The organism is Tessaracoccus rhinocerotis (assembly GCF_007197885.1).
In the GTDB taxonomy this organism is placed as follows: domain Bacteria; phylum Actinomycetota; class Actinomycetes; order Propionibacteriales; family Propionibacteriaceae; genus Arachnia; species Arachnia rhinocerotis.
In genome coordinates, this window is the sequence record NZ_VKKG01000004.1 from 287,694 (window position 1) to 345,364 (window position 57,671).

The 57,671-nt window shown below is 69.6% G+C and carries 41 protein-coding genes (2 of these 41 cut by a window edge); 27 read left to right on the forward strand and 14 right to left on the reverse strand.

Annotated elements, in window-relative coordinates; genetic code table 11:
• Positions 1 to 1,277, forward strand: the 3' portion of a protein-coding gene (locus FOJ82_RS11230; RefSeq protein ID WP_246099849.1) for a helicase HerA-like domain-containing protein. Its footprint begins 316 nt before the window's first position; the window shows 1,277 of its 1,593 coding nt (coding positions 317-1,593); its start codon lies beyond the left edge, outside the window; the stop codon is at positions 1,275 to 1,277.
• A gap of 61 nt (positions 1,278 to 1,338) precedes the next feature.
• Here the strand turns inward: FOJ82_RS11230 and FOJ82_RS11235 are convergent, their stop codons facing one another.
• From FOJ82_RS11235 to FOJ82_RS11250, 4 genes are all read right to left on the reverse strand, one after another.
• Complete coding sequence (locus FOJ82_RS11235) at positions 1,339 to 2,256, reverse strand: carbohydrate ABC transporter permease (RefSeq protein WP_143938571.1); 918 nt, start codon at positions 2,254 to 2,256, stop codon at positions 1,339 to 1,341.
• A complete protein-coding gene (locus FOJ82_RS11240) occupies positions 2,256 to 3,296 on the reverse strand; it encodes a carbohydrate ABC transporter permease (protein ID WP_221933133.1) in 1,041 nt (346 codons plus the stop codon). Before FOJ82_RS11240 ends, FOJ82_RS11235 begins: the two co-directional genes overlap by 1 nt.
• A complete protein-coding gene (gene ngcE / locus FOJ82_RS11245; protein WP_143938572.1) occupies positions 3,293 to 4,735 on the reverse strand; it encodes an N-acetylglucosamine/diacetylchitobiose ABC transporter substrate-binding protein in 1,443 nt (480 codons plus the stop codon). Before ngcE ends, FOJ82_RS11240 begins: the two co-directional genes overlap by 4 nt.
• A 289-nt stretch (positions 4,736 to 5,024) precedes the next feature.
• Entirely contained in the window at positions 5,025 to 6,299 is a 1,275-nt protein-coding gene (locus FOJ82_RS11250) for an aspartate kinase (protein ID WP_143938573.1), read from the reverse strand.
• An 83-nt stretch (positions 6,300 to 6,382) separates the two neighbouring features.
• Between FOJ82_RS11250 and FOJ82_RS11255 the strand changes: the two genes are divergently transcribed.
• A complete protein-coding gene (locus tag FOJ82_RS11255) occupies positions 6,383 to 7,375 on the forward strand; it encodes a Gfo/Idh/MocA family protein (RefSeq protein ID WP_143938574.1) in 993 nt (330 codons plus the stop codon).
• 2 nt (positions 7,376 to 7,377) lie between these two features.
• On the opposite strand, the gene FOJ82_RS11260 is transcribed toward FOJ82_RS11255, so the two are convergent.
• Positions 7,378 to 8,604, reverse strand: a complete 1,227-nt coding sequence (locus tag FOJ82_RS11260; protein WP_143938575.1) for a dicarboxylate/amino acid:cation symporter — start codon at positions 8,602 to 8,604, stop codon at positions 7,378 to 7,380.
• Positions 8,605 to 8,833: 229 nt separating this feature from the next.
• Positions 8,834 to 11,974, reverse strand: coding sequence for an isoleucine--tRNA ligase (gene ileS, locus FOJ82_RS11265; RefSeq protein WP_143938576.1), 3,141 nt, complete (start codon positions 11,972 to 11,974; stop codon positions 8,834 to 8,836).
• 324 nt (positions 11,975 to 12,298) lie between these two features.
• Between ileS and FOJ82_RS11270 the strand changes: the two genes are divergently transcribed.
• The 8 genes from FOJ82_RS11270 to FOJ82_RS11305 all read left to right on the forward strand — a co-directional run bounded on the left by FOJ82_RS11270 (position 12,299) and on the right by FOJ82_RS11305 (position 28,231).
• Entirely contained in the window at positions 12,299 to 13,045 is a 747-nt protein-coding gene (locus FOJ82_RS11270; RefSeq protein WP_143938577.1) for a hypothetical protein, read from the forward strand.
• 90 nt (positions 13,046 to 13,135) lie between these two features.
• Entirely contained in the window at positions 13,136 to 14,263 is a 1,128-nt protein-coding gene (locus FOJ82_RS11275; protein WP_143938578.1) for a MalY/PatB family protein, read from the forward strand.
• Between the two features lie 96 nt (positions 14,264 to 14,359).
• Positions 14,360 to 15,955: an FHA domain-containing protein gene (locus FOJ82_RS11280; RefSeq protein ID WP_143938579.1), complete on the forward strand. Its 1,596-nt coding sequence runs from the start codon at positions 14,360 to 14,362 to the stop codon at positions 15,953 to 15,955.
• An 8-nt stretch (positions 15,956 to 15,963) separates the two neighbouring features.
• The gene (locus FOJ82_RS11285) at positions 15,964 to 22,167 is read left to right on the forward strand and encodes a fibronectin type III domain-containing protein (RefSeq protein ID WP_143938580.1); all 6,204 of its coding nucleotides are present in this window, start codon (positions 15,964 to 15,966) and stop codon (positions 22,165 to 22,167) included.
• Positions 22,168 to 22,203: 36 nt separating this feature from the next.
• Positions 22,204 to 23,169, forward strand: a complete 966-nt coding sequence (locus FOJ82_RS11290; protein WP_246099850.1) for an AAA family ATPase — start codon at positions 22,204 to 22,206, stop codon at positions 23,167 to 23,169.
• Positions 23,169 to 24,413, forward strand: a complete 1,245-nt coding sequence (locus FOJ82_RS11295) for a DUF58 domain-containing protein (RefSeq protein ID WP_143938582.1) — start codon at positions 23,169 to 23,171, stop codon at positions 24,411 to 24,413. The genes FOJ82_RS11290 and FOJ82_RS11295 overlap by 1 nt, the downstream gene beginning before the upstream one ends.
• Complete coding sequence (locus FOJ82_RS11300) at positions 24,410 to 26,728, forward strand: transglutaminase-like domain-containing protein (protein ID WP_143938583.1); 2,319 nt, start codon at positions 24,410 to 24,412, stop codon at positions 26,726 to 26,728. Before FOJ82_RS11295 ends, FOJ82_RS11300 begins: the two co-directional genes overlap by 4 nt.
• Positions 26,729 to 26,797: 69 nt before the next feature.
• Positions 26,798 to 28,231, forward strand: coding sequence for an RDD family protein (locus tag FOJ82_RS11305; protein WP_143938584.1), 1,434 nt, complete (start codon positions 26,798 to 26,800; stop codon positions 28,229 to 28,231).
• Positions 28,232 to 28,248: 17 nt separating this feature from the next.
• Here the strand turns inward: FOJ82_RS11305 and dcd are convergent, their stop codons facing one another.
• Positions 28,249 to 28,824: a dCTP deaminase gene (dcd, locus tag FOJ82_RS11310; protein ID WP_143938585.1), complete on the reverse strand. Its 576-nt coding sequence runs from the start codon at positions 28,822 to 28,824 to the stop codon at positions 28,249 to 28,251.
• Positions 28,825 to 28,891: 67 nt separating this feature from the next.
• Here dcd and FOJ82_RS11315 point away from each other — a divergent pair, with 67 nt between their 5' ends.
• A complete protein-coding gene (locus FOJ82_RS11315; protein WP_185975747.1) occupies positions 28,892 to 30,325 on the forward strand; it encodes a threonine/serine exporter family protein in 1,434 nt (477 codons plus the stop codon).
• Between the two features lie 13 nt (positions 30,326 to 30,338).
• On the opposite strand, the gene deoC is transcribed toward FOJ82_RS11315, so the two are convergent.
• Positions 30,339 to 31,016: a deoxyribose-phosphate aldolase gene (deoC, locus tag FOJ82_RS11320; RefSeq protein WP_143938587.1), complete on the reverse strand. Its 678-nt coding sequence runs from the start codon at positions 31,014 to 31,016 to the stop codon at positions 30,339 to 30,341.
• Between the two features lie 220 nt (positions 31,017 to 31,236).
• Between deoC and FOJ82_RS11325 the strand changes: the two genes are divergently transcribed.
• A complete protein-coding gene (locus tag FOJ82_RS11325) occupies positions 31,237 to 36,069 on the forward strand; it encodes an endo-alpha-N-acetylgalactosaminidase family protein (protein WP_143938588.1) in 4,833 nt (1,610 codons plus the stop codon).
• Positions 36,070 to 36,143: 74 nt separating this feature from the next.
• Here FOJ82_RS11325 and FOJ82_RS11330 read toward each other — a convergent pair whose 3' ends face one another.
• From FOJ82_RS11330 to FOJ82_RS11345, 4 genes are all read right to left on the reverse strand, one after another.
• On the reverse strand, positions 36,144 to 37,589 hold the full coding sequence (locus FOJ82_RS11330) for a sensor histidine kinase (protein WP_143938589.1): 1,446 nt from the start codon (positions 37,587 to 37,589) through the stop codon (positions 36,144 to 36,146).
• Positions 37,586 to 38,317, reverse strand: coding sequence for a response regulator transcription factor (locus FOJ82_RS11335; protein WP_143938590.1), 732 nt, complete (start codon positions 38,315 to 38,317; stop codon positions 37,586 to 37,588). Before FOJ82_RS11335 ends, FOJ82_RS11330 begins: the two co-directional genes overlap by 4 nt.
• A gap of 75 nt (positions 38,318 to 38,392) precedes the next feature.
• Positions 38,393 to 38,878 (reverse strand): DoxX family protein, encoded by a 486-nt coding sequence (locus FOJ82_RS11340; protein WP_143938591.1) that lies wholly within the window; start codon positions 38,876 to 38,878, stop codon positions 38,393 to 38,395.
• A 9-nt stretch (positions 38,879 to 38,887) separates the two neighbouring features.
• Entirely contained in the window at positions 38,888 to 40,294 is a 1,407-nt protein-coding gene (locus tag FOJ82_RS11345) for an NAD(P)/FAD-dependent oxidoreductase (RefSeq protein ID WP_143938592.1), read from the reverse strand.
• 112 nt (positions 40,295 to 40,406) lie between these two features.
• Between FOJ82_RS11345 and mptB the strand changes: the two genes are divergently transcribed.
• The 11 genes from mptB (at position 40,407) to FOJ82_RS11400 (ending at position 51,777) form a co-directional block, all read left to right on the forward strand.
• Positions 40,407 to 41,855: a polyprenol phosphomannose-dependent alpha 1,6 mannosyltransferase MptB gene (mptB, locus tag FOJ82_RS11350; RefSeq protein WP_143938593.1), complete on the forward strand. Its 1,449-nt coding sequence runs from the start codon at positions 40,407 to 40,409 to the stop codon at positions 41,853 to 41,855.
• Positions 41,856 to 41,912: 57 nt separating this feature from the next.
• Positions 41,913 to 42,920: an ATP-binding cassette domain-containing protein gene (locus FOJ82_RS11355; RefSeq protein ID WP_143938594.1), complete on the forward strand. Its 1,008-nt coding sequence runs from the start codon at positions 41,913 to 41,915 to the stop codon at positions 42,918 to 42,920.
• Positions 42,917 to 43,837 carry an ABC transporter permease subunit gene (locus FOJ82_RS11360; protein WP_143938595.1) on the forward strand — a complete coding sequence of 307 codons (921 nt, stop codon included), beginning with the start codon at positions 42,917 to 42,919 and terminating at the stop codon, positions 43,835 to 43,837. Before FOJ82_RS11355 ends, FOJ82_RS11360 begins: the two co-directional genes overlap by 4 nt.
• Before the next feature lie 33 nt (positions 43,838 to 43,870).
• Positions 43,871 to 45,310: a threonine synthase gene (gene thrC / locus FOJ82_RS11365; protein WP_143938596.1), complete on the forward strand. Its 1,440-nt coding sequence runs from the start codon at positions 43,871 to 43,873 to the stop codon at positions 45,308 to 45,310.
• Positions 45,311 to 45,351: 41 nt separating this feature from the next.
• Positions 45,352 to 46,179: an ammonia-dependent NAD(+) synthetase gene (nadE, locus tag FOJ82_RS11370; protein ID WP_143938597.1), complete on the forward strand. Its 828-nt coding sequence runs from the start codon at positions 45,352 to 45,354 to the stop codon at positions 46,177 to 46,179.
• A gap of 14 nt (positions 46,180 to 46,193) precedes the next feature.
• Positions 46,194 to 46,817 carry a DUF1707 SHOCT-like domain-containing protein gene (locus tag FOJ82_RS11375; RefSeq protein WP_143938598.1) on the forward strand — a complete coding sequence of 208 codons (624 nt, stop codon included), beginning with the start codon at positions 46,194 to 46,196 and terminating at the stop codon, positions 46,815 to 46,817.
• Positions 46,817 to 47,575, forward strand: a complete 759-nt coding sequence (locus tag FOJ82_RS11380) for an ankyrin repeat domain-containing protein (RefSeq protein ID WP_143938599.1) — start codon at positions 46,817 to 46,819, stop codon at positions 47,573 to 47,575. The genes FOJ82_RS11375 and FOJ82_RS11380 overlap by 1 nt, the downstream gene beginning before the upstream one ends.
• Positions 47,576 to 47,714: 139 nt before the next feature.
• Positions 47,715 to 49,589 carry a molecular chaperone DnaK gene (dnaK, locus tag FOJ82_RS11385; protein WP_143938600.1) on the forward strand — a complete coding sequence of 625 codons (1,875 nt, stop codon included), beginning with the start codon at positions 47,715 to 47,717 and terminating at the stop codon, positions 49,587 to 49,589.
• Positions 49,590 to 49,696: 107 nt separating this feature from the next.
• Positions 49,697 to 50,164, forward strand: a complete 468-nt coding sequence (locus FOJ82_RS11390) for a nucleotide exchange factor GrpE (protein WP_342780578.1) — start codon at positions 49,697 to 49,699, stop codon at positions 50,162 to 50,164.
• Positions 50,165 to 50,197: 33 nt separating this feature from the next.
• A complete protein-coding gene (dnaJ, locus tag FOJ82_RS11395; protein ID WP_143938602.1) occupies positions 50,198 to 51,352 on the forward strand; it encodes a molecular chaperone DnaJ in 1,155 nt (384 codons plus the stop codon).
• A 5-nt stretch (positions 51,353 to 51,357) separates the two neighbouring features.
• Positions 51,358 to 51,777, forward strand: a complete 420-nt coding sequence (locus tag FOJ82_RS11400) for a heat shock protein transcriptional repressor HspR (RefSeq protein ID WP_143938603.1) — start codon at positions 51,358 to 51,360, stop codon at positions 51,775 to 51,777.
• A gap of 161 nt (positions 51,778 to 51,938) precedes the next feature.
• On the opposite strand, the gene FOJ82_RS11405 is transcribed toward FOJ82_RS11400, so the two are convergent.
• Both FOJ82_RS11405 and FOJ82_RS11410 read right to left on the reverse strand, forming a co-directional pair.
• Positions 51,939 to 52,874, reverse strand: coding sequence for a type IV toxin-antitoxin system AbiEi family antitoxin domain-containing protein (locus tag FOJ82_RS11405; protein ID WP_143938604.1), 936 nt, complete (start codon positions 52,872 to 52,874; stop codon positions 51,939 to 51,941).
• A 221-nt stretch (positions 52,875 to 53,095) separates the two neighbouring features.
• Positions 53,096 to 54,970: a phosphoenolpyruvate carboxykinase (GTP) gene (locus tag FOJ82_RS11410; RefSeq protein WP_246099851.1), complete on the reverse strand. Its 1,875-nt coding sequence runs from the start codon at positions 54,968 to 54,970 to the stop codon at positions 53,096 to 53,098.
• 115 nt (positions 54,971 to 55,085) lie between these two features.
• On the opposite strand from FOJ82_RS11410, the gene FOJ82_RS11415 reads away from it, so the two are divergent.
• From FOJ82_RS11415 to FOJ82_RS11430, 4 genes are all read left to right on the forward strand, one after another.
• Positions 55,086 to 55,697: a class I SAM-dependent methyltransferase gene (locus FOJ82_RS11415; RefSeq protein WP_143938606.1), complete on the forward strand. Its 612-nt coding sequence runs from the start codon at positions 55,086 to 55,088 to the stop codon at positions 55,695 to 55,697.
• Positions 55,698 to 55,788: 91 nt separating this feature from the next.
• Complete coding sequence (locus FOJ82_RS11420) at positions 55,789 to 56,529, forward strand: DUF4129 domain-containing protein (RefSeq protein ID WP_143938607.1); 741 nt, start codon at positions 55,789 to 55,791, stop codon at positions 56,527 to 56,529.
• Positions 56,519 to 57,013 (forward strand): hypothetical protein, encoded by a 495-nt coding sequence (locus tag FOJ82_RS11425; protein WP_143938608.1) that lies wholly within the window; start codon positions 56,519 to 56,521, stop codon positions 57,011 to 57,013. The genes FOJ82_RS11420 and FOJ82_RS11425 overlap by 11 nt, the downstream gene beginning before the upstream one ends.
• Positions 57,010 to 57,671 carry the 5' portion of an AAA family ATPase gene (locus tag FOJ82_RS11430; protein WP_246099852.1) on the forward strand. 316 nt of this gene lie beyond the right edge of the window, so 662 of the gene's 978 nt are visible here — the first part of the coding sequence; it begins with the start codon at positions 57,010 to 57,012; its stop codon lies off the right edge, out of view. The genes FOJ82_RS11425 and FOJ82_RS11430 overlap by 4 nt, the downstream gene beginning before the upstream one ends.

Consider the following 57,671-nt stretch of genomic DNA (forward strand, 5'->3'; position numbering starts at 1 on the left):
CGTCGGCCAACGGACAGCCCTGGGAGGCCCGGGCATTCCCGTGCGAGTTCTACGCACTGGGCGGGCAGGGGATCGGCGTCCCGCTGCGCGCCACCGTGACGGCGTTCGGGCCCATCCTGCTGTCCAAGGTGCTCGGACTGAACGAGGTGCAGGAGTCCTCCCTGGGCCTGGTGTTCTACTACGCGGACAGCAACGGCCTGCCCCTGCTGGACCTCAAGGACCTCACCGAGCTGCTGAAGTACCTCACCTCCGACGAGGGCAAGCCCGAGCTGAAGGGCATCGGGGGAGTCTCCAGCGCCACCGCGGGCGTGATCCTGCGCAACCTGCTGACGCTGCAGCAGCAGGGCGGGGACGTCTTCTTCGGCGAGCCAGAGTTCGACCCGAAGGAGCTGCTCCGGACCGCTCCCGACGGCCGCGGCGTCGTCTCCCTGCTGGAACTGCCCGACCTGGCCAGCCGGCCCGACCTGTTCTCCACGTTCCTGATGTGGCTGCTCGCCGACCTGTACCAGGACCTGCCGGAGGTGGGCGACGTCGAGCGCCCCAAACTGGTGTTCTTCTTCGACGAGGCGCACCTGCTGTTCAACGGTGCCTCCGACGCGTTCCTGCAGGCCATCACCCAGACGGTGCGGCTCATCCGCTCCAAGGGCGTCGGCGTGTTCTTCGTGACCCAGACCCCCAAGGACGTCCCCGCCGACGTGCTGGCCCAGCTGGGCAGCCGCGTGCAGCACCAGCTTCGCGCCCACACCCCGAACGCGGCGAAGGCCCTCAGGGCCACCGTCTCCACCTACCCCAGGTCCGGCTACGACCTCGAGCAGGTGCTGCAGCAGCTCGGAACCGGCGAGGCCGTCGTCACCGTGATGGATCCCGACGGCGCACCGACCCCGGTGGCGTGGACCCGGATCTGGGCTCCCGAGTCGACGATGGGACCCACCGACGCGGAGGCGCTGCGGGCCGGCGTCGCGCAGTCGCAGTTGATGGCGCGCTACGGGCAGGCGGTGGACAGGGACTCGGCCCACGAGATGCTGATCCGCAAGGTCGAGGAGGGCGCCCGGGCCGCCGAGGAGCAGGCGCGGGCCGAGGCCGAGCGGCAGGAGGCCGAGGCTCGGCGCAAGGAGTCCGGCCCGACGTCGCGCTCCCGTTCCACCGGTCCCTCCCGCAGCCGCAAGGAGCCGGGCCTCGTCGAGCAGGTGACCGGTTCCACCGCCTTCAAGCAGTTCGCCCGCACGGCGGCCCGCGAGATCGTGCGCAGCCTCTTCGGCACCGGCCGCCGCCGGTAGCGCAGGGACGCAGAACGGGGCCGCGCAGATCGCGCGGCCCCGTTCTTCGTTGTGTCGCGAGCTACTTCATGGTGCCCTGGGACACCGAACCCTGCAGCTGGCGCTGGAACAGCACGTAGATGACGAGGACGGGCACGACCGTGATGATCACGGCCGCGAACAGTGCACCGAAGTCGGTCGAGTAACCCATCTGGGACGCGAACCGCGCGATGCCCTGTGCCAGGACGTACTTCGGCTCGGAGGAGTTCAGCGCCACCGGCAGGAGGTACTGGTTCCAGAGTCCGAGGAAGTTGAAGATCGCCACCGACGCGATGCCGGGCTTGGCCATCGGGAGCATGATCCGGAAGAAGGTCGTCCACTCGCCCGCGCCGTCCACCGCGGCCGCCTCGGCGATCTCGTCCGGCAGCGTCTTGAAGAACGCGTACAGGAAGAACACCGTGAACGGCAGTGCGAACGCCACGTAGGTCAGGATCAGTCCGGTGTGCGTGCCGAGCAGGCTCTGGCCGGGTGCCCAGGGCAGCGGCAGGGACTGCAGGACCTTGTACAGCGGCACGATCGCCAGGAAGATCGGGAACGTCAGCCCCGCGAGCATCAGGTAGTAGATCAGCTGGCTGCCGGGGAACGAGTGGCGGGCCAGCACGTAGGCGCACATGGCGCCCAGCAGCATGACCAGCACCATCGCGATGCCGACGACCACGATCGTGTTCAGGAAGTACGTGCCGAAGTTGCCCTTGGTCCACGCGTTGACGTAGTTCTCGAAGATCCTGCCGTCGAGCAGTTCCTGCGGGAACGACAGCGCGGAGGCGAAGATCTCCGACGACGTCTTGAACGACGTCATGAACGTCCAGATCAGGGGGCCGACGACGAGCAGGGCCCACACGACCAGGACCACGTGGGAGAAGGTCGCGAACGCCTTGTCCCCGGCGCTCCACTTGACCGTGCGCTCCGACTGGAGGGGTGCCTTGGTGTCTGTGCTCATCAGTACTTCACCGTGTCCTTCCCGCCGGTGAGGCGATTGACGAGGAACACCACGGCCGCGAAGGCCAGGGTGACACCAGCGAGGACGACGCCCATTGCGGACGCCCTGCCCCAGAGGTTGTTGCCGCCGAACGCGGTGTTGAACAGTTCCTGGCTCATGACGAGCGTGGTGAACTGCGGGCCGCCGCGCGGGTTCAGGGCGGACATGTAGATGAACGCGTCCATCGCCATGATGCCCATGTAGATGTAGGCGGTCTGGATGTTGTCACGGATCAGGGGGACGGTCACACGCACGGCGGTCACGAACCGGCCGGCGCCGTCGATGCGGACGGCCTCGTAGATCTCGGCCGGGACGGCCTTGATCGCTGCGATGAACAGCAGCATGTAGAAGCCGACGAAGCCCCAGATGATGACGAACATCGACACCGGCATCGCGGTTCGGGCGTCGCCGAGCCAGGCGAAGTTCTCGAACTGCTCCAGACCGATTGCCGTCAGGATGCCGTTGACGAAGCCGGCGCTGGGGTCCAGCAGCAGGCGCCACATGAAGCCGATGACGATGCCGGGGATCACGTACGGGAAGAAGGAGACCACCCGGTAGAAGCCGGCGCCCTTGATGCCGCGGACGTTTCCGTGGGAGGGACCGCCCATGGTGATGACGATGGCCAGCACGAGGGCGAGGATGATGGTGATCAGGGGCAGGAAGATGGCGAGCAGGATGTTGTTGCCCAGTGCCTGCATGAACTTGGGGTCGTTGAAGAGGTAGATGTAGTTGTCGAACCAGACGTAGTCGGCCTGCGAGATGGGCTCGAAGCCGCGCCAGTTCGTGAACGAGTAGTGAACTGCCTGGATGAACGGGTAGATCACGAGTCCGAGGTAGATGATCAGCGGCACGCCAAGGAAGACCGCCATGAAGCTGACCTTGTCGAACGTCCACCGACCTCCACGACGCCTCTTCGGCGGGTTCGCGGGGATGGGGCCCGCAGCCGGGGCGGCGGGGATGTCCCCGCCGCCCTCGACCTTGGTTGTCGACTCAGTTGTCACTGGACCGGGTCGTACTTCTCGATTGCGTCGTCGTTGGCCACGCGGTCGGTGACATCCTGCAGCGCCTGGGTCATCGCCGCGACGTCGAGCTGGCCGTCGAGGAACGAGTTCCAGGCCTGCACGTGGTCCGGACCCATGCCGTAGTAGGCGTTGAAGCGCCAGGTGAAGATGTCGTCACCGGCACCCCCCAGCATGGAGATCTGGGACGCCAGCGCCGTGGAGCCGAAGGCGTCCTCGGGGATGGTGTCCTTGACGATGGTCGGGGACAGGATGGTCTCGGCGAAGTTCGCGGCAGCCTCCTGGGAGAGCATCGCGCGCATGAACTCCTTGCCGCCGGCCACGTTCGCGCCCTGGGAGGGCACGATGTAGGGCTCGTCGGCCGCGGAGTGGATGGCCTCGAAGGGGAGGGCCGAGGAGGTCGAGACGGTCGGCACCGGGGTGCCGGTCATCTGGAAGTCCTCCGCGGTCTGCTCCTTCATCTCGTTCTCGATCCAGGCGCCCGAGGGGTAGAGCAGGGCCTCCTGCGCGTTGGACCAGGAAGCCTGGGCCGCGGTGAACTGGGTTCCCGAGCCGCCCGGCTTGAAGTAGCCGTTGTCCACGCACTCCTTGATCTTCGTGAGCACGTCCTGGATGGCGGGGTGGCTCCAGCAGTCGGGCTCGAGGTTGTCGAGCGCGGTGCGGACCTCGTGGCCGCCCTCCTTGATCGCGGAGGTGATGGCCATCTCGCCGTAGTAGTCGGCGGCCTCGAGTCCCCAGAGGAACAGGTACTTGCCGGCCTCCTTGGCCTTGGCGCCGAGCTCGAGCGCCTCGTCCCACGTCTTCGGCGGGGTCCAGCCGTTCTCCTCGAACAGGGAGGCGGAGTACCACAGACCGAACACGGTCAGGACGTAGTTGAGGGCAACCTGCTTGCCGGAGACGATGCCCGGCTCCAGAGCGCCTGCGTAGAGGGTGTCCCTGATGGGGGTGCCCTCGAGGTTCGGGGCGTCGACGACCTCGTTGAGGTCCTCGAGCTGGTCGACGATCGCTCCGAGCCCGATCTTGCCGGCACCGGCGTTGTCGATGACGTCCGGCGGGTTGCCGCCGGTGAAGCGGGGCTGCAGCTCCTGTGCCACCTGCGTGGTGGGGGAGACCGAGACGGTCACACCGTCGTGGGTCTTCTCGACGATGCCGCCCGCGAACTCCGCGTAGGCGATGCCGTAGCCGCCGTTGAAGATGATCGCCTCGACCTCAGAGGGGACCTCGAGGCCGAACGGGTTGTTCGAGTCCGTCGGGGCAGTCTCCTCCGACGTGGTCTCCTGCGAGGTGGTCTCCTCGGTGGTGGCCGCGTCGGTGGGGGTCTCCTCGGGATCGCCGCCGCCCGCGCAGGCTGCCAGGGGGACGAGCGCGCCAGCAGCCAGCGCACCCTTCAGGAAGCCACGACGTTGCAGGGAGTAGCTCATGGAAGTTCTCCTTTTCCTTGTTACTGCGCTGGTCTCACCAGCGAGTCCTGCCCAGACTTGATGGGGCTACCTCGCCCCGCTGAACTGTGCGCGAATATACGGCAGCGTTGCCCGGTTGTGACAGTCTGACGGCCCAAGTACACGCAATCGTTACCCATCGCTCACGCAAAGTGGTCATTCCGCAGGTGAAACCCGTTGTGGGGTGGGGGTGGGAAAACGATCAGGTCCCGTGAAACGCTCACGGGACCTGATCACATCGCGTTCGGCGAGCGGGCTCGCAGGACGTGGGTCAGCGGCCGGTGCCGGCGTGCACCACAGCCTCCTCCTCGGCATCCAGGCCGAACGCGGAGTGGGCGGCGCGCACGGCGTCGTCCACGTCGTCGGAACCGACCACGACGGAGATCCGGATCTCCGAGGTGGAGATCATCTGGAGGTTGACGTCCTGGCCGGCCAGGGCGCGGAAGAACGTCGCGGTGACGCCCGGGTGGGAGCGCATCCCCACCCCGACGATGGAGACCTTGCCGATCTGGTCGTCGTAGAGCAACTCGTCGAAGCCCACCTGGTCCTTGATGGACTCGAGCGCCTCGATGGCGCGGCCGCCCTCGGTCATCGGCAGCGTGAAGGAGATGTCGGTCTTCACGTCCGAGAGCCGGGAGATGTTCTGGACGATCATGTCGATGTTGATGTCGTGCTCGGCGATCGTGGTGAAGATCAGCGCGGCCTCGCCGACCCGGTCCGGGACGCCCGCGATCGTGATCTTCGCCTCGCCGCGGTCGTGCGCGACGCCGGTGATGATGGCTTCTTCCATGTTCGGTCCCTTCTGAACCTCTTCCAGGGCCTTGACCCAGGTTCCCGGCTTGTCTGTGAATGATGAGCGGACGTGGACCTTCACGTTCTCGCGGCGCGCGTACTCGACGCAGCGCAGGTGGAGGATCTTGGCGCCGGATGCCGCCATCTCCATCATCTCCTCGTAGCTGATCTCGGTGATCGGCTGCGCGGCGGGCACGATCCGCGGGTCGGCGGTGAAGACACCGTCGACGTCGCTGTAGATCTCGCAGTGGTCCGCGCCCAGCGCGGCTGCGAGCGCGACGGCGGTGGTGTCGGAGGCGCCGCGACCGAGCGTGGTCACGTCCTTCGTGGACTGCGCCACACCCTGGAAGCCGGCGACGATTGCGACGTTGCCCTCCTGGACGGCAGCCTCGACACGCCCAGGCGTGATGTCGATGATGCGGGCGTTGCCGTGGATCGGGGTGGTGAGGACGCCAGCCTGGGAGCCCGTGTAGGAGACGGCGTCGACGCCGAGGTCCGACAGCGCCATGGCCAGCAGGGCAGCGCTCTGGCGCTCACCAGTGGTCAGCAGCATGTCCAGCTCGCGTGACTTCGGGCGCGGCGAGACCTGGAGCGCCAGGTCCATCAGCTCGTCCGTGGTGTCCCCCATGGCCGAGATGACGATGATCACCTCGTGGCCCTCGCTACGGGTCCGCGCAACTCGGCGGGCCACCCGCTTGATCGAGTCGGCGTCTGCAACGGACGAGCCGCCGTACTTCTGAACGATGCGTGCCATGCACTTCCTTCCTGCCGGGACCAGACTAGTCACAGTTACCGAAGTTGCCGAGACGCGGTCCACGCGGCGGTAGCCTGTGGGCCATGGACACCATCCGTTGGGGATTCGTCGGGGCTGGCGGGATCGCCGATGTGATGGCCTCCGACTTCGGTTTCGTCCCCAACGCAGAGTTGGCCGCGATCGCGTCGCGGGACCTCGGCAGGGCGGAGGAGTTCGCCGCCAAGCACGGAATCGAGCGGGCCTACGGCTCCTACGCCGATCTCCTGGACGACGAGACCATCGACGTCGTCTACCTCGCCAACACGCATCCGCACCACCACGACGTCGCGCTCGCGGCAATCGAGCGGGGCAAGGCGCTGCTGGTGGAGAAGTCGTTCACCGCCACCCTCGCCGGCACCGAGGAGGTGGTCGCGGCGGCCCGGGCCAAGGGGGTGTTCTGCATGGAGGCCATGTGGACCCGGTTCCTGCCGGCGGTCGCTGCCGCGCGCGAGGTGGTGGCCTGGGGCCGCATCGGCGACGTCCTCGGAGTGCAGGGTGACCTGTCCGCGTACCGCGCCTACGACCCGTCCCACCGCCTGTTCGACCCGGCCACCGGCGGAGGGGCGATGCTGGACCTCGGGGTCTACGTGGTCAGCTTCGCGCAGTCCTTCCTCGGCGCCGGGCGCGCGGTGAACTGCGTCGGCCGGTTCGCGCCCAACGGCGTGGACATGGCCGCGGCCATCAACATCGAGCACGAGGGCGGTGGCCTGGCGTCGCTCGCCTGCGGGTTCGACGGTCACGGTCCCGGCCGGATGGTCGTCCACGGCACGAAGGGCTGGATCGAGGTGGAGCCCAGGTTCCACCACCCCACGACGCTCTCGGTGCATCGCACGGGCGTGCTGCCGCGTGTGATCGAGGCCAACATGACTGGCCGCGGCTACTGCCACGAGATCACCGAGGTCACGGATCGCGTCCTCGCGGGTGACACCGAGTCGCCGGTGATGCCGTTGAGCGACACCATCGAGGTGATGCGGATCCTCGAGGAGTGCCTGCGCCAACTGGGTATCGAGCAGTCCGAGGCCCGCGTCGCGATCTGACCTCAGGCGGGGTCGGGTTCGGGCTCGAGTTCCTCGGGCAGGTGGAGCCCCAGGTCGCGATGGCCGGGATGGCCGGCCAGCTTGTCGACGATGACCGCGATCGCGCCGTCGCCCGTCACGTTCGCGGCTGTCCCGATAGAGTCGATCGCGATGTAGGTGGCGATCATCAACCCCACCTGCTCCGGGCTGAAGCCGAGTTGGGTCTCGAGCAGCGCGGCCGCGGTGACGATGGCGCCGCCGGGGACGCCCGGCGCGGCGACCATGGCGATGCCGAGCAGCAGGATGAACCCGAAGATGGCCGCGGGCGGGATCTCCATCCCGAACATCACCATGATCGCCAGCGCGAAGCCGGTGATCTTGATCGTCGAACCGGCCAGGTGGATGGTGGCCCCCAGCGGGATGACGAACGATGCGACGTTCTCCGAGACCCCGGCCTTGATCGCCGAGCGCAGGGTGACGGGGATCGTGGCCGCCGACGAGGAGGTGCCGAGGGCCGTGGCGTAGGCCGGGAGCATGGCCCGAATGAGCCGGAACGGGTTCTTCTTGGTGATCGCGCCGGCTACGGCGTACTGGATGACGATGTAGGCGACGGTCAGTAGGAAGACGATGAGCACCACCCAGAAGAACGCCTGGATGACCTGCCAGATCTGGCCTGCGAAGGTCATGTTCATGAAGATGCCGAAGATGTAGAGGGGCAACAGGGGGACGATCACCTTGCTGATCACGATGTTGATGACCTCACGGAAGTCCGCGAACACCTGGTGCAGGGCCGGGGCGTCGAACCGCGTCAGGGCGATGCCGACGACGAACGCGAACACCAGTGCCGTCATGACCTGGAACATCGGAGGCATGTCGACCGTGAAGAACGGCGTCACGAGACCCGACTCGGGGTCGGCCAGTTCGGAGACGTCGTTGCCGGTCAGCAGCCGAGGCCAGGCGATCATGCTGGTGCCCCAGCTGAGCAGCCCTGCGATGACCGACGACGTGTAGGCGATGCCCGCCGTGACGGCCAACCACTTGCCCGCACCCTTGCCGAGCTCGTCGATCGCCGGCGTGATCAGCCCCACGATCAGCAGCGGGATGATGAACCCGAGGAAGTTGCCGAACAGGCCGTTGAACGTGATGAACAGCCTGACGACGACCTCGGGGAGGAACGAGCCGAGTGCAATGCCCAGGGCGATCGCGATCACCACCCAGACCAGCAGGTTGAACTTCGGCAGTCTGGCCATGGCGGGCCTCCTCGGGCTTGTGCGTGGACTGGGTCATTCAAGCACTCCGCAGACGAACGACACAGCGTTGACGCCCGAGAGGTGGTCAGGGAGCCGACAGTCAGCATCGCGGCGAGGGATGCGGAGAACGCGGTGGTGACCACAGTGATCGAGGTGCCGAGCCAGGGCACTGCAGATCCCCGACGCGGCGTGTCGCTCACCGTGGTCACACCCCCTCAGGGGCGTGGACTCAGGCCTTCTGGATCCGCACCGCCAGGCCGAGATCGTCGTCGGTGTGGGTGGCGTCGGGAAGGGTGTCGGCCAGGTCCAGCGTGAGCGCCAGCACCTCGTCGCGGATGAGTTGCGAGCCCTCCGCGATGGCGACGGCGAGCTCCGGCGAAGCGGCCAAGGTGAGGTTGATCCGGTCCGAGACGTCCAGGCCGGCGTTCTTGCGGGCCTCCTGGACGGTGCGGATCACCTCGCGCACGAGGCCGGCGCGGACCAGCTCGGGCGTCAGCTCGAGATCGAGGGCAACGGTCTCGCCCTGCTCGTTCACCACGGACCAGCCCTCCCGCGGCCGCTCGGTCAGGATCACGTCGTCGGAGGACAGGGAGATGGCCTCGCCCTCGAACTCCACCGACGTCTCGCCGGTTTCCCGCAGCTCGGAGGCCAGCCGCGCTGCGTCGGTCGCTGCGATCGCGGCCGCCACCAGCGGCGTCTGCTTTCCGAACCGGCGCCCGAGGTTGCGGAAGTTGCCCTTCGCGGAGAAGTCGACGAGGTCTCCCGCAGACGCGAAGGTCTCCACGTGCTGGATGTTCAGCTCGGCGCGGATCTCGTCCACCAGTTCCGGGGTCAGCCTGCGCAGCGCGTCGGTCGGGACCAGCATCCGGCTGAGCGGCTGGCGGATCTTCACCTTCGACTCGGCCCGGGCGGAGCGGCCCAGCTCGACGAGCCGTCGGGTGACGGCCATCGCGGTAGAGAGCTCGGCGTCCACCAGGGACTCTTCGGCGGTGGGCCACGTCGCGAGGTGGACCGACTGCGGACCCTCCGGGTCGGTCACCGCGAACAGGTCCTTCCAGACCCGCTCGGTCACGAACGGCATGATCGGCGCCATCAGCCGGGTCAGCACGTCGAGGGTCTCGTGCAGCGTCCACAGTGCCGACGGCTCGGCGTTCCAGAACCGACGCCGGGAACGGCGCACGTACCAGTTGGACAGGTGGTCGACGAAGCCGGCGACGAGGTTGCCGGCGTGCTGGGTGTCGAACGCCTCCAGTGCCGCCGTCACTCCCGAGACGAGCGTCTGGGTCTCCGAGGCCAGCCACCGGTCGAGCACGTGCCGATCGGCCACGGCGGGTGCCTGGCCGCTGGGGGTCCATTCTCCGGCGTTGGCGTACAGGGTGTGGAAGGCGACGGTGTTCCAGTAGGTGAGCAGGACCTTGCGGACCGTCTCCTGGATGGTGTTGTGGCCCACCCGGCGCGCGGACCACGGCGACCCGGCGCAGGCCATGAACCAGCGCACCGCGTCGGCGCCGTGCTCGTCCATCAGAGGGATGGGGGCCAGGATGTTGCCCAGGTGCTTGCTCATCTTGCGGCCGTCCTCGGCCAGGATGTGGCCCAGGCACACGACGTCCTTGTAGGAGGACTTGTCGAACACGAGCGTGCCCACCGCCATCAGCGAGTAGAACCAGCCACGGGTCTGGTCGATGGCCTCGCAGATGAAGTCCGCCGGGTAGCTCTGCTCGAACTTCTCCACCGAGCCCGGGACGTGCGGGTAGCCCCACTGGGCGAACGGCATCGCGCCGGAGTCGAACCAGGCGTCGATCACCTCTGGCACGCGCCGGTAGGTGGCGCCGTCGCGCTCGATCACGACGTCGTCGATGAAGGGGCGGTGGGGGTCAAGTTCGGACAGGTCGCGCCCGCTGAGCTCGCCCAACTCGGCCATGGACCCGACGCTGATGAGGTCCTGCGGGTCCTCGACGTTTCGCCAGATCGGCAGCGGCGTGCCCCAGTAGCGGGATCGGGACAGCGCCCAGTCGACGTTGTTGTCCAGCCAGTCGCCGAAGCGGCCGTGCTTGATGTTCTCCGGGTGCCAGTTGGTCGCCTCGTTCTCGCGGAGCAGTTGGTCCTTGATGCGCGTGGTGCGGATGTACCAGGAGGGCTGGGCGTAGTAGAGCAGTGGGGTGTGGCAGCGCCAGCAGTGCGGGTAGCTGTGGAGGTAGTCCAGCTTGCGGAACATCAGGCCGCGGGCGAACAGGTCGGCCACCAGCGCCTCGTCGGCGGTCTTGAAGAACTGTCCCCCGACGAGCGGGACGTCCGCGGCGAAGGTGCCGTCGGGGCCGATGGGGTTCACGAACGGCAGCCCGTAGGCGCGGCAGACCGCCATGTCGTCCTCACCGAAGGCGGGAGCCTGGTGGACCAGGCCGGAGCCGTCCTCCGTGGTCACGTACTCGGCCAGCACCACGATGTGGGCCTCCTCGCCGGCGGGGAACTCCACCAGCTCGAACGGCCGCTGGTAGGACCAGCGTTCCATCTCGCGCCCGGAGAAGGACTGGCCTCGGGTCCATTCCTCGCCCAGCACCTTGTCGAACAGGGGTTCGGCCACCAGCAGCGGCTTCTCGCCCTCCTTGGAGCCGACGACGTAGGCCACGTCCGGGTGGGCGGCCACGGCGGTGTTGGAAACCAGCGTCCAGGGCGTCGTCGTCCACACCAGCATGTCCACCTCGCCGGAGAGGGGACCGCTGGTGAGCGGGAATCGGACGTAGACCGACGGGTCGTGGACGTCCTCGTAGCCCTGGGCCAGCTCGTGGTCGGAGAGGGTGGTGCCGCAGCGCGGGCAGTAGGGCGCAACGCGGTAGTCCTCCTCGAGCAGGCCCTTGTCGAAGATCTGCTTGAGAGCCCACCACTCGGAGTTGATGTACTCGGGCGTCATGGTGACGTAGGCCTCGTCCATGTTCACCCAGTAGCCCATGCGGGTGGTGAGCTCGGCGAAGGCGTCGACGTGGCGCAGCACCGACGAGCGGCACTTGGCGTTGAAGGCCTCGATGCCGTAGGCCTCGATGTCGGGCTTGCCGGAGAAGCCGAGCTCCTTCTCGACGGCGAGCTCCACGGGCAGGCCGTGGCAGTCCCAGCCCGCCTTGCGCTCCACGTGGAAGCCCTGCATCGTCTTGAAGCGGGGGAAGACGTCCTTGAACACCCGGGCCTCGATGTGGTGGGTGCCGGGCATGCCGTTGGCCGTGGGCGGACCCTCGTAGAAGGTCCAGCGCGGACCGCCGGAGGAGGCCGCCAGGGAGGCGTCGAAGGTGCCCTCCTGCTCCCATGCGCGCAGGATGTCGCGCTCCATGGCAGGGAAGTCGACGGAGGCCGGGACGGAGTTGTAGCCGCGGGTGGTCATGTGGTCCTCTTCATCTTGATCGATCGTGATCGGTGAAGGGACGAGCCGGGGCCCGCGGTACCACCCTCCTTGGACGCCGCCACAGGGGTGGCGTCCCGCTTGCTTCTCGTCGCTGCCGGTTCTAGTGGGCCAGGGGCTGTTCTTCCGGCGGCTACGGGGTGATGGCCCCATCGGACGCCTTGCGACGCCTCCAAGTATGCGCGAGAGGTCAAGTCGCGACAACCCGGCGGCGGACGCGGTGGCACGGGCAAGCCCTAGTCTGGAGGTGCTGCGGCTGATCGGTCCAGGCGCGGAAACGCAGCAGAACAAATGGAGGTGTCGTTGATGGACTTCGGCTTGGTCATGCCCGTCCTGTTCTTCCTGATCTTCGTCGCGGCGCTGGTCTTCGGCCTCGTCCACCACGCCCGGCGCAAGAAGTTGTGGAGCAACTGGAGCCGCGCGCGGAACTGGACTTTCGCCGAGAAGGTGCCCCAAGTGGTGGGCGCCTTCCGCGGCGGTCCGTTCAACCGGGGGTCGAGCCGCAAGGCCTTCTTCGGCTACCACGGCCGCTTCGACGGGCTCCCAGTCCAAGGGTTCGAGTACCAGTACTCGACGGGGTCGGGCAAGAACCGCCAGACGCACCACTACCACGTCGACGTACTGCAGCTGGGTGGCCGTTTCCCCGCCCTGAACCTCTCCCGGGAGAACTGGGCCACCCGCACGTTCACCAGCGACCTGACGTTCGAGAACGCGGAGTTCAACCGCGAGTGGAACGTCCGCTCCGACTCGCCACGGTTCGCCCACGACGTGATCCACCCCCGCATGATGACGTGGCTGATGGGCAACGAGGTCCCGCACTTCGCGGACTGCTGGTTCGAGAACGGCTGCCTGCTGGTCTCCACCTCCGGCACCCGGCGGCCGGAGCACGTCGACGCCTACCTTCGCTTCCTGACTCGGTTCGCCTCGCAGCTGCCGCGGTTCCTCCTGGAGGAGGTGGGTCTGCCTCAGCGACTCCCGATCACCTGGGACGGCCCGGGCGTGAGCGCCGAGGAGCAGGCCGCCGCGATGGCACGGTTGGCCGCCGAAAGCTGACCCGACGCCGGAAGCGGTGTTCGCGAGCGGCTTGACGGACCGGGCCGGTACGAATGGGGCTGGGGCACCCTCCTCGGGCAGGATGGGGCCATGGCGATCTTCTCCGTTGAACTGGAACGGCTGCGCAACCGCAGGAGCATCAAGTGGGCCCGTTGGGAGCCGGACGTGCTGCCGATGTTCGTGGCGGAGATGGACGTCGAGACCGTGCCCGCGGTGGCCGAGCGGCTCCAGCAGCTGATCGCCGAAGGCGACTTCGGCTACCCCGAACTGCCGGTCTACCAGGAGGCGTTCGCCAGCTTCGCGGACTGGATGTGGGACTGGAAGCTGGACCCCGCCCGGGACATCCGCCTCGCCGGTGACGTCATGTCCGGGATGCGCGAGCTCACGCTGGCCACCACCGAGCCCGGCGACGCCGTCGTGGTCAACCCGCCCATCTACCCGCCCTTCCGGGCGGTGGTGCGCGGCAGCGGACGCCGCCTCGTCGAGGTGCCGATGACGGCCGCGGGGCGGCTGGACCTGGACGCGCTGGCCGAGGCCTTCGCCGCCGAGCGCCCGAGCGCCTACCTGCTGTGCTCGCCGCACAACCCGAACGGCACGGTCCACACCCGTGCCGAGCTCGAGACGGTGGCGGCGCTGGCGGCGCAGTACAACGTCACCGTGATCTCCGACGAGATCCACGCGCCCCTCGCGGGCGCCGCACACGTCCCCTTCACCTCGGTGCCGGGGGCTGAGCGCTCCGTCGTGGTCACCTCGGCCGCGAAGTCGTGGAACCTCGCCGGGCTCAAGGCAGCGGTCCTGGTGGCGGGGAGCGAGGCCCACGACGTTCTCGACGGATTGCCCGGGCACGTGGCCGAGTCGGCCAGCCACGTCGCCATCGAGGCGCACAGCGCCGCCCTCGACGGTGGGCGCGACTGGCTGCGACAGGCGAGCGACGAGATCGCGCAGAACAAGCTGCACCTCCGCTCCGAGCTCGAGCGGCTGCTCCCGCAGGTGCCGTACGAGCCCTCCGAGGGCACCTACCTCGCCTGGCTCGACTGCAGCGACCTGGGCCTCGAGCACGCGGGCAGGCACTTCCACACCGTTGGTAGGGTGAGGTTCAACTTCGGGACGGACTTCGACAGTGCTGCCGGGCAGTTCGTGCGAATGAACGTGGCCACATCCCCGGAGCTGATCACCGAGGGCGTGCGACGGATGGCAGCGAGCCTCGGGCACTCCTGACCGTTGCGGGGGAGGAGTTCGTGTGGTGACTGACCACCTCATCTCGTAACCTTTTCTACAGATCAAATGCAACAGTTGCACCGGGAGGACCCACCAATGACTCTGCCAATGGCCGCTTGGCGCGTGACTTACACGCCCGGCAACTGGCTGGTGCTGTCCGGTCCCACGATGCTCGTCGTGATGCTGCCCGCTCCCGCGCGGATGTCCGGTCTCGTGAACAGCCTGTGGGCGGACATCGCGAACGCGCGCTCGGTCGACGGGCTGCTGGAGTTGCTCAACTCCTACGGCCTCGACAGCATGCCGGACTTCGGCGCGTTCTTCTGGGACGCGAACGGCCTCCACGGCGTCGCGAGGGGACGCATCAAGGTGACCGACACCGACACCGGTGCCATCGCCGTCGACGGTGAGCAGACCGTCACCTGGCGCGAGGAGAACCTCGGCGCGGACCGGCACCTGCGCATCGACATGGAACCGGTGGACCAGGACGCCGTCCTGCAGCTGCCCCTTGTCGTCGGCGCCGTCACCGCATCTGCGATCTACCTGACCACCCACGCTGATGAGCAGATCCGCTTCCCGAGCAACGAGCAGCTCGGCGTGGTCCCCAGGATCCCTGTGCTCGGGGTCCGCCCACGGCCCCGCCGCTCCGCCCCCGAGGTCGAGGCCGACGAGCCGGCCGCCCCCGCCCAGCCGGCAGCCGCCGCGGTCGGAGTCCCGGTCACCGCCCAAGAAGCCGAGCCCGAGCCGACCTCCGAGCCCGAGCCCGAGCCCGAGCCGTCGCCCGAGCCCGAGGCCGGGACGGTCGCCGAGCCGGAGACCGAGAACACCCTTGAACAGGAGCCGGCGGCTGCCGATGAAACGGCGCCAGCGCCAGAGGCGTCGCCGCTGCCTGAGGTGCCCCAGTCGCCGACGGCCCAGCCGTCGGCCGACGCCGATGCCATCGGCACGGGCGAACTGGCCTTCGACACGCAGGTGATGGAGGCCCCCGCCGAGCCCGAGGCGCCGCTGTCCGCAGGTGCCGCCCCGGTGGCCCCCGCGCCGACGGGGATCCCGTCCGCCCAGCCGCCCGTCGCCCCCACGCCGGCGGCGCCGACGCCGGCCGCGCCGACGGGCGGTCCAGTGGTGGTCCCCGGCGGCTTCGCGCAGCAGAGCGCGTCCGATGACGACGGCGGCACCATCTTCTCCACCGGGCTCGCGGCGACGCACAAGCCCGCGGCCCCCGCCGACTCCGACCCCGACCCGCAGGTCCTGGCGGTACCGTGCGCCAACGGCCACGCGAATGCGCCCGGTGCCAGGCACTGCAGGTTGTGCAAGGCCCCCGTCGACTCCTCCAACGCGCGCCTCATCCGCCGGCCCGCCCTCGCAGGCGTGCACAGCAACAAGGGTGAGTTCGCAGACATCGTCGCGGGCGTCCTCGTCGGGCGGTCCCCGGATGCGAGCAAGGCCCCGGCCGGCTCGTACCTGATGCGCGTCCCGAGCCCCAGCAGCGACATCTCCCGCAACCACGTGCTGGTCTCCACCCGGGACTGGAGCATCGTGGTCACCGACCTGCACTCGACCAACGGCACCACCGTCATGCCGGTGGGTGAGCAGCCGTTCGTGCTCGCCAACGGAGACACCGTCCAGGTCGAACTCGGTACCATCCTCGACCTCGGCGACGGTGTCTCGCTGCGGATCGAACCCCCGCGAGGCTGACCGGGGACATGGCCGAGCAGCAGGAGCAGTCCGAGAAGCACCTCTCCCGGAGCGCCCGACTCGTCGGGCGTTTCGTGCGACGTTCCTGGCAGGCCATCACGGTGGGCCTGCTGGTTGTGGCGCTCGGCGTGCTCGCGTTCCTCAGCCCCGGCCTCGTGCAGGCCGACGTCCACCTCGACGAGGGCACGGTTTATGCCGCGAAGCGGGACACCGGCCTGATCGGCAGCGTCAACGCGCAGATCGACGAGCTCGCCGCGGCCACCGCCGTCGGTGACTCCGAGTTCGCCATCCTGCAGGACGAGGACCTCGTGCTGGTCCACGGCCTGCGGTCCTCGACCCTCGTGCAGTACAACCCCGCGCGCAACCGGATGGAGTCCCCGGTCCAGCTGCCCAGCGACGCCGACGTCCAGCTCGCCGGCGGCACCCTGCTGGTGGTCAACAGCGACAACGGGCGGGTCTGGTACGGCGGCCCCGAGACGGTCCTGGCCTACGACTTCCAGAAGCAGAAGGCCGACCTCGAGGTGGGGGAGTTCGGCGCCGCCACGCTCACCGCCTCCGGCGCGGTGATCGGCCTCGACGTGGACCGCTCGGTCCTGGTGCGGCGCTCCGGGGCCGAGAGCACCGTCGAGACCGCCCTCCCGTTCACCCTCAGCGGCGACATCGGCTCGGTCGCGCTCAGCGCCGTCGGCGACCAGGCCGTCGTGCTGGACCGCCAGTCCGGGCGGATCTGGGTGGAGGGCACCGACGACGTGTTCGAGGTCTCCGGCGCCTCCACCGCGGAACTGGTCCCGGCCGCGCCCGACGCCCTGGGCGGGCAGGACAACGCCGACGCGATCTACGCCACGCAGGCCGGACTGATCGCGCTCACCCCCGACGGCCCCCGCTCCCTCAGCGGCCAGCTCGACGGCGCCCCGGTGCAACCGGTTCAGGTGCATGACTGCGTCTACGCCGTGTTCGGGGAGCAGTTCGTCAAGCAGTGCCGCGGCGCCGAGCCGCTGGTCCGCGACATCCCCGGGCTCGGTGGCGACCCGCTGCTTTCGTTCATCGTGAACCGCAGCACCGTCGCCCTCAACGACGCCGCCAACGGCACCATCTGGATGGTGGACAAGGACATGCTCCGGATCACCGACTGGGAGCGAGTCGTGCCGCCGCAGGACGACGAGGTCGACGACATCCAGCAGACCGAGACGATCATCCCGCCGGACCGCTCCCAGCCCAACCAGGACCCCATCGCGCAGGACGACACCCTCGCGGCCCGTGCCGGCCGCTCCACCATCCTCACAGTCCTGGACAACGACACCGACCCCGACGGCGACGTCCTCACGGTGAGCGCGCCGGCCGAACTCACCGGCGCCACCCTGCAGACCGTGCGCGGCGGCTCCGGCCTGCAGATCACGGTGGACCTCGAGACCACCGGCACGCTCACGTTCAGCTACACCGTCGACGACGGCCGCGGCGGCAAGGACTCCGCGAACGTGACCGTGCGGGTGCTCCCCGCGGACCCGAACCTGGAGAACAACGCCCCGTTCAAGCACTCGCTGGCGCAGCCCATCACCATCCAGTTGGGCCAGACCGTCACCAAGCGTGTCCTGCTGGACTGGCGGGACCCGGAGGGCGACTCGCTGATCCTGGTGGACGCGTGGTTGCCGCCGGAGGCCGAGGACGAGGTCAGCTTCACCCCCGACGGCCAGGTCACGTTCCTGGACATCGGCAAGACCACCGGCACCAAGACCGTCAACGTCCGCGTCTCGGACGGCTACGCCGAGTCCGAGGGGGAGATGGTGGTCGTGGTCACCGACGACACCGTCGCGCCGATCGCCTACGGCGACTTCGAGACCGCCACCGCTGGCAAGACCGTCACCATCGACCCCCTGGCCAACGACGTCGGCGCCAACCTGGCGCTCACCGAGATCGAGGTGGCCGAGGACTGCGGCTGCGTCACCAAGCCCAACTACCGCGAGGGCTGGTTCACCTTCAACGCCGAGACCCCCGGCACGTACTACGTCACCTACAAGGTATCCAACGGCCCGATCGCGCTCGGACTGGTGCGCATCGACGTCCGCGCCGAGACCACCGACCACGCCCCGGTCGCCGCCCTCGACGTGGCGCTGCTCCCGCCCGGCGGCAGCGTCGTGGTGGACCCCGTCCTCAACGACACCGACGAGGACGGCGACGTCCTGGTGGTCCAGTCGGTCAGCCAGCAGCCGGGGCTGCAGGTGGTGCTCGAGCGGCGCCACCTGGTGACCATCACCGCCCAGCACACGCCGGAGGCGCCGGTCACCCTGAACTACCGCCTCAGCGACGGCAAGCACTCCGTGCTGGGCACCATCATCGTGATCCCGACGCCCACCACGGGCAGCGTCCAGCCGCTCGCCGAGCGCGACGAGGTCCGGGTCCGCGCCGGCAGCACCCAGGCCGTGAACGTCCTCGCCAACGACTCCTCGCCGATCGGCCTGGCCCTGACGCTGGACGAGCTGGTGGAGAACCCGCTGGAGGATCGGGCCTGGATCGACGGCCAGTTCATCAACGTCTCGGTGCCCGCGGGCGCGCAGGCGGCCAACACCAACCTCACCTACCAGATCAGGGACGCCGACGGCGCCATCGCCTCCACACAGCTGCGCGTCACCATCGTGAGCGAGGACGCCCAGAACGAGCCACCCGTGCCCCGCCAGGTGGTGGAGCGGGTCCTGGCCGGGACGACGTCGCGCCTGGCGATCCCGCTCGAGGGCATCGACCCCAACGGTGACGCCGTGCGTCTGGTGGGGCTCGGTTCCGGTCCCCAGCTCGGGCGGGTGCTGGCCACCGGGGACGGTTGGATGAGCTACGAGGCGTTCCCCAGCTCCGAGGGCACCGACGTGTTCGAGTACCAGGTGATCGACGCCTTCGGCGCCATCGGCACCGGCGAGATCCGGGTGGGCGTCGCGCCCGCCGGTCCCGACAACAGCGCCCCCACGGGCGTGCCGGACGAGATCCGGACCCGCCCGGGCAGGCACGTCCAGATCCCGGCGCTTCGCAATGACGTCGATGTCGACGGTGACGGGATCGGCTACACCGCCTCCGACCCGGTGGAGATCGACGGCATCCCGGACGTCGAGGTGGTGGAGGACCGCGAGATCACGTTCCTGGCACCGGAGGAACCCGGCACCTACGTCGGCAAGTACTACATCGAGGACAGCCGAGGCGCCAGCGGCTCCGGCGACCTCACAGTGGTGGTGGACCCGGAGGCTCCGCTGCTGGCACCTGAGACCCGCGACGACCTGGTGTCCGTGTCCGCGGTCATCGGCAAGGACTGGGTCGAGGTGGACGCCCTCGCCAACGACTTCGACCCCGACGGACCGCGGGAGGAGCTGACCATCTCCGTTCCCACCGACGGCGTCCCGGAGGAGGAGGCCGCACGCCCCAGCGACGACGGCCGGATGGTGACCGCGCCCGTCACGGACCGGATGCAGCAGATCCGCTACGTGGTCACCGACGCCGAGGGCAACTCGGACATCGGGCTCATCCTGCTGCCGGGCCGCAACGACTCCGTGCCCGTCCTGCGCGATCCCGACTACGTGCTCGAGGCCGTCGCCGGGCAGCCCAGCCCCATCGACATCAACGGCCTGGTCGCCGGCACCGCGGGCCGCACGGTGCGGCTCACGGGCGTGGACAGCGTCTCGGCCACCCACGGCAGGGCCCTGCCCGGCGCCCAGCGCATCGAGTACACCCCGGACCTGGCCTACGAGGGTCCCGCCTCGGTGGTCTTCGAGGTGGCCGACGTCGTGGCCGAGGGTGACAAGAGCGCCAAGCGCGCCTACGTCTCCGTCCCCGTCAAGGTGCTGCCGGCGCCCAATCGCCCCGACGGCGGTGCCGACGAGATCGAGACGGCGAAGTCCTCCCCGGAACTGATCGGCAGCCAACCCCACCTGCTCGTCGGCCCCGGCGAGGGGGACGCCCGCATCGACCTGATGCCACTGTTCCGCGACCCGGACGGGGACAGCTTCTACTTCGACAACTTCGCCCACAGCGAGGGTGACCAGAGCATCGAGTGGAACGTGTCCGGCGACGGCAGCAAGCTGTACGCCAGCACCGCTGTGGACACGCCGCCGGGGACCCGGCGCACGATCAGCGCCGAGGTGATCGACGCCAGCAACGCCCGCACGCCCTTCACCATCCAGCTGGAGGTGACCTCCTCCACCAGGCCGCTGGCCACCGCCGTCACCGACGTGGTCGACGAGGCGATCGCCGGCTCGGAGTTCCCTGTCGCGGTCCTGCTCAACGACAAGTCCAACCTGCTGACCGATCAGAGCCTCACCCTGGTGCCCGGCAGCGCCCGGGTGATCAACGGTGCGGGTACGGCCAGCACGGACGGCGACTCCGTGGTGATCCGTCCGGCGGACGGCTTCGTCGGCACCCTGACTGCGAGCTACACCATCGAGGACGCCACCAAGGACCCCAACCGGCGCGTCGACGGCACCATCCGGGTGACCGTCAAGGACGTCCCCAGCAGGCCCGGCGCCCCCCGCGACGGCGTGGCCGGCAATGGCCAGGTGACGTTCACCTACACGCCCGGCTCCTCCAACGGCTTCGAGATCATGAGCCGCAACGTCGTGGCGATCAACGCCTCCGGCGCCACTGTCGCCAGCACGCAGTGCCCGAGCACCACCTGCACCGTGACCGGCCTGCCCAACGGGCAGCCCTACCAGTTCCAGGTGGTGGAGGTGAACCAGGCCGGAGCGTCCGACCCCTCGCCGCTGTCGGCCCCGTACACGCCGGACGTCAGGCCCAACGCCCCGGCCGCCCCCATCGTCGCTTTCGGCGACCAGCAGCTGATCGTCAACTGGAGCCCGCCGACGTGGGAGAACCCGTCCAACCCGGGCAGCCCCGTCGACCGCTACACCCTGGCCCTCCTGGACGAGGCGGGCAACCAGGTGGACCAGCGCACCGGCCTCGCGCCCTCGCCCACCACGTTCACCTGGACCGGGCTCACCAACGGCACGCGGTACCGGTTCAAGATCCTGGCGGGCAACAAGGCCGGCGAGTCCCCGTACTCGGAGGCCTCCGCCGTCAACTGGCCGGCGGCCCCGCCGAGTGCCCCGCCGTCGATCGTCGCGACCGCCACGGAGAACCCCCTCGGCGGTGCGTTCGAGGTGGCGTGGGCAGCCGCGGGTATCGAGCCGAACGGAGACCCGGTCACCGAGTTCCTGGTGACGCCCATCGGCCAGTCCGGGCCGCGGACCGACTTCGCGAAGGTGGTCCCCGTCAACGGTGCCGCAACGCAGACGGTCCTGGTGGAGGGCCTGGGGCAGGTGCCCTACAAGTTCCAGGTGACGGCCCGGAACAAGGCCGGCCACGGCGCCGCCGCCACGACCCCGAACTGGCAGACGGCATGGGAGTTGCCGAGGATCGAGTCTTACAACGTCAATGCCGTTGCCGGAGGCATCCAGATGTACGTCCGTACCAACTTCTCCGGGCGCGAAGAGGCCAACCCGCAGATGCAGTACCGCCTGAACGGTGGATCATGGCAGTCATACCCAACCGACGGGCACGTCGGTGGTCTGGTCAACGGACGAACCTACGACGTCGAACTCAGACTCATCATCGTCGGGGACCGGGCATCCGCCGTGGTCGGCAAAAACGATGTCATGCCGCGGTCCGCTGCGCCCGTGTTCCCAGGGGTGGATGCGTCCTCGCTGCGAAACCTCGGGTGGGAGAGAGGCTACTACATCGCGATGGACCGTCCCGAGAGCCTGGAGGAGAGCGGTGGTTGGGACTTGGACGGCTACCGCTACAAGTGTGCAGTTGCCGACGAGTGGAAGGCCTGCGACCCCGACGGCTGGACCAACACGTACGCATTCGTCGTCGACAACGGTGCGGTTGGGGGAGGGACAACGGTAGTGTTCGGCGTCCGTTACGGCGGCGACCAGAACCTCGAGTCGGCCGACTCCCTGACCGTGCCCAGACTCATGCACGGGACGTGGAACAACACCACCAAGGTCCTCACATTTGATCTGGCAAGAGTCCAGGGGGCGCTGTCCTGCGCTGCCTACAACGGTCGGGACGTGGTGGCGGAGTGGACCACCAGCTCGTTCTCAAAGACCTTCCCCACAGAGCCCACGGACGCTGAGGGCAACCCCGTCCCCGGGTACATCACCGCGGTCAATCTCGACGTGGTCTGCAACAACGTGAACTTCAGCGGGGGCTCCGACCGTGAGACCCTGTGGTCCAACTGAACCAGTCATGCACAGCTCGGAAGGCGGAATATCCAAGTGAATCCAGAACAAGCGCGTTGGTTCGGCGAGACCTTCGGCAGCATCGTGAACAACATCGAGCGCGTCATCCTCGGCAAGACCGAGGCGGTGCGCCTGGCCGTCACGTGCATGCTGGCAGAGGGGCACCTCCTGCTCGAGGACTACCCGGGCACGGGCAAGACCACGCTCGCCCGTGCGATCGCCCAGACCGTGCAGGGGACCAACAGCCGCATCCAGTTCACCCCGGACCTGCTTCCCTCCGACGTCACCGGCGTCACCATCTATGACCAGAAGACCGGTGAGTTCGAGTTCCACCAGGGTCCGATCTTCGCCTCCATCGTCCTCGCCGACGAGATCAACCGGGCCTCGCCCAAGACCCAGTCGGCGCTGCTCGAGGTGATGGAGGAGAACCGGGTGACCGTCGACGGCGTCTCCTACAACACCGGCCAGCCGTTCATGGTGATCGCCACCCAGAACCCCATCGAGCAGGCCGGCACGTACCGCCTGCCGGAGGCTCAGCTGGACCGCTTCCTGATGAAGACCACCCTCGGCTACCCGGACCACGAGGCCACCATGCGGATCCTCGCGACCGGCGGCTCCCGCCCCCGCTCCACGGCACTGCCGGCGATCATCCCCACCTCCCAGGTGGCTGAGATGAGCCAGCTCGCCGGGTCGGTCCACATCGAGTCCTCGGTGTTCGACTACATCGCCCGCCTGACCGAGGCCACCAGGCACGCCACCGACGTGCGGCTCGGCGTCTCGATCCGTGGCGCGCTGGCGCTGGTGCGCACCACGCGCGTCTGGGCCGCTTCGCAGGGCCGCCACTTCGTCGTGCCCGACGACGTGAAGATGCTCGCGATCCCGTGCCTGGCGCACCGGATCATCCTGGACCCGGAGGCGGAGTTCAACGGGGTCCAGGCCGTCGACGTCATGGCCGACGTCATCGGCTCCGTGCCGCCCCCGACGGAGCGCAAGACCGCCTGATGGCCGCGCCCGCACTCGCAACCGACCGCTGGGAGGCGCCCGAGGCGGTCGAGCCGCCCTCGCTCGACCGCGTCCGGAACGCCTACCGCGCGCTGAACCGTGTCACCGGCATGCGGACCGCCGGCTGGGTCACGCTGTTCGGCGGCATCGTTGCGCTGGTGGTCGGCGTCGCCCTCGGCTGGACCGAGTTCAAGGTGGCCGGCGTGGCCGCCGTCGTGGTGGTGTTGCTGTGCCTGTTGTTCACTATCGGAACCCCCAACTTCGCCGTCCGGCTCCACCTTGACGAGCACTCCGTCGTGGTCGGGACCCCGGCGGGGGGAGTGCTGCAGGTGCTCAACCAGGCCCAGCGCCGACACCTCGGCTCGCGCCTCGACCTGCCCGTGGGGGACCGGGCGGCGAGCTTCTCCGTGCCGGGACTGCGCCCCGGGGAGGTGATGTCGGAGCCCTTCCACATCCCCACCGACCGCCGCGGAGTCGTCGTCATCGGCCCGGCGCAGTCGGTGCAGGGCGACCCCTTCGCGCTGACGGGCCGCGAGACCAGGTGGACCGGCTCCATGGAGCTGTTCGTGCACCCGCGCACCGTCTCCCTCCCGGGGCGCCAGACAGGTTTCGTGCACGACCTCGAGGGGCACGCCTCGGCCCACATCTCAGCGGCCGACATGAACTTCCACGCCCTGCGCCCCTACGCGCCCGGTGACGACCGACGCCACGTCCACTGGCGCTCGACGGCCCGCGCCGGCGAGTTGATGGTGCGCCAGTTCGAGGAGTCCCGGATGTCACGCGTGGTGGTCGCGCTGGACACCGGACGGTCCTCCTGGCTGGACGACGACGAGTTCGAACTGGGCGTCTCCGCGGCCGGTTCGATCGCGGTCGCCACGCTGCTGGGGGAGAGCCCGCTGGCGACGCTGACGTCCACCGAGACCCTGGTGGCGCTCACCCCCACCCGTGCGCTGGACGAGCTCTGCACCGTCGAGCTCACCGCCCGGGGCGGCATCGCCGACCTGGTCCACACCACCCGCCGCCGCGAGCCCGGCGCGTCCATCGCGATGGTGGTCACCGGCTCCTCGTCGAGCATGACCGCCCTGCGCCGCGCGTGCTCGCTGTTCGACGTGGACACCCGCGTCATCGGGATTCGCGTCGACGAGGGATCCGGCCTGCGGGTCCGCACCGCCGGCAACGTCACGGTGCTGCAGGTGGGCTCCCTCGAGGAGTTGCCGCGTGCGCTGCGAAGGGCGATGGAATGACGACCGCCACCGCTTCCACCCCACGCCGTTCGGCGGGCGTCCCCGCCCGCAGCCCGTGGGACTCGCTCCGCGGTGCCGACCGGGCCCGTTGGGTGCTCGTCGACGCCCTCGGACTGCTGGTCCTGCTCGCCCTGGTGGCTGCCGTGCTGCGGTCCCTCTACCAGTCGCCCTGGCTGGCGGTCACCGTCGGCGGCTTCGGCCTCACCGGCATGGGGATCGCCCTGCTCGCCGCGTGGCGGCACTGGCGCGTCGGCCTCACCGCCGCCGCGTGCGTCGTCGCCTGGTTCTCGCTCGGCACCTTGTTCGTGATGCCGTCGGCCGGGATCGCGATGGTGGTGCCCACGCTTCGCTCCCTGCGCGGGCTGCTGCTGGCGCCGGTCACCGCCTGGCGGGACCTCTTGACGCTGCAGTCTCCCATCGGCGAGACCGCGAACCTGTTCGCCCCCGCCGGCATCATCGCGCTGCTCGTCGGGGTCATCGGCATGGGGATCTCCCTGCGCACCCGCTTCCCCGCGCTGGCCTGGCTGCCCGCAGCCGCCGGCTACCTGGCCGCCGCCGCGCTGGGTGCCGGCGTCGTCTACCGCCCGATCCTGATCGGCGCCGTCTTCCTCGTTGTCGTCCTGGTCTGGACGAGCTACCGCCGTGCACACCTGCGCGAGTCCCTGACCGGTCGCTCCCAGCGGATGCGGCCGGTGCGGCTGGTCCTGGCGCTCGCCACGCTGCTGGCCGCCGGGGGCCTGACCTGGCTGGCGCTGCCGGTGCTGCAGCCGGAGGCCGCCCGCACCACTCTCCGGCAGGCGGTCCAGCCGCCCATCGAGCTCGAGCAGTTCGCCTCGCCGTTGCAGGCGTTCCGCGGCAACATCACCAAGCACGAGGACACCACCTTGTTCGAGGTGAGCGGGTTGGTGCAGGGCGACATCCTGCGCGTGGCCACCATGGACTCCTACGACGGGCTCAGCTTCCGCGTCGCGACCACCTCCGACGACGCCGTGGAGAGCACCACGTTCACCCGGGTGGGGCAGTGGATCGCCGACGACACCCCGGGCACCGTCGGCCACGCCGGGGTGCGCGTGCGCGCCTATGACGGCGTGTGGGTGCCCACCGTCGGCAGGACCACCCAGATCAGCTTCACGGGGGACCGGTCAGTGGCCCTCGGGGAGAACTTCTTCTACAACCGCGGCTCGGGCACCGGCGTGACGCCGATCGGGGTGACCGAGGGCGACGCCTACTCGTTGGCGTTCATCCGCCCCGAACGCCCGAGCGACGAGCAGATCAAGGTGGCCTCGGCCGGCCGCGTCGCGCTTCCCGCGGTCGAGGGCGTTCCCGACGAACTGCGCAACCTCGCCCACGAGTGGGGCGATGGGCTCTCGTCGGCCGGCGAGCAGGCACTGGCGCTGGAGACCAACCTCGGGCTGGGCTACTTCAGCCACGGCCAGGCCGACGAGGTCCTCTCCCTCTCCGGTCACTCGGCGGCCCGGCTGCTCACCCTGATCGCCACCCCCGAGGAGATGGTCGGCGACGACGAGCAGTACGCAACGGCGATGGCCCTGATGGCCCGCGAACTGGGGATCCCCGCCCGCGTGGTCTACGGCTACCGCGCTGGCAACTCGCCCGTCATCACCGGGGCCGACGTCGGCGCCTGGACGGAGGTCCACTTCGACGAGTACGGCTGGGTGGTGTTCGACCCGACGCCGCCACGGGACCGCACGCTCGAGGACGACGACGCGCCCCAGCCGCCGAAGCCGAGGCCTCACATCGAGAACCCGCCGCCTCCGCCGGAGGATCCCGAGCCGCCGCTGCCGGACGAGGAACTGCCCGTCGGCCAGGGCGAACCGCCCGTCCAGGAGGAGACGATCGACTGGGGGCAGATCGGCGTCTGGGTGGCGCTGACCGGCATCCCGCTGGTCACCGTCGTCGTCCCGATCGCGCTCATCGTGGGCCTCAAGCTGCGTCGTCGCTCCCGTCGCCGCAACGCCCCCGAGATGGCCAACCGGGTGGCCGGGGCCTGGTCGGAACTCGTGGACCGGGCGCGGGACCTGGGGCGCTCGCCCTCGGCCTCGGCCACCCGCTCCGAGCAGGCCCAGCAACTGGTGGAGGACTTCCCGAAGGCCGCCCGAAAGGCGGATCCGATCGGTGTCTCGACCGAGGCCGACTGGCTGGTGTTCGCCCCGGGTGAGCCAAGCGAGCAGACCGTGAGGGAGTTCTGGGAGGCCACGAAGAAGGTCGACCGGGGAATGCGCAGGTCGGTGGCGTGGCCCAGGTGGTTCGCGTCGAAGTTCTCGACGAAGTCGTTCCGGAGGTTCAGGGAGAAATGAGCCCCAGTGCCCTCCGCACGGGGCGGACGCTAGTCTGTCGGGGGAAATGTTCGAGTTGAGGGGGAAGGTGTGAGTCGGTTCATCCCGCGAGGAGTCGAGGTGGCCGGGATCGGGCGACGGTTCCTTGCCGCCGTGATCGACGCGCTGCCGCTCGTGGTGGTGGGCGGTGGACTGAACGCGGTCATGGCCTTCTCGGAGAGCCCGACGGTGATGCTGGTCGCCAGCATCGCGGGTGCCGTGCTGGCCGGCGGCTACGCGCTGTTCCAGTGGTGGGCCTATGGCTCGCGCGGAGCAGGCATCGGCGCGCGTGCGATGGGGCTGAGGCTCGTGGGCATGGGCGACGGCGACCCCATCGGCTGGTGGCGTTTCTTCCTGCGCCAACTCATCTTCGTCGCCCTGATGGTCACCGTGATCGGTGGGATCGCGCTGCTCGTCTTCCTCGTCATCCACGAGCGCCGGCAGGGCTGGCACGACATGGCGGTCAAGTCGGTGCTGGTCCAGCCGAAGGAGTCGGAGCGCACCGAACGCAGGGCCTCCGTGCGGCGGAGCACCACCAGCACCGTCGGCCTGCCGCCACACCTGTCCAGCGCGTTCGCACCCGGATCAACGAGCGAGGAACGGCGCGAGGACTGGGGTGGCTACGCCCCCGGGGCCCCCTCCGCCCCGGCCTGGATGCCGCGGCTCGAGACCGAGCCGATCATCGAGGTCCACCGGACCTCTGGCGGCTCCGTCCCACCGACGCAGCCGTCGCCACCGCACCACCCACAGCAGCACGGACACCAGCCCTCGGGCGGACAACCGGGAGGCGCACCGCAGCAGCAGTGGGGTGCCCAGCCGCAGTCCGGCGGGCAGTGGGGGCAGCCGCCCTCGCAGCAGCCACAGACCCCGCAACAGCTCCCGTCCGGCCAGCCCGGGCAGCAGCCACCGGCGCCGAGGCAGCAACCACCCGTTGCGCCGCACCAGCCCACCCCGCCGCAGCGGGTGAACCAGGGATGGATCCCGCTGCCCACCCCCACCTCCGTGATCGAGCCGCCCCACCAGCCCGGCTCCGCAGACGCGCCGCGGGTGCGCCCGCGCGACTTCGGCGGGGCCGAGGAGGATGACGACGGTACCCGCATCGCGAAGCCGATCGGCGTCGACGATGGTGCCCGCCCGGGCGACGAGGGATGGTACGTACGCCTCGACGACGGCCGGGAGGTGGACCTTGGCGTGACCGTCCTGCTCGGGCGGAACCCGCAGAAGACGCAGGGCGACCCGGACGTGCACCTGGTGCCGGCAGGAGGCGACGGCCGGATGATCTCCCGGACCCACGTCCTCATCGGCACGGACCCTCGCGGCGTCTACGTCGTGGACCGCGGTTCCACCAACGGCACCGCGCTGGTCACGGGCAACGGTGACCTTGAGCCCTGCCCGGTGGGCACGCAGATGCGCGTCCGAGAGGGCCAGCAGGTCTCCTACGGCAACCGCTGGTTCACGGTGCTGCGTCGGCCGCAGCAGGCCTGAGGCCCGCTGCGTCGGGGTCAGACCTCGGTGCGGCGGAAGTTGAGGTAGGAGCGCGACGGCGTCGGGCCGCGCTGGCCCTGGTAGCGGGAGCCGTACTTCTCGGAACCGTAGGGGTTCTCCGCGGGTGAGGAGAGCTGGAAGAAGCAGAACTGGCCGATCTTCATCCCCGGCCACAGCATCACCGGCAGGGTGGCGGTGTTGGACAGTTCGAGCGTCACGTGGCCGCTGAAGCCCGGGTCGATGAACCCGGCCGTGGAGTGGGTCAGCAGGCCCAGGCGCCCCAGCGAGGACTTGCCCTCGAGGCGGGCGGCGACCGCCGGGCCGAGCGTCACGGTCTCGAACGTCGATGCCAGCGCGAACTCGCCGGGGTGGAGCACGAACGGCTCTCCCTGGGCCACCTCGATCATGCGCGTCAGGTCCGGCTGCTCCTGCGCCGGGTCGATGTGCGGGTAGCGGTGGTTCTCGAACACGCGGAAGTACTTGTCCAGGCGCACGTCGACGCTGGAGGGCTGGACCATGGCCGGATCCCACGGCTCAAGCCGGATGTCGCCCTGATCCACCGCTTTGAGGATGTCCCTGTCGCTGAGAAGCATGGGCCCGAGCCTAGTGGTGGTGTGACGCCCCGGCCAAGAGACGGGCTAGTTTGGAGGAGTGGAGGATGTGGCGAGGAAACGAAGTGTCCGTGACGGCCTGCGCAGCTGGGTGCGCCAGGACACCCCGAGCCACACCTCCTCGGAGCCCTCACAGGTGGACCACCTGCACGCGGCGGCGGTCGTCGACCTGGCGCTGCGCGTCGCGGAGCTTGCCGTCCAGGCGGGCGCCGTCACCTCGGAGGCCACCTCCTTCGCCCTGACCGTGACCAGCGCGTACGGACTGGCCGCGGACGTGGACGTCACCTGGACGTCGGTGACGATCAGCTACCACCGCCGGGGCCGCGCGGAGCCCATCACGGGGTTCCGAGGCGTCCGCAAGCGCAACACGAACTACACCACCCTGGCCCAGCTGACCCACCTGATCGACGAGATCGGCGAGGGCGGGCTGGATCTGGAGGAGGCCCGGGAGAAGCTCGACGCCCTCTACGACAACATCCGGCCGTACCGCGGCTGGGTTATCTGTCTGGGCCAGGCGGTGCTCGGGGCCGGGGTCGCAGCCATCCTCGGTGGCCGCGCCGTCGAGATGGGGTTCGCCGCCCTCGCCAACGCGCTGCTGTTCATCGTCCAGCTGCGGCTCGCCCGCACCCAGCTGTCGGTGTTCTTCATCCAGGCCGTCGGCGCGGCGGTCCCCACGGCGATGGCTGTCGGGATCATGCACATGAGGTCGCTGCAGGAGGGCTGGTTCTACTCGGTCTCGCCGTCGCTGATAGTGGCCTCGGGAATCGTCTCGCTGCTCGCCGGCGTCGGCGTGGTGGCGGCCGCCCGCGACGCGATGGACGGCAACCTGATCACCGCGACGGCGCGCGCGTTCGACGCCGTGCTCCAGACCAGCGGCATCGTGGTCGGGGTGAGCGTGACGCTGTGGATCGGCTTCAAGCTGGGGGTGGCCGGGTACATCGCACCCACCGGCGGCTATGCCAGTCCGTCGGCCCTGCAGATCGTGTGGGCCTGCCTGATCGCGATCGGCGTCGGCTTCGGGTTCCAGCTGGGTCTGCGCGCCTTCCCGTACGCCGCGATCCTCGCCGCCCTCGGGTTCGGCGTTTACCAGTACAGCTTCGAGTGGATCGGGAACGCCCCCGGGGCTGCCGCGCTGGGTGCGTTGGTCGTCGGCTTCCTCGCCCAGATCATGACCGGCCGTACGCGGATCCCGCTGATCGCGCTGGTCACCACCGGCGTGGTCGCGATGATGCCCGGGTCATCCCTCTACCGGGGCCTCTACGAGCTGACGAGCTCGTTCTCCGGCCCGATCTCCGTGCAGGCCCAGATCAGCCTGGCGCAGGCGATCATGATCGGGTTGGCGCTGGCGGCGGGCTCCAGCTTCGGGGCGCAGATCGCGCGACCGCTCGGACTCCCGAGCGCACGGCTGTTCCGGATCTCGACGCTGCGGGCCCTGAACCGGTCCAACCGGCAGACCACCAACACCGAGGCGACGGGGAGCTGACCGCCGCGGGGTCTCAGTAGCCGCCGTCGTCCTCGCTCGCCGGCGCGCCGTCGAGGACTGCGCGGCTGCCGGACAGCCCGAGCCTGGTGGCGCCGGCGGCCACCATGGCCTGTGCCGTCTCCCAGTCGCGGATGCCGCCGGAGGCCTTGACGCCGAGGCGGCCCTCGACGGTGGCGGACATCAGCTCGACGGCATGCACCGTCGCCCCGCCCGCCGGGTGGAAGCCCGTGGAGGTCTTGACGTAGTCCGCGCCGCCGGTCTCGGCCGCGCGGCAGGCCTCTACGATCTCGTCGTCGGTCAGGGCCGCGGACTCGATGATGACTTTCAGCACGCCGCCGGTGGCCGCGCGCACGGCCTGGATCTCCTCGACCACCAGTTCCGGGCGACCCGCCTTCAGCAGGGAGATGTTGATCACCATGTCCACCTCGTCGGCGCCGAGCTTGGTGGACTCGGCCGCCTCCGCAGCCTTGGTGGCGGGGGTGTGGTTGCCGGAGGGGAAGCCGCACACGGTGGCAACCTTCACGGCGCCGAGGTCCTCGGTGATCGGGAGCATCGACGGCGAGACGCAGACGCTGTAGGCGCCCAGGTCACGCGCCTCGGCGACCAGCTCCGAGACCTGCGCCGCGGTGGCGTCAGTCTTGAGAAGCGTGTGGTCGATCATCCGGGCCAGTGCCTCGCGCGTGATGTCCATCTCTGGGTCTCCTCCTTGGTAGCGGTGATGCGAATGAGCCTACAGCGACCGGTTCGATCAGCGCGGGCGAGCGATACCTCCTGTGCGGTTGGCTCTGACATCAGATCTCCATAGTGTGCAGGGCTCAGGGAAGTGTGCGTGGGATCGTTGCCGAGTCGCGAGAAACCGTGAGGGGGGACGGGGATGTCCAGAAGTACCAAGCGTGGTGTGGCGGTAGGTCGTGGGTCAGGTACGACTGCTCCCGCGCCAGTCCTCGAACGGCTCCGGACGCGTCAACGAGTACGAGCTCTACTCGGCCACGGGGGACTGCACCACCGCGACCTATGACAACCTCGTCGCCGAGGGAGCTTTCGGCGGCGAGGTGGTGGACCGTGCGATCGAGCGCGCCATCGTCCTCGACGAGCCAGTCACCGCGGACTGCCTGAAGATCGTCTACCTCTCCACCTGGGGCGGTCACGTGGCGGGCGAGGAGACCTCCCGCGTCGAGCGGGTCGGCTCCCTCGCAGAACTCAACGTGGACACCGCCGTCTGGGAAGACGGCGAACCCACTGACCCGACCGCGCCGCAGCCCATCGAGGTGGTCGTTCCCGAGGGTGCCGTCGAGATCACCGACGGGGACCTCACGGTCCGGCTCCACCCCGACTTCCCACAGGTGGTCGACTACCGCCTGGGCGGCCAGCAGCTCGCCGGCAGGCTCGGCGACGCCCTCACGAGCGTGCTGGTCAACGAGACGCAGCAGCCCGTCGCCGTGGCCGCGCCCGTGGTTGACGGCAGCACCGCCACCTACGCCATCACCCTGCCAGGCATCGAGGGCGCGTCGTTCGACGCCGTCGTGTCCGTCGCCGACGGCACACTGCGCTTCGAACTGGCCAACCTGGTCAACCCGGGCGACGTCATCCAGCGCGTCCGCATCCCCAACCACGACCTCGTGACGGTTGGCTCTGCCGATGCCGCCGCGCAGATCACGGGAGCCAGGATGGGCGTCGACCGCAACGCGAACTACGACGACTTCCGCAACGTCGCCTCCACCCCGGCGGGCAACGTCCAGGGAGCCTGGCTGGCGTTCGCCAACACCGCCACCCTCGCGGCCGCCTTCGACACCAACGCCGTCGAGGACAACCGCGGTCCGCAGTCCACCTCGAGCCGCGTCGCCGGCGACAACAACCGCATGCAGCACCAGATCCGCCTCGCCGACGACGACGTCACCAAGTACGGCTCCGTCTGGGCAGGCACCTGGACGTGGCGGTCCCAGGCGGTGCAGGACTACACCGACGTCATCGGCAATGAGGACAACCCCTTCGTCGAGGTCAAGCTGACGGAGGACCGCAACGCCGACTCCGTCGTCGACTGGCAGGACGCCGCGATCGCCGTGCGTGACATCATCACGTTCGGCAACGGCGCCGACGAGGTGGCAAACGAGGTCATCGCCCGCATCCCGTTCAACATCGTCTCCCAGGCCACGCACCCGTTCCTGCGCACCCTGGACGACACCAAGCGGATCTCCCTGGCCACCGACAACCTGGGCCAGAAGGCGCTGCTCAAGGGCTACCAGGCCGAGGGCCACGACTCTGCGCACCCGGACTACGCGGGTCACTACAACACCCGCGCGGGTGGTCTCGAGGACCTGGAGACGCTGGCGCAGGAGAGCGTCGACTTCAACACCAGCTACGGCGTCCACGTCAACGTCACCGAGTCCTACTCGGAGGCGGACAACTTCTCCGAGGAACTGCTGAACATGCCCCCGCAGAAGGCGTGGGGCTGGATGAACCAGTCGTACTACATCAACTCCCAGAAGGACCTCGCCACCGGCGCGGTGCTGGACCGCTTCCAGGAATTCTGGGACGAGCGCCCGGAGAACCTGAACTGGCTGTACCTGGACGTCTACTACCCCGACGGCTGGGAGAGCCAGCGCTTCGGCCAGGAACTTCAGGAGCAGGGTTGGGTCGTCGGCTCCGAGTGGTCCGACAAGCTCGAACTGGGCAGCGTCTGGTCCCACTGGTCCCAGGACGAGAACTACGGAGGCGCCAGCAACAAGGGCATCGAGTCCGACGTGATCCGCTTCGTCTACAACTCCAAGCGCGACACCTGGAACCCGGACCCCCTGCTCGGCAACTCCAACGTCGTCGAGTTCGAGGGCTGGGCCGGCAACCTCAACTACAACCGGTTCATCGACAACGTGTGGGAGCGCAACCTACCCGTCAAGTTCCTGCAGCAGTCCGACATCGTCAAGTGGGGCGAGGGCCGAATCGACTTCGAGAACGGTGCCAGCGTCACCTCTGAAGTGACCGACATCAATGGCACCACCATTCCGACGGACCGCACCATCACCTTCGACGGCGCAACCGTCTTCGAGGACGGTGCCTACCTGCTGCCCTGGAGCGACGGTGGCGAGGAACGCCTCTACCACTACAACATCGGGGGCGGTTCCACGCAGTGGCAGCTGACCGATGCCTGGGCCTCCCAGTCCTCGCTGACGCTGTTCGAGCTGACTGACACCGGTCGCGAAGAGGTCGGCGAGGTCGTACCCGTCGACGGTGTCATCACCCTCGAGGCCACCGATGGCATCGCCTACGTGCTGTACCCGACCTCCGCCGTCCCGGCGCCTGTCGAGCCCAACTGGGGTGAGGCCTCCGGCATCGAGGATCCGGGATTCTTCTCGGGCACACTGGACGCCTACGAGGCCACCGGCGACGTCAGCGTCGTCAAGACCGACCGAGGCAACTTCCAGGCCGAGATCGGCGCGGGAGAGGGCTCACTCTCCCAGGACCTCGAGCTCGCTGCGGGCACGTACTCCGCCTGGGCCTGGGTGGAGGTCGCGGAGGGCCGGCAGCGTGAGGTCACCGTCTCTGCGACGGGCGACGTCACTCCCGTCGGCTACGCCGAGGGGGAGGCAGGCTCCGTGGTGAACTCGATCACGGCGTCGACCGTGAAGAACGCCACCGCCTCCGACGAGAAGCGCGATCTGGGATTCCAGCGACTCCGGGTCACCTTCACCACCGACGGCGGGGGCGTGACACTCGGCGTCGCGGCTGGCCAGGGCGACGCAGTCGTCTCGGTGGATGACCTGCGGGTCGTCGAGTTCATCCCGGCCGTGGACGGCGAGCCGACCGACGAGACGGTTTTCTTCGAGGACTTCGAGAACATCGACACCGGGTACTTCCCGTTCGTCACCGGTGCCACCAACCGTGGCGGCGATGCGCGCACCCAGCTGGCCGAACTGCACGCACCGTACTCCCAGAAGGGCTGGTGGGGTGTGGCGATCGACAACACGGTGAAGGAGGGCGAGAAGCTCAACGACAACGTGTTGGACGGCGAGTGGTCGCTGATGGCCAACAACGAGAACTCCGGCGAGATCCTCAAGACCGCGCCCGGGACGATCCCGTTCGAGGCCGGCCGTCAGTACCGGATCAGCTTCGACTACCAGACCACCTACGCGGACCAGTACCGCGTGCGGGTCGGACACGACGTCGTGCGCGCAGGCGGCAACACCACCGTCGACGCCATCTCCGACGTCCTGGGCCAGCAGCGCGACACCGCCACCTGGAGTGCGGAATTCTCCGTGGCCGAGTGCGGTGTCCCGTTCATCGCCGTCGACAAGCTGCCCGGGCCGAACACGCAGCACAACATGACCATCGACAACATGCGTGTCGAGGACATCGGTGCCTCCGAGTCGGGCGCCTGCTTCTCCGGTGCGATCTCGGCCCCCGCCTCGGCGCAGGCCGGCGGTGACATCACAGTCACCACCACGCTGAGCGCCTACAACGACGAGACGACAGATGTCGCCCACGAGTTGGACCTGCCCGCGGGTTGGACCGCGGAGGTCGTCACGGCCGGGGAGACCACCCTCGCCTTCGGTGAGTCCTCGGTCCAGACATGGCAGGTCAGCGTGCCCGAGGACGCCGAGGACGCCACGATCTCCTTCACCGGCTCCGCGACCGTCGACGGTCAGCGTGCGGTGTTCACCGGGTCTGCCCAGGTGGCGGTCGTCGGACCCCTGCCCGAGGGTGAGGTCTACCTCTCCGACATGCAGGACCGCGTCGTCGGTACCCCGAGCAACGGGTGGGGACCGGTGGAGTGGGACACGGGCAACGGAGAGAGTGGCGCTGGTGATGGCCCCGCGCTGAGCATCGGCGGGGTGGTCTACCCGAAGGGCATCGGTGTCCACGCGAACTCCACGATCGACTTCGACCTGAAGGGCGAGTGCACCGTGTTCCAGGCGTTCGTGGGTGTCAATGACGTCCAGACCCGGGGAACGGTCCAGTTCGCCGTGTACGGCGACGGTTCGCTGATCCACCAGACCGACGTGCTGACTGGTGCCGACGACCCGGTGGCCCTCGAGCTGGACATCACCGGGGTGGCCACGCTCTCGCTGCGGGTCACCGACGGTGGCGACGGTGTCGGCAACGACCACGGGGACTGGGCGATGGCCCGGGTCACCTGTGGCGATGGTGGCGAACCTACGGATGAGCCCACGGTGGATCCGACCCCGACGGGTGAGCCCACGGTGGATCCCACCCCGACTGACAAGCCGACCGAGCCGACGCAGAAGCCGACTGACAAGCCGACCGAGCCGACGCAGAAGCCGACTGACAAGCCGACCGAGCCGACGCAGAAGCCGACCGACAAGCCCTCGAACGGCACGCCGTACATCTACACCACCCCCGGCTACCACGAGTACAACGGACGTCGTTGGCACACCACCTGCGTGCCATACTCGTCGACCTTCCGCTGCAACACGGAGATCTGGGCCACCCAGGTGACCCAGGACGACGGCCGGTTCGTGCAGACCAACGGCTGGTACTTCAACAACCTGACGTACCTGCCGATCGCACGCTCGGCGTGGTCCTCCAACCCGCTCGGGTACACCACCACGTGGACCTCCGACGAGGGCCGCAACTGGTACACCGAGTGCGACACTGCCACCACCGGTGGCAACGGGTGCCGCAGCTACATCCGTGCCTCGGTCATCCAGGGCACGGAGCGACCGGGTGGTGGCCACACCTACGAGTGGGTCACCAAGTGGGTGTTCAACAACATGGTCCTGTTCAGCTGATGGGCATCAGCGACTGACCAGCAGGCGAGGGGCCGGATCCGTGAGGGTCCGGCCCCTCGCGCATCCCCCTGCGCTCAGGACGGCGGCTCGGCGGCCACGGGCAGGCGCACCGTGAAACACGTGCGACCGGGCCGCGACTCCACCATCGTCTGTCCACCCAGGCGGGTGACCACCGCCTGCACGATCGCCAGTCCCAGCCCGGTGGAGCGCGCTGACGTGTGGGCGCGGGTGGCGTCCGCCCGCGAGAAGCGTTCGAAGACGCGGGGGAGCACCTCGGCGGGGATGCCGGGTCCGTCGTCGACGACGGTGAGGCTCGCCCAGCCATCGGCCACCGCGACGCTCGTGGTCACCGTCGTCCCCGGGGGAGTGTGAGTGCGGGCGTTGGCGAGCAGGTTCACCACCACCTGGTGCAGCTGGTCGGCATCGGCGAGCACGAGGACGCCATCGGGCGGCAGGTCCAGCCTCCAGTGGTGGTCCGGACCGGCGGCGCGGGTGTCGCTGACGGCGTTCAGCACGGTCTCCACCAGGTCCACGGGCCTCGGCCGGGTCGGGACGTCGGCGTCGAGGCGGGCGAGCAGCAGCAGGTCGTTGACCAGCTTCGTCATCCGCGTGGACTCGGAGCTGATCCGGCCGAGCGCGAACGCGGTGTCGCGGGCCGCCTCGGGGCCGTCCTGCTGCGAGGTGCGGTCCGCGAGCTCCGAGTAGCCCCGGATGGCGGCGAGGGGGTTTCGCAGTTCGTGGGAGGCGTCGGCGACGAAGCGCCGCAGCTTGGTCTCCGATGCCTGCCGGGCCGCCAGTGCGCCCTCGACGTTCGCCAGCATGTGGTTGAAGGCGGTGGTGAGTTGGGCCACCTCGTGGGTCGGCGGCAGGTCGGCGGGCGGCTCGACCCGGGTGGGGACGCTCACCTCGCCGGTGTGCAGCGGGAGCCTGGCCACCTCCACCGAGGCGCGGCCCAGCGCCCGCAGCGGCCGGGTGGCGGCGTCGGCGGTGGCGCGCGTGGCCACGGCTGCCACGGCCACCGAGACCAGCCCCAGCCCGCCGGCGAACAGCGTCAGCCAGCCGAGGCTGTGCTGCACGTTCGCGAGCGGCAGGGCGACCACGACCAGCAGGTTGTAGTTGCGCGCCTCCACCCGGTACTGGCCCATCCCGGGGACGCTCACGGTGTGCTTGTTGCCGTCGGCCTCCACCTCCAGGAGGGCGTTGGCCGCGTCCACGGTGAGCGGCTCGACGGTGCCCTGCCCGATGGTGTTGCCACGAACCGCGCCGTTCGGCATCACCGCGACGACGATGGTGCCCTGGCTCATGCCGGGCACGTCGATGCCCGGTGCGCGGTCCCTGTGGTTTCCGGCGACGGCGCGCTGCTGGCGCTCCTGGGCCGCGTCGAGCTGGTCGTCGAGCTGGCCGTACAGGATGCTGCTGGCTGCCAGCAGCACGCCGGCCGAGAGGAACACGGCGAGCACCGCCACAACCAGCGTCACGCGGTTGCGCAGCTGGCCGGAGAGGGTGCCCCTGGCGGTCACTGTGTCGCCGGCCTCAGGACGTAGCCGGCCCCGCGCATGGTGTGGATCATCGGCTCGCGCCCGGCGTCGACCTTCTTGCGCAGGTAGGAGATGTACAGCTCGACGACGTTGGCCTGGCCCCCGAAGTCGTAGTCCCAGACGCGGTCCAGGATCTGGGCCTTGCTCAGCACCCGCCGCGGGTTGCGCATCAGGAAGCGCAGCAGCTCGAACTCGGTGGCGGTGAGGTTCACCGGCTCGCCGGCGCGCGTGACCTCGTGGGAGTCCTCGTCCAGGACGAGGTCGCCGACAACCAGCTGGGTGCTCTCGGCCACCGTCGTGGCGCCGGTGCGGCGCAGGAGCCCGCGCAGGCGGGCGATCAGCTCCTCGAGGCTGAACGGCTTGGTGACGTAGTCGTCGCCGCCCGCCGTGAGGCCCTGGATCCGGTCGGTGACGGCGTCCTTCGCCGTGAGGAAGATGACAGGCACCTCGGGTCGCTCCGCGCGGATGCGGCGCATCACCTCGAGGCCGTCGAAGTCGGGCAGCATCATGTCCAGGACGATGGCGTCGGGCTGCGTCTCGCGGGCGGTTCGCACGGCGTCGGTCCCGGTCTGGGCGGTGTGGACCTGCCAGCCCTCGTAGCGCATGGCCATGGAGAGCAACTCGATCAGGCTGGGCTCGTCGTCGACCGTGAGCACGCGGATCGGCGTGCCGTCGGGGTGGCGCAGGACCTCGGACTCAGGCGTGGGCATGTACCAACTGTGCACCCTGGACCCGTGGGTTCGCCAAGGTTTTCCTGTGAGTCAGCTGTGAGTGCCCTGTGCGGATCAGTAGTCGCGGGTCTGGATCGCGCCCGGGTCCGTGGTGGGGTCGCCGATCAGGTCATCGCCGGAGGACTCCTTGGGCTGCACGAAGAGGTGGTCCAGGCCGGCGCGGCCCGAACCGTGCGTCAGCAGGAGGAGGCCCACGACCGCCTGGACGGCGTTGTACTCCCAGCCGTGCTCGTGGACGTAGAAGCCGTCGCCGGAGCGCAGCAGTACGATCACGCCGACGTTCAGCACGATCATGCCGAGTCCGATCAGCGGTGTGGCAAGGCCGAACACCAGCAGGATGCCCCCGATGATCTCGAAGCCGATGACCAGCCAGATCAACGTCGACGCGTACGGTACGCCCGCCTGTTCCAGCAGGGCCACCTCGCCGGCGATCCCGGACTCCTGCCAGCGGTGCCAGCCACGCGCGACCAGCACGACGCCGATGACGATCCGGGTCAGCATCAGCCCGATGTCGCGCAGGACCCGGAGGAAGGACTGCATGCGGTTCTCCTATTCGGCGGGGGTCAACTCCTCCTCATCGTAGGGGACTGCGTCGTCATCGCCGTCCGCCTCGTGGCTGCGGCCTTGAATGAGCTTGCCCGAGGTGTGGGAACCGAGCCGCTCCAGGGCGAGGCGGCCCACCATCTGCTGGTTGGTGACCACACGCTGGGAACGGCCGTTGCTCACGAAGGAGATGAACCAACTCAGCAGCGTGGTGACCCGCTGCTTGAAGCCCGCGATGTAGAACAGGTGGAGGAACAGCCAGGCCACCCAGGCGACGAAACCGGTGAGCTTGATGTTGCCCATCTTCACCACCGCCGAGAACCTGGCGATCGTGGCCATGGAGCCCTTGTCGAAGTACTTGAACTCGCCGGGCGGCTGGGAGCCCTCGACCCGGGCGCGGATGTCCTTGGCCGCGTGCCGCGCGGACTGGATGGCGCCCTGCGCCACCCCCGGCACCCCGGGGAACGACATCAGGTCGCCGACCACGTACACGTCGGGGTGGTCCGGCAGGGTGAGGTCCTTGTTCACCACGACGCGGCCGGCGCGGTCGAGCTCGGCGCCGGACTGCTCGGCGAGGACCTGGCCCAGCGGGTCGCCCTTCACGCCGGCGGCCCACACCTTGCAGAAGCACTCGATCCGCTCCACCTCGCCGTCGGCGCGCTTGATGCCGACGCCGCGCTCGTCCAGCTCGGTGACGATCGAGCTCAGTTGCACCTCGACTCCCAGCTTCTCGAGCTTCTTCTTGGTGGCCGCTCCCAGTTCGGGACCGAACGGGGGCAGCACCTGGTCGGCGCCGTCGACGAGCACCACGCGGGCCTCGGAGGTGTCGATCGCGCGGAAGTCCTGGCGGATTGTCGTGTCGGCGAGCTCACGGATCTGGCCGGCCATCTCAACACCGGTGGGACCGGCGCCGACCACGACGAACGTCATCAGGCGACGGCGTTCTGCGGGGTCGGTGGTGAACTCGGCCACTTCGAAGGCCTTGATGATGCGGGCGCGCAGCTCGAGCGCGTCGTCGATGGTCTTCATGCCGGGCGCGAACGTCGCGAACTCGTCGTGGCCGAAGTAGGACTGGCCGGCGCCGGTGGCGACGACGAGCGAGTCGTACGGGGTCTCGTGGTACTGCTCGTGGAAGCGCCACTTGACCACCTTGTTGACCAGGTCGACGTCCTCCACCAGGCCCAGCAGCACCTGTGCGTTCTTCTGCCGACGCAGCACCTCCCGGGTGGGCGGGGCGATCTCGCCCTCGGAGAGGATGCCGGTGGCCACCTGATAGAGCAGCGGCTGGAAGAGGTGGTTTGTGGTGCGCGCGATCAGCGTGATGTCAACGTTGGCGTGCTTCAGGGCCTTGGTGCTGAACAGCCCCCCAAAGCCGGAACCGATCACTACGACCTGGTGTCGCTTCTTGTTCATCAGCATTCCTTCGGGTCTGTGATGTGGTCATCAGAGGCGAACTCGCCCATCCCAAGGGTAACTCTGGTGCCCAGTAGGCTGTGCTGAGCCGTCCCAGAGGAAGATCCCTGCCTTGCCACGTCCCGACTCCGCCAGATGGCTGCGCAACACCACCGCGGACGCCCCACACGGGTGGCTCTGGACCGCCGTCGGGGTGTTCGCGATCATCGTCGTGTCCCTGGCCACCGCCCTGGACATGAACGGCCTCCTGGAGCGCGGGGCCAGTTGGTGGCGGCCGCTGGTGACCATCCCGGCGCACTGCCTGCTGCTGGTCGCGTGGTGGCAACTCGGCCCGTCTTGGCGCCGGCCCCTGACGACCCTGGCGCTGTGGTGCGCCACGCTGCTGCTCGCGCCCCCGCTGCACAGCCGCGACGCGTTCTCCTACGCCGCGCAGGGCTGGCTGATCAACAACGGGCAGGACCCCTACGTCGTGGCCTCCGGGCAGGCGGGTGACGCCGGGCTGCTGGTGGGGGTGCACTGGTACGAGACGACGTCGGTCTACCCGCCGCTGTCGCTGGAGATCTTCCGGTTCATCTCGTGGCTGTTCGACGGCCACGTGTGGTGGAGCGTGATCGGGATGCGGCTGCCCAACCTCGTGGCCCTGGCCGTGCTCGCGTGGTGCCTGCCGAGGCTCGCGCGGCGCGTCGGTGTCTCCCGGACGACGGCGCTGTGGGCGGGACTGCTGAACCCGCTCGTGGTGGTCCAGTGGATCGGAGGCATCCACAACGACGCCATCATGGTGGCGCTCGTGGCGCTCGCGTGCCTGGTGGCCCAGGACCCGGCCTGGCGCGGCTACCGCGGCATGCTGGCCGGTGGCCTCGGCATCGGTGCGGCCATGCTGGTCAAGCAGTCCGGTGCCGTGGCGGGCGTCGCCGTCGTGGCCCTCGCCTGGGCCGCCGCGGTGCCGCACCTCGCGGAGCGCCGCCGGACCTGGTGGGCGCTCCTGCGCCGCGCCGCGGCTGCCGGCGGTGCGGCGGTGGGGGCCTTCCTCGCGTTCTCGTTCCTGTCCGGCTGGGGCCTGGGCTGGCGCAACCCCAGCGCGGGCAGCCCGCTGGAGGCCACCAGCAACTCGCCGGTGTCCTGGGTGGCGTCCTTCATCCGGTTCCGCGAATTGCTGCCCGACGAGACGGTCACCACGGTCCTGACCGGGCTGACGAGCGCCCTCATCGTCGCCGCCGTCGTGCTGCTCGTGGTCCGCTACGGACCCCACCCGCCCGACGAGGTGGGCAGGCCCTGGGTGATCGCCGTCGGGTCGCTGCTGGCGTTCGCCGTGCTCGGCCCGGCGACGCAGCCGTGGTACCTGACCTGGGCAGTGCCGTTCGTGGCCCTCGCGACCCCCCGGCTGTGCTCCCAGCACCTGTGGCTCGTGGCCGTGTGCGCCGCGTCGGTGATCCCCGCCCTGCAGGACCTCACCGCCCCCTACTTCTCCATGGTCATGCTGGCGGTGCCCTGCTGGTTGCTGTGGCGCCGGCTGGTCGCCGCGCGCGTGCCCGTCCTGCCCTCACCCCAGACCACGGTCTGACCCGGCAATGGGCCGCGGACCGATTGCCCGCCCGGCGCAGTTGCATAGGTTTGGTGCATGAGCGTCGACCACCGGTGGAGCCGGACCCCCACGCAGTGGGCCGTGCGCACCAACGACCTGGCCAAGAGCTTCGGCCGCAACGTCGCCGTCGCCGGACTGGACCTGCACGTGCCCGTCGGCGCCGTCCACGGTCTTCTGGGGCCGAACGGCTCGGGCAAGACCACGACGCTGCGGATGCTGCTCGGCCTCGTGCACGCGGACCGGGGACAGATGGAGATCTTCGGCCTCCGCGTCCCCGAGCGGCTGCCGGAGGTGATCAACCGGGTGGGCGCCATCGTCGAGTCCCCGAAGTTCTACCCGTCGATCACGCTGCGCCGGAACCTGGAGATCCTGGCCATGTCGCTCGGCGTCAACCGCCGCCGGGTGACGGAGGTGCTGCTGGAGGTCGGCCTCGGTGGCCGCGGGGACAACCGGTTCCAGCAGTGCTCGCTCGGCATGAAGCAGCGGCTCGCGATCGCGGCCACGCTCCTCAAGGAACCCCAGCTGCTGATCTTCGACGAACCCACCAACGGCCTCGACCCGGCCGGCATCCACGAGATCCGAACCACCATGCGGGCCCTGGCCGAGGCCGGCCGCACCGTGCTGGTCTCCAGCCACGACCTCAGCGAGATCGAGCAGGTGGCCGACTCCGTCAGCGTCATCGGCCGCGGCCGCGTCATCGCCGAGGGCGAGCTGGCCGAGTTCCTCTCCGGCGACGAGGTCAACGTCGAGGTGGAGGTGGACAACAACGTCGTGGGGTCCGAGGCGCTGCGGCGCGCCGGGTTCCGCAGCACCCTGGTCGGCAGCCGGCTGCACGTGACCCGCGCCGACGGCGGACGCCCCGACCCGCGCGCGGTCGCCCGCACCCTGGCCGCCGTCGACCAGTACCCCAGCCACCTCGTGGTCTCCCGCGCGACGCTGGAGCAGGCCTACCTCGACCTGACCGCGGACGAGCACCTCAGCGCCACCCAGGGCCGTCCCACGACGGCGCAGCCGGGGCTGTTCGGCAAGGGAGTGGTCTCATGAGCGACCTCGTAAGGGCCGAGTTCCTGCGGCTGGTGAGCCGCCGGGTCATGTGGATCCTGCTGGCCGGCGCCGTCGTGGTGGCCGCGCTGGTCGCCGTCAGCGCCAGCTCGGGCACCCGACCCTTGGACGCCGAGGACCACGCCCATGCACAGCTGCAGGCCGACGAGGCCAACGCATCCAACGTCCAGTACTGCAAGGACTTTCCGGAGGACTGCCCCGATCACGAGTTCGTCGCCGCCGACTTCCTGCGCCAGCCCCTGGACTACGAGCCCTACATCCGCGGCGTGACGGACGGCGGACTGCTGTTCGTGGCGTTCGGCGCGGTCCTGGCCGCGGCGCTCATCGGTGGTGAGTTCCGCTCCGGGTCCATCTCGACCCAGCTGACCTTCACCCCCCGCCGCACACCGCTGATGGCTGCGAAGCTGCTGGCGGCCACCACCGGGGCGGTGTCCCTCACCGCCGTCTACTTCACCACCGGGACCGTGATCGGGACCATATCCTTCCTGATGGTGCGCGGGGCAGGGGACCTCACCGCCACGGCGGCCATGCCCCTGATGATGCTTCGCATGCTGCTGGCGGCCCTGCTGGTCTCCGCCTTGGCGGCGGCCCTCACGTTCGTCGTCGGGTCCACCCTCCTGGCCGTGGGGCTCGGGCTGCTGGCCGTGGTGGCCTCGGAGATCCTCTCCTTCGACCCGTACAGCTTCGTCTCCGCCTGGCTGTGGCTGCTGCCGATGCCCAACCTCATGACCATCCTGTACACCGACTACGAGTACACGCGCTACGACCCGGTACTGATGGAGCACGTGCCCGTAGTGGCGATGGGCTTCGGGCAGGCGGTGGTCTACGGGGTGGTGCTGGTGCTGGTGACGGCCGTCGTGGGCGCGATCGTGTTCCGCCGCCGGGACCTGCTGCGCTGAGCCGTCGGCGCCGGTCCCGGTAGGGTGTCGTCCGTGCGCTACATCTCCACCAGGGCCAATTCCACGTCCGAGGGCCGCCAGTTCTGCGACATCCTGCTCGAGGGCCTCGCGCCCGACGGCGGACTTTACCTGCCCGAGTCGTACCCGCAGGTCGGCGCCGAACAGCTGGCTGCCTGGCGTGAGCTGCTGCGCACCGACGGCTACGCCGCGCTCGCCTTCGAGGTCGCGTCCCTGTTCGTCGACGACATCCCCGCGGCAGACCTGCGCGGCATCGTCGAGCGCGCCTACGAGCCCGACAAGTTCATCGATCCGGCCATCGTTCCGGTCACGCAGCTGCCCGACGGGCTGTGGCTGGCGCATCTGTCCAACGGGCCCAGCGCCGCGTTCAAGGACATGGCGATGCAGCTGCTCGGCGAGCTCTTCGAGTACGAGCTCGAACGCCGCGGCGCCACCATCACGATCCTCGGGGCCACCTCGGGGGACACCGGCTCGGCGGCAGAGTACGCGCTGATGGGCAAGCCCGCCGTCCAGGTGTTCATGCTGTCCCCGCTGGGCCGCATGACGCCCTTCCAGCAGGCCCAGATGTTCTCCATCGACGACCCGGGCATCACCAACATCGCCGTCGCGGGCGTCTTCGACGACTGCCAGGACATCGTCAAGGAGATCAACTCCGACGCCGCGTTCAAGCAGCAGTACGCCGTCGGCGCCGTGAACTCCATCAACTGGGGCCGGGTGCTGGCCCAGGTGGTCTACTACTTCGCCGCGTTCCTGCAGGTCTCGGCCGACGGCGCTCCTGTCAGCTTCGCGGTGCCGTCGGGCAACTTCGGCAACATCGCCGCGGGCCACATCGCCCGGATGATGGGACTGCCGATCCACCGCCTGGTGCTGGCCACCAACGAGAACGACGTCCTGGACGAGTTCTTCCGCACCGGCCGCTACCGGGTGCGCGGCTCCGCGGAGACGCACGAGACGTCGTCGCCGTCGATGGACATCTCTAAGGCCTCGAACTTCGAGCGCTTCGTCGCCGACCTCCTGGAGCGCGACGGTGAGCGCGTGGCCATCCTGTTCGGCAAGGAACTGCGGGCCACCGGCCAGTTCGACCTCTCCGACGAGCCCGGGTTCGTGGAACAGGTGGAGCGGTTCGGGTTCGTCAGTGGTTCCTCGACCCACGCGGACCGGCTGGCGCGCATCCGCGAGACGCACGCCGCTGACGGCACGATGATCGACCCCCACACCGCCGACGCCGTCCACGTCGCCCGCACGCTGCTCGCCTCCGGTGAGCTGGACGGGCCGGTGGTGGCGCTCGAGACGGCGCTGCCCGTCAAGTTCTCGGGGACCATCACCGAGGCGCTCGGGATCGTCCCGCCCCGCCCGCCGGTGTTCGAGGGCATCGAGGACCTGCCCCGTCACGTCGTCGAGGCCCCCAACGACGCCGAGGCGATCAAGGCGCTGATCCGCGCGAAGCTCGACTGAACGCAACCTCCTCGTAACGCCGTGGGCCTAGGCTGGTCCACATGCGTGAACTACAGTCCCGGATCATCGCGGAGATGGGCGTACGCCCGGAGATCGACCCCGAGGCGGAGGTGCACCGCCGCATCGGCTTCCTGTGCGACTACGTGCGTGCCACCGGCACGGGCGGCTTCGTGCTGGGGATCTCCGGGGGCGTCGACTCCACCCTCGCCGGCCGCATGGCCACCCTCGCGGTGGACCGGTTGCGCGCCGACGGCGTCGAGGCCGACTTCGTCGCGGTGCGGCTGCCCCACGGCGTGCAGGCCGACGAGGCCGACGCCGTCGCCGCCATGGACTTCATCGGCGCCCAGAGCGAGGTGACGCTCAACATCGCCGCCGCCGTCAACGGCCTCGAGCAGGGCTTCGAGGACGCCACCGGCCGCGACATCGCGGACTTCAACCGCGGCAACGTCAAGGCCCGGATCCGGATGGTCGCCCAGTACGCGCTGGCGGGGGAGCGCAACCTGCTGGTCATCGGCACGGACCACGGCGCGGAGTCGGTGGTCGGGTTCTTCACCAAGTTCGGCGACGGCGGGGCCGACATCCTGCCCCTGTTCGGGCTGAACAAGCGGCAGAACCGGCAGCTGCTCCAGTACCTGGGCTCGCCCGAGGCGCTGTGGCGCAAGGTCCCCACGGCCGACCTGCTCGACGGGCAGCCGCTGCGCACCGACGAGGACGAGCTGGGCATCTCCTACGACAGCATCGACGACTACCTCGAGGGGCGGGAGGTCCCGGGCGACGTCGCGGACAGGATCGAGGCGAAGTACCTGCTCACCCGCCACAAGCGAACGGTTCCCGTGACTGTTCTCGACGACTGGTGGCGCCCGGCCTGAGTAGAATCGACGCCATGTCTGACCACCCGGTGCCCCGCAAGCGCGTCCGCGCCAGCGACGAGGAGCGTGACGCGGTCCTGAGTGTGCTCCAGCAGGCCCACGCCGCGGGTCGGTTGAGCGTCGAGGAGCTCGGGGAGCGGCAGGACCTGGCGCTCCAGATCCGCTACACCGACGAGGTCTCGGACCTGGTCGAGGACCTCCCCGAGGGGAGCCACCTGCTGCCCACCCTCGGCGCCGCGGGAGCGCCGTCGCCGTCGGTGCGCTCGGCGGTGCCGCCGCCGGTCGCGGCCTCGCCCGAGTCCGTGTCGATGTCCGTGATGTCCGGCAAGACCGTCGACATCGCGCCCGGGACGGTGCTGTACCGCAACTTCGCCTGGTGGGGCGGCGACGACATCTACCTCGGCGACGCGATGGGGCCCGGGGTGGTCATCACCCTCGAACTGCACTGCATCATGGCGGGCCACAACATCTACGTGCCCGAGGGCGTCCGAGTCATCGACGAGTCGCTGGCGATCATGGCCGGCAACGACGTCGATGGGGAAGCCAAGGGAGACGGCTCCAACGGGACCCTCGTCATCAAGGGGTTCCTGTGGTGGGCCGGCAGCGACGTGAAGCTGCAGAGGCAGCAGAGGAACTGATGGACCTGCGCCCCGCCGCGGCCGCGGTGCTCACCGCCGCGCTGCTCGCTTCCTGCGCCTGGGCGCCGTCCGCGGCCGGCCCGGACGCCGGCGAGTTCTTCGACGCTCCGGACGCCGTCGCGCTGGCCGAGGCCGTCGCCGTCGGTGACGCCGACGAGGTGGCCCGGCTGGTGTCCGAGGGGGCCGACCCGGACGCCAAGGGGGAGGCCGACCTGACGATGCTGCAATGGGCCATCAGGGTGGCCAACGCCGACGGCCTCGTCTCCCTGCTCGACAGCGGAGCGGATCCGGACCTCAACGGAGTGGCGGGCAGGACGCCGTTGGAGGACACCGTCGACGTGGACACCACCGACGCGGTCGCCGAGCTGATGATCCCGCTGCTGCTCGAGGCTGGCGCGGACCCGAGCGGTCGCAACACGATCACCGGCGAGGCGCCCCTCTCGGTCGCCTGCGTCACGTCGTCGGACGCCGCCATCGGGCTGCTGGTGGAGGCCGGCGCAGACCTCGACGCCGCCGACTTCAACGGTTCCCGGGCCCTGCACGCCTGCGCCCGCGTGAACCGGGGCGCCCAGCTGCTCGTCCTGCTGGAGGCCGGCGCCGACCCGCTTGCGACCCTGGGCCGCGGCACCACGTTCCAGGACTTCTACTTCGGCTACGACCGCGAGCTCCTCAACGAGCGCGCGCTCGCCGAACGGGACGCGGTGATCGCCTGGCTCGAGGAGCACGACGTGCCCGTGAACCCGGAGGCGTACGCGTGAGCATGGGGGACCACCCTGAAACCACCCGGAGTTGAGCCTGGTGCGCTCAATCCTGTTTGAGATGAGCCGCTCGCTGTGGCAAGGTTGAGCCATACCCACTCAAGGGACCCACATCTTCGCACACAAGAGGAGTAACCCCATGGCTCGTGCAGTAGGCATCGACCTCGGCACCACCAACTCGGTCGTCGCAGTCCTCGAGGGCGGTGAGCCCACCGTCATCCCCAACGCCGAGGGCAACCGCACCACCCCGTCGGTGGTGGCGTTCTCGCAGTCCGGGGAGGTCCTCGTCGGCGAGGTCGCGAAGCGTCAGGCCGTCACCAACGTCGACCGCACCATCCGCTCCGTCAAGCGCCACATGGGCACTGACTGGAAGGTCGCCATCGACGACAAGGACTACCGTCCCCAGCAGATCTCCGCCTTCGTGCTGCAGAAGCTGAAGCGCGACGCCGAGGCGTACCTCGGTGAGCAGGTCACCAACGCCGTCATCACGGTTCCGGCCTACTTCTCCGACGCCGAGCGCCAGGCCACCAAGGAGGCCGGCGAGATCGCGGGCCTGACCGTGGACCGCATCATCAACGAGCCCACCGCCGCCGCCCTCGCTTACGGCCTGGACAAGGGCGACGTGGAGCAGACCGTCCTCGTGTTCGACCTCGGTGGCGGCACCTTCGACGTCTCCCTCCTCGACATCGCCGACGGCGTCTTCGAGGTCAAGGCCACCAAGGGCGACAACCGCCTCGGTGGCGACGACTGGGACGCGGCCGTCGTCGAGTGGCTCGTCACGCAGTTCAAGAACAAGCACGGCGTGGACCTCTCGCAGGACAAGATGGCCCGCCAGCGCCTGCAGGAGGCCGCCGAGCGCGCCAAGATCGAGCTGTCCTCGGCCTCCGAGACCGCCATCAACCTGCCCTACATCACCGCCTCGGCCGCCGGCCCGCTGCACCTCGACGAGAAGCTCACGCGCTCGGAGTTCCAGCGCCTGACCCAGTCGCTGCTCGAGCGCTGCCGCGCCCCGTTCAACGCGGTGATCTCCGACGCCAAGACCTCCGTCGACAAGATCGACCAGGTCCTGCTCGTCGGCGGCTCCACCCGCATGCCCGCCGTCGCCGAGCTCGTCAAGGAGCTCACCGGTGGCAAGGACCCGAACAAGGGCGTCAACCCCGACGAGGTCGTGGCCCTGGGTGCATCGCTCCAGGCCGGCGTGCTCAAGGGTGAGGTCAAGGACGTGCTGCTGCTCGACGTCACCCCGCTGAGCCTCGGCATCGAGACCAAGGGTGGCGTGATGACCAAGATCATCGAGCGCAACACCACCATCCCCACCAAGCGCTCCGAGGTCTTCACCACCGCCGAGGACAACCAGCCCGCCGTGATGATCCAGGTGTACCAGGGCGAGCGCGACTTCGCCCGGGACAACAAGTCGCTGGGCAACTTCGAGCTGACCGGCCTGCTGCCGGCCCCGCGTTCCGTCCCGCAGATCGAGGTGACCTTCGACATCGACGCCAACGGCATCGTGCACGTCGGCGCCAAGGACCTCGCCACCGGCAAGGAGCAGTCGATGACCGTGACCGGCGGCTCCGCCCTCGGCAAGGAGGACATCGACAAGATGGTCAAGGACGCCGAGGCGCACGCCGAGGAGGACCGCAAGCGCCGCGAGGCCGTCGAGATGCGCAACGAGGCCGACGCGCTGGTGTTCCGCACCGAGAAGCTCCTCGAGGAGAACGCCGAGCAGATCGGCGACGACGTCAAGGCGCCGGTCGTCGAGTCCCTCGACAAGCTCAAGGAGGCCCTGAAGGCTGAGGACAACGACGACGAGGTGAAGGCCGCGATCGAGGACCTGAACACCAAGGCCGCCGCCATGGGCCAGGCGATGTACGCCGCCGCCCAGGCCGCGCAGGGTGCCCAGGGCTCCGAGTCCGGCACCGAGGGTGGCGAGTCCACCGACGGTGGCGCCGGCCAGGAGGACGTCGTCGACGCCGAAATCGTCGAGGAGACCCCCGGCGAGGGTGAGGACAAGTGACCAACTCCCACGAGGAAGTCGTCGGCCCACTGCCGCACGAGGAGCCCGAGACCGCCGCCGAGCAGCCGCTCGAGGGCAACCTCGAGCAGCCCGCCGAGTCCGAGTCCGTGGCAGCCGACTCCCCCGCCGCGGAGGCGGGGGAGGCGGTGACGGACTGGGAGGCGGTTGCGGCCGAGCGCACCGAGGACCTGCAGCGCATCACCGCGGAGTACGTGAACTACAAGCGTCGCGTGGACCGCGACCGCAACCTCGCCCGGCAGGCCGGCGTCGAGGCAGTGGTCACGGACCTGATGCCGGTGCTGGACAGCATCGCGCTGGCCCGCACCCATGACGACCTGGCGGGTGGCTTCAAGCTCGTCGCCGACGAGCTCGAGAAGGTCACCGGCAAGTACGGTCTGGTGGCCTTCGGTGAGGTCGGCGAGGAGTTCGACCCCAACCGGCACGACGCCCTGATGGAGATCCCGATCGAGGGTGGCGTCACCGTCACCACCGTTTCCCAGGTGATGCAGCAGGGCTACGCCATCGGCGAGCGGGTCATCCGCCCCGCCCGAGTCGGCGTCGCCAACCCGTCATAATCACAACAGCTTGACGTTCGAGGAGGTCGCCCAGTGAGTACCAAGGACTGGATCGAGAAGGACTACTACAAGATTCTGGGCGTCTCCAAGAACGCGAGCGAGGACGAGATCAAGAAGGCGTTCCGCAAGATCGCCCGGAACAACCACCCGGACCAGAACCCGGGTGACAAGGCAGCCGAGGCCCGCTTCAAGGAGGCCTCGGAGGCCAACTCCGTGCTTGGCGACCCGGCCAAGCGCAAGGAGTACGACGAGGCACGCAGCCTCTTCGGTGGCGGCGGGCTGCGCTTCGGCCGGCCCGGCACCACCCCCGGCGGCGGCGGGTTCGAGGACCTGTTCCGCAATGCCGGCACCGGTACTGCCGGTGGTTTCGGGGACCTGTTCGGCAACCTGTTCAACAACGACGGGCCGCAGCGCCGCGCCTCGACGCGCGGGCCCCGTCGCGGTGCCGACGTCGAGGGCGAGGTCAAGCTCAGCTTCGAGCAGGCGGTGGAGGGCACGACGGTTTCCATGCGGTTCCCGTCGGACAACCCCTGCCCCTCGTGCCGCGGCACCGGCGCGAAGGCCGGGACCCTGCCCAAGGTGTGCCCCACCTGTGAGGGCTCCGGCATGCAGAGCGCTGCCGCCGGCGGCGTGTTCTCGATGAGCGAGCCGTGCGTCGACTGCCTCGGCCGCGGCCTCCTGGTGGAGGATGCGTGCCCCGACTGTGGCGGCTCCGGTCGAGCCAGGTCCGCGCGGTCCATGAACGTCAGGATCCCCGCAGGCGTTGGCGACGGCCAGCGCATCCGCGTCAAGGGCAAGGGCGCCGCCGGAGAGAACGGTGGCGCCGCCGGCGACCTGTACGTCACCGTCCACGTCACGCCGCACAAGATCTTCGGTCGCAGCGGCAGCAACCTCACGCTGGAGGTGCCCGTCACGTTCGCGGAGGCCTCCCTCGGCGCCGAGATCACCATCCCGACGCTGTCCGGCTCCAACCTCAAGCTCCGGATCCCGCCGAACACCCCCAACGGCCGCACGATGCGTGTCCGCGGCAAGGGTGCGCGCAAGTCCGACGGCACGATGGGCGACCTGCTGGTCACCATCGAGGTCCAGGTGCCCGACCACCTCAGCGAAGCGGCCAAGGCGGCCCTGCTCGAGTACACCGAGAAGTCGGGCCAGGAAGACCCACGGGCCGCCCTGTTCGGGAGCTGATCCCCATGACCGCGAACCTTCCCCAGCAGTTCGACCACGACGCACCGGTCTTCCCGGTGTCAGTGGCCGCTTCGCTGGCGGACATGCACCCACAGACCCTGCGCGGCTACGACCGCCTGGGTCTCGTGGTGCCGCGCCGAGCCCGCGGGCGCGGGCGTCGCTACTCCCTGCGCGACGTCGCCCGCCTGCGTCACATCCAGCGCCTGAGCCAGGACGAGGGGATCAACCTCGAGGGCATCCGGCGCATCCTGCAGCTCGAGGAGCACATCGAGACCCTGCAGCAGCAGGTGGCGCGCCTGAACGAGACACTCCACCGCGTGCAGAACTTGCCCGAGGCCGCGCGCATCTTCACCGCCGAGGCCACCGGAGACGTCCACCACGGCCGCTACCGCGCCACCCGACGACTCGCGCTCCCACCCCGCTGACCGACGCGCACGCCGTCGCCCGCGCCGTCGCGCCCGCCGGCCCCGCGCCCGCGCCGTCGCCGTCGCTGGCACTCGGTGCGCCACCCCTCATGGCGTTTGCCACCCTTGGTGGAAGTCGCTCCCGACAGATCCGCAGTGCCTTTACCCAGCGGTGGCGAAGCTCACCCGATCAGTCCCAGCTGCCGTCGTTGCAGTCCCATCGCCCGACGTAGCAGTGCGCCCAGGGCGGTGGCGTCGCACGCGATCTTCCAGTCCCAGCGCACGATCCAGTACCCCGCCTGGCGGATCCTCTCCTCGCGCAGCTTCTCCCTCATGACGACGTCGGCGACGGACTCGCCGGGTGCCAGCAGGTCCGCGTACTTCCCCTTCCCGTCCATCTCGCCGACGAGCTTGAGTTCGGGCCAGGCGAAGTCCGCCCGGGCGACGAACTGACCGGAATCGTCGACGATCTCGAACTGGGTCGCGGGATCCGGGATCCCGGCGAGCGCCATGGACACCCTGCTCATGGACTCGGCGGCCGACTCACTGCGCTCGTCAGCGAACTCGACGACGCTGCGGGCGCGGTTCAGACCGTGCAGTCGCGGATGCCTCTCCAGAGCCGGGAGGAGGTCCTCCAGGGCGAGCCCCTGGTGGAGTGCCGCATCGACCGCCATCACGCCCCATGCGAACGGGGACGTCCTGGCGAGGTCCGACGCCGTGCGCGCCAGTGTGGTGACCGGGAAGTCTCCCAGCCGCGTCACCTCGTCGTCGTCGAGCGGGGACGTCCGGGTCACGAGGTGGTGGCTCCGTTTGCCGTGCCCCGCCGTCCTGCGAGTTGCCCAGACACGATCCAAGCCTGCGATCGGCACCGGAAGCTGATGGAGGACGCCTGCCGAGAGATGGCTGATCACAGTCGAGGAGTGCACTTCGGTCAGGGTGGCGCGGACCAGTTGGCGGTGCAGCAGTTCCGTGCTCAGTGTGGTGGTCGTCGGACGGTAGACGCCTCGTCGCAGCCGCTCCAGCTCACCGTTGCGGAGACGCTTGCGGATGTCGTTGGCCGTCAGGCCCTGCCGGGCGAGTTGCGCATGGGTCACCAGCTGATTGGGTTCAAGGTGCATGGTCCGATTCCACCGGTCTGCCGGTCCACGCGGCCCACGAAATCCACAGGCTGTGGATAACCCGACGATGCCCGCTCGCGCCGCGTGGTGCCGGCGGGCCGCCGTCGGGCGTTAGCCACCCTTGGATCAAGCGGCCCCGGATCTGTCGGGAGCTTCGTGCAGCAGGGGTGGCGGCCTGCAACAAGGGTGGCGAACGGGCCATGGGGCGCCGGCGAGGGTCGTCAGTGGGCGACCTCGCGCACCATCGCCTCGGCGAGCAGCCACAGCTCGTCGTGCATCTCGGTGGGCAACCTGCTGCCGAGTGAACGCAGCCAGCGCCTGACACGCGGCAGCTCGTCGGCCCACTCGCTGGGGGAGTAGCCGATGACGGCCTCGAGGTCTGTGGCGGGCAGGTCGAGACCGGAGACGTCGAGGTCCTCGGGCAGGGGCAGTTGGCCGGCGGGGGAGTCGACGGCGCCGACGCGGCCGTCGATCCGCTCGGCGATCCACTTCAGCACCCGCGAGTTCTCGCCGAAACCTGGCCACAGGAACCTGCCGTCGCCGTCGCGGCGGAACCAGTTCACGTAGAAGATCTTCGGGAGCTTGTCCGCGGTGGTGGCGTTGCCGACGTCGAGCCAGTGCTGCAGGTAGTCGGCCACGTGGTAGCCGATGAACGGCAGCATCGCCATCGGGTCGCGGCGCAGCACACCGACGGATCCGGTGGAGGCCGCCGTCGTCTCCGACGAGCAGGTGGCGCCCATGAACACGCCGTGCGCCCAGCTGCGTGACTGCGCCACCAGCGGGATCGTGTTCTCCCTGCGACCGCCGAAGATGATGGCGTCGATGGGGACGCCGCGGGGGTCGTCGTAGGCGGCGGCGAGGATCGGCACCTGGGTGATGGGAGTGCAGAACCGGCTGTTGGGGTGGGCGGCCTTCTCGCTCGGGCGGCCGCCGTCGGGACCCCTCGGCGTCCAGGCGCGGCCCTTCCAGTCGGTCAGCCGCTCGGGTGCGACGTCGGTCATGCCCTCCCACCAGACGTCACCGTCGGGGGTGAGGGCCACGTTGGTGAAGACCGAGTTCCCGGCCTCGACGGCGCGCATCGCGTTGGGGTTGGTGGTCTCGCCGGTCCCGGGTGCGACGCCGAACAGGCCCGACTCCGGGTTCACTGCCCAGAGCCGGCCGTCGTCACCGGGGCGCAGCCAGGCGATGTCGTCGCCCAGCGTCTCCGCCTTCCAGCCGGGGATGGTGGGATTGATCATTGCGAGGTTCGTCTTGCCGCAGGCCGACGGGAACGCCGCGCACACGTGGAACACCCGCCCCTTCGGGCTGGTCAGCCGAAGGATCAGCATGTGCTCGGCCAGCCAGCCCTCGTCGCGGGCCATCACCGAGGCGATCCGCAGCGCGTAGCACTTCTTGCCCAGCAACGAGTTGCCGCCGTATCCGGAGCCGAAGCTCCAGATGGCCCGCTCGTCGGGGAAGTGCGCGATGTACTTCTCGTCGTTGCACGGCCACGGAACGTCGACGACGCCCTCGGTGAGCGGCATCCCCACCGAGTGCAGCGCCGGAACGAACGCCGCGCGGCTGGCCTCCATGGCCTCCAGCGGCTCCGCGCCCATCCTGGTCATGATGCGCATGGAGAGTGCGACGTAGGGGGAGTCCGTGATCTCGACGCCGAACTTCGGGTCGGCGGCCTCCACGTGCCCCATGCAGAAGGGCACCACGTACATGGTGCGGCCCCGCATGCAGCCGTCGAACCTGTCGCGCAGGATGGCCTTCATCTGAGCCGGCGCCATCCAGTTGTTCGTGGGGCCGCAGTCGTCCTCGGCCACCGAGCAGATGAACGTCCGGTCCTCGACCCGGGCGACGTCGTCGGGATCCGTGCGCACGTAAAGGGAGTTCGGCTTGCGCTCCGGGTTCAGCCGCACCGCGGTTCCGGCGGCCACCAGCACGTCGACGAGGTGGTCCCACTCCTCGTCCGACCCGTCGCAGTGGTGGATCGCCTCTGGTCTGGTCAGGGCCGCCACCTCGTCCACCCAGGCAAGGATGCCCGGGTGGGTCGGCACCCTGCCGCTGACGGGCAGGTCGGTCCGTACATGGGTCAGCTTCGCGTCAGTCACTTCCACTCCTTCGGGGGCGCGACTCGGCTTTCCATCCACCATAGCCCTCCGTGTCCGAACGCGGGCGGGGCGGCTCGGCGGAGGCGACAATGGGTGGAGACCACCGGGAGGCAGGATGTCAGAGGAGAAGTTCCGGCAGCGCTGGAACGAGGCTGCGGGCACGTTCGACAAGATGATCGCGCCGATGGAGAGACGGTGGTTGGCGGCCGGCCGCGACTGGGTGTGCTCACGCGTGCAGGGGGAGGTGCTCGAACTCGCCGTCGGTACCGGCCTGAATTTCCCCCACTACCCGCGCGGGACCCGGCTCACCGGGATCGAATGGGCGCCGGAGATGCTCCGCAAGGCGCGCACCCGCGCCGAGGAGACCGGGCTGGAGGTCCGGCTCCAGGTGGCCGACGCCACCGAACTGCCGTTCGAGGACGACTCGTTCGACACCGTCGTGTGCACCCTCTCCCTGTGCTGCATCTCCGACCACGACCGCGCACTCGCCGAGGCGGCCCGGGTGCTACGACCCGGGGGTCGGCTGTTGCTGCTGGACCACGTCGCCTCGACGGTGCCGCCGCTGCGCTGGCTGCAGCGGTTGGTGGAGCGTTTCACGATCCCGCGGGAGGGGGAGCACTTCACCCGGCGGCCCGCCGAGCGGCTGGCCGCCCATGGGTTCGACGTCGTCGATTCGGAGCGGCAGCTGTTCGGCATCCTCGAGCGGGTGCACGCCACCGCCGCCTGACGAGTCCCGGTCGCTGGATCACCAAGCCCGAACACGTCGCTGGCTTGGGCCTGCGCCCATCCGGTCGAGCCGGTGCCCGTAGACTCGGGCCGTGCGCGATCCGGAGCAGGAGCCCGGGCGGCCGACGACGGGGTTCGCGGCCGTCGCCGTCGTGGCCGCCCTCGTGCTGGTGCTGGCCTCGCTCGGCGCGACCAGTTCCTGGGGGCCGTTGGTGGAGGTGCTGGTCGAGGCGCCGGTCGTGACCCCACCGCCCCCGCCGCCGCCGACCGAAACCGTGGGCGTGCAGCCCCCGGGCCTCGAGGAGGTGCTGCCGGAACCGCCGCCGGTGCCGGAGATCCCGGACTGGCTCGCCCAACTCGTGATCGCCGTCGGCGTCGCCGCGCTTGCCGCCGTGGTGGTCTGGTTCGTGGTCCGTGTGGTCCGCTCCGTCCGCCGACCCGACCTGCGCAGGGCCGGTGCGCCCACCGGCACCGCCGTCGAGGTGCCGGAGATCGACGAGGGTGAGGTGGTCGAGTCGCTCGGCCGCACCCTCGCGTCGCTGCGGGCCGGTGTGGCCGTGGACGACGCGATCGTGGAGTGCTGGCACCGCCTGGAGGCCATCGCTGCAGACTCCGGGATAGCGCGCGGCCCCAGCCAGACGTCGCAGGAGTTCACCGTGCAGATCCTCTCCCACGCAATGGTCGACGACGCCGCGCTGGCCGAGCTCGTTGACCTCTACCGCCAGGCATTGTTCTCCACGCACGTGCTCGACGACACCGACCGCGAGCGCGCCATCGAGTGCGTGGAGCGACTGGCCGGCCAGCTCGGGGCGGAGGTGGGCGATGCCCGTTGAGTCCCCGTGGCGCGGCCTCGGCTGGCGGCTGGGGGTCGGCGCCGCCGCCGCCGTCGTGCTGGTGGTCGGCGGGCGGTTCGTCAACCTCGGCTTCGACCCCGCCGCGACGGTGGCCCTCGCGCTCCTGGCGGCGGCCGGCAGCTGGATCCTGGCCGACCAGGCCGAGCCCCCGTCCCGGCCCCTGTGGCAGCGGCCGCAGCCACCCCAGCGCGCGGCGGCTTTCCTCGCGGACACCCGCACCCGTCGGCTCGCCACCGTCCTGGCCCGGGCCCAGCCGGGTGCCGAGTTCGAGACCGCCACCGCGGCCAGGCTCCTCACGGACCTCGTGGAGCACCGCCTCGACGCGCCCCCGGCCGAGGGTGCCGCGGAGGAGCGACTCAGCCCGGAACTGGCCGCGTTCCTCCGGGACGCCCGCGAGGGCCGCCCCCGCCCCCTGACCCGACGTGCACTGCACGCCCACCTCAAGGAGATCGACGCACTGTGAACACGCAACCCCTCACCACCGCGGAAGCAAGCGCCATCGCCGCCCGCGTGCTCGACGCCGTCGACGGCGCCCTCGTCGGCAAGCGCGCCCAGATGGCCCTCGTGCTGGCGGGCGTCCTGGCCGGCGGGCACGTGCTGCTCGAGGACCTGCCCGGGCTCGGCAAGACCCTCGCCGCCCGCTCCCTGGCGCAGGCGCTCGGCCTCGGGTTCACCCGCGCCCAGTTCACGCCCGACCTCCTGCCCGCGGATCTCACCGGCTCCTTCATCTACGAGCAGAAGACCGGCGAGTTCGTGTTCCGCGAGGGACCCGTGTTCACGGGGCTGCTGCTCGCCGACGAGATCAACCGCACCCCGCCCAAGACCCAGTCCGCGCTGCTGGAGGCGATGCAGGAGCACCAGGTCACCGTCGAGGGCCGCACCTTCGCGCTGCCGCGTCCGTTCCACGTGCTGGCCACTGCCAACCCCATCGAGCACGAGGGAACCTACCCGCTGCCCGAGGCCCAGCTCGACCGGTTCCTGCTGCGCCTGTCCTTCGGCTACCCCACCATCGACGAGGAGTGGGACGTGCTGGCGCGGCGCATCGGCCGCGGGCAGGAGGACCAGAGCGTCCCCGCCGTGATCGACGCCGAGGGCGTGCTCGCGCTGCAGGCCGCCGTCGA

What these genes read in the sequence shown, in the direction of transcription:
- FOJ82_RS11285 (WP_143938580.1), top strand. Translation starts at nt 15,964, where the DNA reads ATGGCCGAGCAGCAGGAGCAGTCCGAGAAGCACCTCTCCCGGAGCGCC.
- FOJ82_RS11415 (WP_143938606.1), top strand. Translation starts at nt 55,086, where the DNA reads ATGTCAGAGGAGAAGTTCCGGCAGCGCTGGAACGAGGCTGCGGGCACG.
- FOJ82_RS11295 (WP_143938582.1), top strand. Translation starts at nt 23,169, where the DNA reads ATGGCCGCGCCCGCACTCGCAACCGACCGCTGGGAGGCGCCCGAGGCG.
- FOJ82_RS11340 (WP_143938591.1), bottom strand. Translation starts at nt 38,878, where the DNA reads ATGCAGTCCTTCCTCCGGGTCCTGCGCGACATCGGGCTGATGCTGACC.
- FOJ82_RS11255 (WP_143938574.1), top strand. Translation starts at nt 6,383, where the DNA reads ATGGACACCATCCGTTGGGGATTCGTCGGGGCTGGCGGGATCGCCGAT.
- nadE (WP_143938597.1), top strand. Translation starts at nt 45,352, where the DNA reads ATGCGTGAACTACAGTCCCGGATCATCGCGGAGATGGGCGTACGCCCG.
- FOJ82_RS11360 (WP_143938595.1), top strand. Translation starts at nt 42,917, where the DNA reads ATGAGCGACCTCGTAAGGGCCGAGTTCCTGCGGCTGGTGAGCCGCCGG.
- FOJ82_RS11275 (WP_143938578.1), top strand. Translation starts at nt 13,136, where the DNA reads ATGGCGATCTTCTCCGTTGAACTGGAACGGCTGCGCAACCGCAGGAGC.
- ngcE (WP_143938572.1), bottom strand. Translation starts at nt 4,735, where the DNA reads ATGAGCTACTCCCTGCAACGTCGTGGCTTCCTGAAGGGTGCGCTGGCT.
- FOJ82_RS11425 (WP_143938608.1), top strand. Translation starts at nt 56,519, where the DNA reads ATGCCCGTTGAGTCCCCGTGGCGCGGCCTCGGCTGGCGGCTGGGGGTC.
- FOJ82_RS11270 (WP_143938577.1), top strand. Translation starts at nt 12,299, where the DNA reads ATGGACTTCGGCTTGGTCATGCCCGTCCTGTTCTTCCTGATCTTCGTC.
- ileS (WP_143938576.1), bottom strand. Translation starts at nt 11,974, where the DNA reads ATGACCACCCGCGGCTACAACTCCGTCCCGGCCTCCGTCGACTTCCCT.
- FOJ82_RS11280 (WP_143938579.1), top strand. Translation starts at nt 14,360, where the DNA reads ATGACTCTGCCAATGGCCGCTTGGCGCGTGACTTACACGCCCGGCAAC.
- FOJ82_RS11345 (WP_143938592.1), bottom strand. Translation starts at nt 40,294, where the DNA reads ATGAACAAGAAGCGACACCAGGTCGTAGTGATCGGTTCCGGCTTTGGG.
- dnaK (WP_143938600.1), top strand. Translation starts at nt 47,715, where the DNA reads ATGGCTCGTGCAGTAGGCATCGACCTCGGCACCACCAACTCGGTCGTC.
- FOJ82_RS11405 (WP_143938604.1), bottom strand. Translation starts at nt 52,874, where the DNA reads ATGCACCTTGAACCCAATCAGCTGGTGACCCATGCGCAACTCGCCCGG.
- FOJ82_RS11400 (WP_143938603.1), top strand. Translation starts at nt 51,358, where the DNA reads ATGACCGCGAACCTTCCCCAGCAGTTCGACCACGACGCACCGGTCTTC.
- FOJ82_RS11300 (WP_143938583.1), top strand. Translation starts at nt 24,410, where the DNA reads ATGACGACCGCCACCGCTTCCACCCCACGCCGTTCGGCGGGCGTCCCC.
- FOJ82_RS11250 (WP_143938573.1), bottom strand. Translation starts at nt 6,299, where the DNA reads ATGGCACGCATCGTTCAGAAGTACGGCGGCTCGTCCGTTGCAGACGCC.
- FOJ82_RS11375 (WP_143938598.1), top strand. Translation starts at nt 46,194, where the DNA reads ATGTCTGACCACCCGGTGCCCCGCAAGCGCGTCCGCGCCAGCGACGAG.
- FOJ82_RS11380 (WP_143938599.1), top strand. Translation starts at nt 46,817, where the DNA reads ATGGACCTGCGCCCCGCCGCGGCCGCGGTGCTCACCGCCGCGCTGCTC.
- FOJ82_RS11355 (WP_143938594.1), top strand. Translation starts at nt 41,913, where the DNA reads ATGAGCGTCGACCACCGGTGGAGCCGGACCCCCACGCAGTGGGCCGTG.
- FOJ82_RS11260 (WP_143938575.1), bottom strand. Translation starts at nt 8,604, where the DNA reads ATGGCCAGACTGCCGAAGTTCAACCTGCTGGTCTGGGTGGTGATCGCG.
- deoC (WP_143938587.1), bottom strand. Translation starts at nt 31,016, where the DNA reads ATGGACATCACGCGCGAGGCACTGGCCCGGATGATCGACCACACGCTT.
- FOJ82_RS11235 (WP_143938571.1), bottom strand. Translation starts at nt 2,256, where the DNA reads ATGAGCACAGACACCAAGGCACCCCTCCAGTCGGAGCGCACGGTCAAG.
- dcd (WP_143938585.1), bottom strand. Translation starts at nt 28,824, where the DNA reads ATGCTTCTCAGCGACAGGGACATCCTCAAAGCGGTGGATCAGGGCGAC.
- FOJ82_RS11335 (WP_143938590.1), bottom strand. Translation starts at nt 38,317, where the DNA reads ATGCCCACGCCTGAGTCCGAGGTCCTGCGCCACCCCGACGGCACGCCG.